The sequence below is a fragment of the Mycobacterium sp. NPDC006124 genome, assembly GCF_040614235.1.
In the GTDB taxonomy this organism is placed as follows: Bacteria; Actinomycetota; Actinomycetes; order Mycobacteriales; family Mycobacteriaceae; genus Mycobacterium.
On record NZ_JBEXUA010000003.1, the window covers coordinates 283,957 to 341,179 of the forward strand.

General features: G+C 68.4%; 54 protein-coding genes and 1 riboswitch (2 of these 55 running past the window's edge). Of the genes, 34 read left to right on the forward strand and 20 right to left on the reverse strand.

The genetic code is table 11. The features are described from left to right. Both ABZ195_RS08290 and ABZ195_RS08295 read left to right on the forward strand, forming a co-directional pair. Positions 1–290: the 3' portion of a MarR family transcriptional regulator gene (locus tag ABZ195_RS08290; protein ID WP_355216574.1), read on the forward strand. 238 nt of this gene lie to the left of the window's left edge; 290 of the gene's 528 nt are visible here — the last part of the coding sequence; its start codon lies off the left edge, out of view; the stop codon is at positions 288–290. Continuing rightward, positions 287–709, forward strand: coding sequence for an organic hydroperoxide resistance protein (locus ABZ195_RS08295; protein WP_355216576.1), 423 nt, complete (start codon positions 287–289; stop codon positions 707–709). Before ABZ195_RS08290 ends, ABZ195_RS08295 begins: the two co-directional genes overlap by 4 nt. 4 nt (positions 710–713) lie before the next feature. Here ABZ195_RS08295 and ABZ195_RS08300 read toward each other — a convergent pair whose 3' ends face one another. Then, on the reverse strand, positions 714–1,745 hold the full coding sequence (locus tag ABZ195_RS08300) for a nucleoside hydrolase (protein WP_355217034.1): 1,032 nt from the start codon (positions 1,743–1,745) through the stop codon (positions 714–716). Positions 1,746–1,811: 66 nt separating this feature from the next. Continuing rightward, complete coding sequence (locus ABZ195_RS08305; RefSeq protein ID WP_355216578.1) at positions 1,812–3,824, reverse strand: SDR family oxidoreductase; 2,013 nt, start codon at positions 3,822–3,824, stop codon at positions 1,812–1,814. A gap of 109 nt (positions 3,825–3,933) precedes the next feature. On the opposite strand from ABZ195_RS08305, the gene ABZ195_RS08310 reads away from it, so the two are divergent. After that, positions 3,934–4,803, forward strand: a complete 870-nt coding sequence (locus ABZ195_RS08310) for a MaoC/PaaZ C-terminal domain-containing protein (RefSeq protein ID WP_355216579.1) — start codon at positions 3,934–3,936, stop codon at positions 4,801–4,803. Positions 4,804–4,944: 141 nt separating this feature from the next. Here the strand turns inward: ABZ195_RS08310 and ABZ195_RS08315 are convergent, their stop codons facing one another. Both ABZ195_RS08315 and ABZ195_RS08320 read right to left on the reverse strand, forming a co-directional pair. Then, entirely contained in the window at positions 4,945–5,709 is a 765-nt protein-coding gene (locus ABZ195_RS08315) for an SDR family NAD(P)-dependent oxidoreductase (RefSeq protein WP_355216581.1), read from the reverse strand. 39 nt (positions 5,710–5,748) lie between these two features. Further along, positions 5,749–6,450, reverse strand: a complete 702-nt coding sequence (locus ABZ195_RS08320; protein WP_355216583.1) for a DUF899 family protein — start codon at positions 6,448–6,450, stop codon at positions 5,749–5,751. Between the two features lie 85 nt (positions 6,451–6,535). Here ABZ195_RS08320 and ABZ195_RS08325 point away from each other — a divergent pair, with 85 nt between their 5' ends. The 3 genes from ABZ195_RS08325 (at position 6,536) to ABZ195_RS08335 (ending at position 10,815) form a co-directional block, all read left to right on the forward strand. After that, positions 6,536–7,108, forward strand: coding sequence for a dihydrofolate reductase family protein (locus ABZ195_RS08325; protein ID WP_355216585.1), 573 nt, complete (start codon positions 6,536–6,538; stop codon positions 7,106–7,108). A gap of 54 nt (positions 7,109–7,162) precedes the next feature. Beyond that, positions 7,163–10,459 (forward strand): error-prone DNA polymerase, encoded by a 3,297-nt coding sequence (locus tag ABZ195_RS08330; protein ID WP_355216587.1) that lies wholly within the window; start codon positions 7,163–7,165, stop codon positions 10,457–10,459. A gap of 137 nt (positions 10,460–10,596) precedes the next feature. Further along, a complete protein-coding gene (locus ABZ195_RS08335; RefSeq protein ID WP_355216588.1) occupies positions 10,597–10,815 on the forward strand; it encodes a hypothetical protein in 219 nt (72 codons plus the stop codon). A gap of 99 nt (positions 10,816–10,914) precedes the next feature. On the opposite strand, the gene ABZ195_RS08340 is transcribed toward ABZ195_RS08335, so the two are convergent. Together ABZ195_RS08340 and ABZ195_RS08345 are read right to left on the reverse strand one after the other, a co-directional pair. Next, positions 10,915–11,358: an SgcJ/EcaC family oxidoreductase gene (locus ABZ195_RS08340; protein ID WP_355216590.1), complete on the reverse strand. Its 444-nt coding sequence runs from the start codon at positions 11,356–11,358 to the stop codon at positions 10,915–10,917. Positions 11,359–11,400: 42 nt separating this feature from the next. Next, positions 11,401–11,811, reverse strand: a complete 411-nt coding sequence (locus tag ABZ195_RS08345) for a TIGR03667 family PPOX class F420-dependent oxidoreductase (RefSeq protein ID WP_355216592.1) — start codon at positions 11,809–11,811, stop codon at positions 11,401–11,403. Positions 11,812–11,834: 23 nt separating this feature from the next. Between ABZ195_RS08345 and ABZ195_RS08350 the strand changes: the two genes are divergently transcribed. Further along, positions 11,835–12,485: a nitroreductase family protein gene (locus ABZ195_RS08350; protein WP_355216594.1), complete on the forward strand. Its 651-nt coding sequence runs from the start codon at positions 11,835–11,837 to the stop codon at positions 12,483–12,485. A gap of 90 nt (positions 12,486–12,575) precedes the next feature. Here the strand turns inward: ABZ195_RS08350 and ABZ195_RS08355 are convergent, their stop codons facing one another. Next, a complete protein-coding gene (locus tag ABZ195_RS08355; RefSeq protein WP_355216596.1) occupies positions 12,576–13,040 on the reverse strand; it encodes a tRNA (cytidine(34)-2'-O)-methyltransferase in 465 nt (154 codons plus the stop codon). Between the two features lie 55 nt (positions 13,041–13,095). After that, positions 13,096–13,227, reverse strand: a complete 132-nt coding sequence (locus tag ABZ195_RS08360; protein WP_355216597.1) for a hypothetical protein — start codon at positions 13,225–13,227, stop codon at positions 13,096–13,098. A 317-nt stretch (positions 13,228–13,544) separates the two neighbouring features. Between ABZ195_RS08360 and ABZ195_RS08365 the strand changes: the two genes are divergently transcribed. The 5 genes from ABZ195_RS08365 to ABZ195_RS08385 are packed head-to-tail and all read left to right on the forward strand — an operon-like array spanning position 13,545 to position 18,295. Then, a complete protein-coding gene (locus ABZ195_RS08365) occupies positions 13,545–16,316 on the forward strand; it encodes an ATP-binding protein (protein ID WP_355216599.1) in 2,772 nt (923 codons plus the stop codon). Between the two features lie 7 nt (positions 16,317–16,323). Then, positions 16,324–16,731, forward strand: a complete 408-nt coding sequence (locus ABZ195_RS08370) for a roadblock/LC7 domain-containing protein (RefSeq protein ID WP_355216601.1) — start codon at positions 16,324–16,326, stop codon at positions 16,729–16,731. Positions 16,732–16,737: 6 nt separating this feature from the next. After that, positions 16,738–17,127, forward strand: coding sequence for a DUF742 domain-containing protein (locus ABZ195_RS08375; protein WP_355216603.1), 390 nt, complete (start codon positions 16,738–16,740; stop codon positions 17,125–17,127). A gap of 31 nt (positions 17,128–17,158) precedes the next feature. Further along, complete coding sequence (locus ABZ195_RS08380; protein WP_355216605.1) at positions 17,159–17,728, forward strand: ATP/GTP-binding protein; 570 nt, start codon at positions 17,159–17,161, stop codon at positions 17,726–17,728. A gap of 3 nt (positions 17,729–17,731) precedes the next feature. Continuing rightward, positions 17,732–18,295 carry a pentapeptide repeat-containing protein gene (locus ABZ195_RS08385; RefSeq protein ID WP_355216607.1) on the forward strand — a complete coding sequence of 188 codons (564 nt, stop codon included), beginning with the start codon at positions 17,732–17,734 and terminating at the stop codon, positions 18,293–18,295. A 3-nt stretch (positions 18,296–18,298) separates the two neighbouring features. On the opposite strand, the gene ABZ195_RS08390 is transcribed toward ABZ195_RS08385, so the two are convergent. Continuing rightward, the gene (locus ABZ195_RS08390; RefSeq protein ID WP_355216609.1) at positions 18,299–20,911 is read right to left on the reverse strand and encodes an ATP-binding cassette domain-containing protein; all 2,613 of its coding nucleotides are present in this window, start codon (positions 20,909–20,911) and stop codon (positions 18,299–18,301) included. Between the two features lie 211 nt (positions 20,912–21,122). On the opposite strand from ABZ195_RS08390, the gene ABZ195_RS08395 reads away from it, so the two are divergent. Together ABZ195_RS08395 and ABZ195_RS08400 are read left to right on the forward strand one after the other, a co-directional pair. Continuing rightward, on the forward strand, positions 21,123–21,614 hold the full coding sequence (locus ABZ195_RS08395; RefSeq protein WP_355216611.1) for a hypothetical protein: 492 nt from the start codon (positions 21,123–21,125) through the stop codon (positions 21,612–21,614). Positions 21,615–21,684: 70 nt separating this feature from the next. Then, a complete protein-coding gene (locus tag ABZ195_RS08400) occupies positions 21,685–22,263 on the forward strand; it encodes a hypothetical protein (RefSeq protein ID WP_355217035.1) in 579 nt (192 codons plus the stop codon). Here ABZ195_RS08400 and ABZ195_RS08405 read toward each other — a convergent pair. Together ABZ195_RS08405 and ABZ195_RS08410 are read right to left on the reverse strand one after the other, a co-directional pair. Beyond that, positions 22,260–23,294, reverse strand: a complete 1,035-nt coding sequence (locus tag ABZ195_RS08405) for a carbon-nitrogen hydrolase family protein (protein ID WP_355216613.1) — start codon at positions 23,292–23,294, stop codon at positions 22,260–22,262. The two genes, ABZ195_RS08400 and ABZ195_RS08405, sit on opposite strands and share 4 nt — an antisense overlap. A 1-nt stretch (position 23,295) precedes the next feature. Next, entirely contained in the window at positions 23,296–24,732 is a 1,437-nt protein-coding gene (locus ABZ195_RS08410) for a glutamine synthetase family protein (protein ID WP_355216615.1), read from the reverse strand. 149 nt (positions 24,733–24,881) lie between these two features. Between ABZ195_RS08410 and ABZ195_RS08415 the strand changes: the two genes are divergently transcribed. Next, the gene (locus ABZ195_RS08415) at positions 24,882–25,610 is read left to right on the forward strand and encodes a FadR/GntR family transcriptional regulator (RefSeq protein ID WP_355216617.1); all 729 of its coding nucleotides are present in this window, start codon (positions 24,882–24,884) and stop codon (positions 25,608–25,610) included. On the opposite strand, the gene ABZ195_RS08420 is transcribed toward ABZ195_RS08415, so the two are convergent. Further along, a complete protein-coding gene (locus ABZ195_RS08420; RefSeq protein WP_355216619.1) occupies positions 25,591–26,790 on the reverse strand; it encodes an NADH:flavin oxidoreductase in 1,200 nt (399 codons plus the stop codon). The genes ABZ195_RS08415 and ABZ195_RS08420 overlap by 20 nt on opposite strands. A gap of 100 nt (positions 26,791–26,890) precedes the next feature. Between ABZ195_RS08420 and ABZ195_RS08425 the strand changes: the two genes are divergently transcribed. Both ABZ195_RS08425 and ABZ195_RS08430 read left to right on the forward strand, forming a co-directional pair. Continuing rightward, positions 26,891–27,745: a bifunctional methylenetetrahydrofolate dehydrogenase/methenyltetrahydrofolate cyclohydrolase gene (locus ABZ195_RS08425; RefSeq protein ID WP_355217037.1), complete on the forward strand. Its 855-nt coding sequence runs from the start codon at positions 26,891–26,893 to the stop codon at positions 27,743–27,745. Continuing rightward, the gene (locus tag ABZ195_RS08430; RefSeq protein ID WP_355216621.1) at positions 27,742–28,035 is read left to right on the forward strand and encodes a DUF3017 domain-containing protein; all 294 of its coding nucleotides are present in this window, start codon (positions 27,742–27,744) and stop codon (positions 28,033–28,035) included. The genes ABZ195_RS08425 and ABZ195_RS08430 overlap by 4 nt, the downstream gene beginning before the upstream one ends. Here the strand turns inward: ABZ195_RS08430 and ABZ195_RS08435 are convergent. Then, positions 28,032–29,468, reverse strand: coding sequence for an aromatic amino acid lyase (locus tag ABZ195_RS08435; RefSeq protein WP_355216623.1), 1,437 nt, complete (start codon positions 29,466–29,468; stop codon positions 28,032–28,034). The two genes, ABZ195_RS08430 and ABZ195_RS08435, sit on opposite strands and share 4 nt — an antisense overlap. Before the next feature lie 161 nt (positions 29,469–29,629). On the opposite strand from ABZ195_RS08435, the gene ABZ195_RS08440 reads away from it, so the two are divergent. The 9 genes from ABZ195_RS08440 to hutI are packed head-to-tail and all read left to right on the forward strand — an operon-like array spanning position 29,630 to position 39,253. Continuing rightward, entirely contained in the window at positions 29,630–30,310 is a 681-nt protein-coding gene (locus ABZ195_RS08440) for an IclR family transcriptional regulator C-terminal domain-containing protein (protein ID WP_355216625.1), read from the forward strand. Further along, complete coding sequence (locus ABZ195_RS08445) at positions 30,307–31,422, forward strand: ATP-binding cassette domain-containing protein (RefSeq protein ID WP_355216626.1); 1,116 nt, start codon at positions 30,307–30,309, stop codon at positions 31,420–31,422. Before ABZ195_RS08440 ends, ABZ195_RS08445 begins: the two co-directional genes overlap by 4 nt. After that, entirely contained in the window at positions 31,419–32,063 is a 645-nt protein-coding gene (locus ABZ195_RS08450) for an ABC transporter permease subunit (protein WP_355216628.1), read from the forward strand. Before ABZ195_RS08445 ends, ABZ195_RS08450 begins: the two co-directional genes overlap by 4 nt. Beyond that, positions 32,036–32,803: an ABC transporter permease subunit gene (locus ABZ195_RS08455; protein ID WP_355216629.1), complete on the forward strand. Its 768-nt coding sequence runs from the start codon at positions 32,036–32,038 to the stop codon at positions 32,801–32,803. Before ABZ195_RS08450 ends, ABZ195_RS08455 begins: the two co-directional genes overlap by 28 nt. Before the next feature lie 36 nt (positions 32,804–32,839). Next, the gene (locus ABZ195_RS08460; protein ID WP_355216630.1) at positions 32,840–33,763 is read left to right on the forward strand and encodes an ABC transporter substrate-binding protein; all 924 of its coding nucleotides are present in this window, start codon (positions 32,840–32,842) and stop codon (positions 33,761–33,763) included. Between the two features lie 27 nt (positions 33,764–33,790). Beyond that, a complete protein-coding gene (gene hutU / locus ABZ195_RS08465) occupies positions 33,791–35,476 on the forward strand; it encodes a urocanate hydratase (protein WP_355216632.1) in 1,686 nt (561 codons plus the stop codon). Further along, a complete protein-coding gene (locus tag ABZ195_RS08470; protein WP_355216633.1) occupies positions 35,473–36,696 on the forward strand; it encodes an allantoate amidohydrolase in 1,224 nt (407 codons plus the stop codon). The genes hutU and ABZ195_RS08470 overlap by 4 nt, the downstream gene beginning before the upstream one ends. Next, positions 36,693–38,045, forward strand: coding sequence for a formimidoylglutamate deiminase (locus ABZ195_RS08475; protein ID WP_355216635.1), 1,353 nt, complete (start codon positions 36,693–36,695; stop codon positions 38,043–38,045). The genes ABZ195_RS08470 and ABZ195_RS08475 overlap by 4 nt, the downstream gene beginning before the upstream one ends. After that, positions 38,042–39,253, forward strand: coding sequence for an imidazolonepropionase (gene hutI / locus ABZ195_RS08480; protein ID WP_355216637.1), 1,212 nt, complete (start codon positions 38,042–38,044; stop codon positions 39,251–39,253). The genes ABZ195_RS08475 and hutI overlap by 4 nt, the downstream gene beginning before the upstream one ends. A gap of 24 nt (positions 39,254–39,277) precedes the next feature. On the opposite strand, the gene ABZ195_RS08485 is transcribed toward hutI, so the two are convergent. The 3 genes from ABZ195_RS08485 to ABZ195_RS08495 are packed head-to-tail and all read right to left on the reverse strand — an operon-like array spanning position 39,278 to position 42,534. Beyond that, positions 39,278–40,012 carry a class I SAM-dependent methyltransferase gene (locus ABZ195_RS08485; protein WP_355216639.1) on the reverse strand — a complete coding sequence of 245 codons (735 nt, stop codon included), beginning with the start codon at positions 40,010–40,012 and terminating at the stop codon, positions 39,278–39,280. Then, positions 40,009–41,130, reverse strand: coding sequence for a homoserine O-acetyltransferase (locus tag ABZ195_RS08490; protein ID WP_355217039.1), 1,122 nt, complete (start codon positions 41,128–41,130; stop codon positions 40,009–40,011). The genes ABZ195_RS08485 and ABZ195_RS08490 overlap by 4 nt, the downstream gene beginning before the upstream one ends. A 36-nt stretch (positions 41,131–41,166) precedes the next feature. Beyond that, entirely contained in the window at positions 41,167–42,534 is a 1,368-nt protein-coding gene (locus ABZ195_RS08495; RefSeq protein WP_355216641.1) for a bifunctional o-acetylhomoserine/o-acetylserine sulfhydrylase, read from the reverse strand. Between the two features lie 147 nt (positions 42,535–42,681). Then, positions 42,682–42,813, reverse strand: a riboswitch (SAM riboswitch). A gap of 159 nt (positions 42,814–42,972) precedes the next feature. Here ABZ195_RS08495 and ABZ195_RS08500 point away from each other — a divergent pair. Both ABZ195_RS08500 and ABZ195_RS08505 read left to right on the forward strand, forming a co-directional pair. After that, positions 42,973–45,207, forward strand: coding sequence for an NADP-dependent isocitrate dehydrogenase (locus ABZ195_RS08500; protein ID WP_355216642.1), 2,235 nt, complete (start codon positions 42,973–42,975; stop codon positions 45,205–45,207). Between the two features lie 23 nt (positions 45,208–45,230). Then, a complete protein-coding gene (locus ABZ195_RS08505) occupies positions 45,231–46,457 on the forward strand; it encodes an NADP-dependent isocitrate dehydrogenase (RefSeq protein ID WP_355216644.1) in 1,227 nt (408 codons plus the stop codon). A gap of 10 nt (positions 46,458–46,467) precedes the next feature. On the opposite strand, the gene ABZ195_RS08510 is transcribed toward ABZ195_RS08505, so the two are convergent. Next, positions 46,468–47,313: an alpha/beta hydrolase gene (locus ABZ195_RS08510; protein WP_355216646.1), complete on the reverse strand. Its 846-nt coding sequence runs from the start codon at positions 47,311–47,313 to the stop codon at positions 46,468–46,470. Between the two features lie 73 nt (positions 47,314–47,386). On the opposite strand from ABZ195_RS08510, the gene ABZ195_RS08515 reads away from it, so the two are divergent. From ABZ195_RS08515 to yhjD, 3 genes are read left to right on the forward strand one after another with little or no spacing between them, the layout of a single operon-like run. After that, a complete protein-coding gene (locus tag ABZ195_RS08515; protein ID WP_355216648.1) occupies positions 47,387–48,187 on the forward strand; it encodes an exodeoxyribonuclease III in 801 nt (266 codons plus the stop codon). 45 nt (positions 48,188–48,232) lie between these two features. Next, on the forward strand, positions 48,233–49,249 hold the full coding sequence (trpS, locus tag ABZ195_RS08520; protein ID WP_355216650.1) for a tryptophan--tRNA ligase: 1,017 nt from the start codon (positions 48,233–48,235) through the stop codon (positions 49,247–49,249). A 17-nt stretch (positions 49,250–49,266) separates the two neighbouring features. Beyond that, a complete protein-coding gene (gene yhjD, locus ABZ195_RS08525) occupies positions 49,267–50,292 on the forward strand; it encodes an inner membrane protein YhjD (RefSeq protein ID WP_355216652.1) in 1,026 nt (341 codons plus the stop codon). Here the strand turns inward: yhjD and ABZ195_RS08530 are convergent. From ABZ195_RS08530 to ABZ195_RS08540, 3 genes are all read right to left on the reverse strand, one after another. After that, complete coding sequence (locus ABZ195_RS08530) at positions 50,289–51,536, reverse strand: D-alanyl-D-alanine carboxypeptidase family protein (RefSeq protein WP_355216654.1); 1,248 nt, start codon at positions 51,534–51,536, stop codon at positions 50,289–50,291. The two genes, yhjD and ABZ195_RS08530, sit on opposite strands and share 4 nt — an antisense overlap. 163 nt (positions 51,537–51,699) lie before the next feature. Further along, positions 51,700–53,085 (reverse strand): aspartate aminotransferase family protein, encoded by a 1,386-nt coding sequence (locus ABZ195_RS08535; RefSeq protein ID WP_355216656.1) that lies wholly within the window; start codon positions 53,083–53,085, stop codon positions 51,700–51,702. Continuing rightward, the gene (locus ABZ195_RS08540; RefSeq protein WP_355216658.1) at positions 53,082–53,603 is read right to left on the reverse strand and encodes an Lrp/AsnC family transcriptional regulator; all 522 of its coding nucleotides are present in this window, start codon (positions 53,601–53,603) and stop codon (positions 53,082–53,084) included. Before ABZ195_RS08540 ends, ABZ195_RS08535 begins: the two co-directional genes overlap by 4 nt. A gap of 123 nt (positions 53,604–53,726) precedes the next feature. On the opposite strand from ABZ195_RS08540, the gene ABZ195_RS08545 reads away from it, so the two are divergent. From ABZ195_RS08545 to ABZ195_RS08555, 3 genes are all read left to right on the forward strand, one after another. Further along, positions 53,727–55,217 (forward strand): gamma-aminobutyraldehyde dehydrogenase, encoded by a 1,491-nt coding sequence (locus tag ABZ195_RS08545; RefSeq protein WP_355216660.1) that lies wholly within the window; start codon positions 53,727–53,729, stop codon positions 55,215–55,217. Positions 55,218–55,313: 96 nt separating this feature from the next. Beyond that, entirely contained in the window at positions 55,314–56,504 is a 1,191-nt protein-coding gene (locus ABZ195_RS08550; protein WP_355216662.1) for an enhanced intracellular survival protein Eis, read from the forward strand. 15 nt (positions 56,505–56,519) lie between these two features. Next, positions 56,520–57,223: the 5' portion of an FAD-dependent oxidoreductase gene (locus ABZ195_RS08555; RefSeq protein ID WP_355216664.1), read on the forward strand. The gene runs 436 nt beyond the window's last position; 704 of the gene's 1,140 nt are visible here — the first part of the coding sequence; the start codon lies at positions 56,520–56,522; the stop codon falls past the right edge of the window.

A 57,223-nucleotide genomic window follows, 5' to 3' on the forward strand; every position in this document is an offset into this window, starting at 1 on the left:
TGAAGAGGTTGGAGGCCAACGGATTCGTTCGCCGCGAGCGGTCGCGAACCGACGAACGACTCGTCGAGGTCACCCTCACCGAGAGCGGCCTCGAATTAGAGGCGCGCGCACAGTGCATCCCCGAGCGCCTCTTCTCCTCGACCGGCATGTCCGAGGGCGACGCCGCCGACCTGCGTGACACGGTGCAACGCCTCGCCGACGTGCTCACCGCGTCCTCGCGGAATTCCCCGTCCACCCCAGAACGATCACCGGGCGCAACCCGGACCGCACCAGGAAAGGAATCACGATGAAGACCTTGTACACCGCAGAGGCGTTGGCCACCGGCGAGGGCCGCGACGGACAGGCCCGCAGTGCCGATGGCCGGTTGGACTTCCAGTTGGCCATTCCGAAGGAGATGGGAGGCAGTGGCGACGGCACCAACCCCGAGCAGCTGTTCGCCGTCGGCTACGCCGCGTGCTTCCACTCGGCCTTGCGACTGGTCGCCCGGCAGGAGAAGGCCGACGTCTCGGATTCGACGGTGGGCTCCCGAGTGTCGATCGGAACGCTCGACGGCGGCGGCTTCGGGCTCGCGGTCGAACTGGAGATCACCATGCCCAACGTCGACCACGCCACCGCCCAGGCGCTCGCCGAGAAGGCGCACACCGTCTGCCCCTATTCGAACGCGACCCGCGGCAACATCGACGTCACCCTGGTGGTGACCGACGACTGACCGCTCACCCCAAGGTGGCGGCGAAGGGCCCCACCCGCGCGATGAACCGGTCGAAGAACACCTCCGGGTCGACTCCGACTCCGATGTGCGCGTTGGGGTGTCGCCCCCAGTGCCCACGCCAGTCGGCGACCGTCATCCCGCGGGTCAGGGTGCCCGTCAGTTCCACGTCCACGGTCGCCCGACGGTAGGTGACGAGATCGGGATCCAGGGCCACCGCGGCGGCCAGTGGATCGTGCAGGTGAGCCAGGTAGCCCTCGCCCTGGTCGAAGTGGAACTCGAAGTAGAACCGCATCGCGTCCTCGAGCACGCGGATCAGCGGATTGGCGGCCGCCGATCTGGTCCCGCGGTCGTCGAGCACGCTCATCGGCGTGGTGGCCGACCCGGCGGCCGCCGCCAGCCGACTCAGGATCGCCGGCGTCATCGCGGCGTGCTCGGTCAGGTTGAGCCCCAACATGATTGGCAGATGCGTCGGCTCGTCGAGTCCCCAAGCCGCGCCCCACACGGTGAACACCTCCGAGCCCGACTCGGGGTCCACGCTGATGTTCCACTCCGCCACCGGCGTGGTGTTGCCGCGGTAGTCGAACGCCCCGCCCATGATGACCAGCCGCCGCAACAACCGGGGCAGGGCCGGTTCGATGCGCATCGCCAGGGCCAAGTTGGTCAGCGGCCCGGTGACCAGGCCGATCAGCTCGCCCGGATGTTCGCGGGCGGCTCGGACCCAGGCGGTGGCCGCGTCGTAGTCGGTGAGCCGAAGATCCCCGGCGGAGAGCTGCGCGTACCCGATTCCCTCCGGGCCGTGGGTGTCCTCGGCGGTGCGCAGGGCAATGGCCAACGGGCGCTCGGAACCCCTCGACACCGGGATGTCGTCCACTCCGCACAGGGCCAGAAGTCCGAGATTGTTGGCACAAACCTGGTCGACGGGAACGTTTCCCGCGGTCGAGGCGATGCCGACGATCTCGGCGTCCACGCTGGCCAGCAGGTAGGCCAGCGCCATTGCGTCGTCGACGCCCGTGTCGACGTCGGCGAAGACGGGCAATCGCGTCGTGCCGTCCGAACCCGTATCCACGCCGCGCGTCACACCGCCAACCCTAGGGCGGGCGATTCACCAATGCACACCAGGGACCAGTCGGACCGCCCGCTTGATCGGGCCTGGCGTCCGCAGGCGGACGAGGCTCGGTCCGAGGACGCGCGCCGGCCGCTTCGGCCGTCGCGTCGGGTGGTGATCGTCGGTCGTGCTGACCCCTCGGGCGGCCGGCGAATCGGGATAGCCCAGATACAGCTGATGCAGGATCCGGCGCGACAGACCCGGTGCGACGTAGTGCCCGACCTCGGCCAGCGTGCCGACCGGCGTGTCGATTCGGGCGGGTTTGTCCACCAGTCCGCGGATCACCATCGCCGCAGCGTGGTCGGCGGTGATGGCGGGCATCGGGTTGAGCTTGCGCGACGGAGCGATCATCGGCGTCTTGACCAACGGCATGTGGATGCTGGTGAAGGTGATGTGGTCGGAAAGAGTCTCGGAGCCAACCACTTCGGCGAACGAATCGAGCGCGGCCTTGCTCGGAACGTAGGCGCTGTACTTCGGGCTGCTCGCCTGTACGCCCGCACTCGAGACGTTGACGACGTGCCCGAACCGACGTTCACGCCAATGCGGCAGCAGCGCCAGCACCATCCGCACCGACCCGAAGTAGTTCACCGCCATCACGCGTTCGTAGTCGTGCAGTCGATCGGTGGAGGCCGACACCGACCGCCGGATCGAGCGGCCCGCGTTGTTCACCAGGTAGTCGACGTGTCCGAACTGTCCCAGGATGTCCTTGACGGTGTGCTCGACCGACGCCGAATCGGTGACGTCGCAGGTGAATGCGTGGGCCTCGCCGCCGGCGTCGCGAATCTCGGCCACCAGGTCGTCGAGGGCCTCGGCGTTGCGGGCCAGCGCGAACACCCGCCCGCCACGTTCGGCCACCGCGATGGCCGAGGCTCGGCCGATGCCACTGGAGGCACCGGTGATGACGACGTGCCGACCGACCAGCGCACCGGCAGGGTCGTCGCGGCGGGCGCGATCCGGATCCAGATGCTCGGCCCAGTACCGCCATAGCCGAGGCGCGTAGGACTCGAACTCCGGCACCCGAATTCCGGTGCCCCGCAACGCTTCGGCGGCGTTGTCGGAAGTGAAGGTCGGCACGAGGTCGACGACGTCGAGGATCTCGGCGGGGATTCCGAGCTGAGTGGCGGCCATGTTGCGCAGCACCTTGGCGCGCCCGGTCGCCGTCAACAGCGGCGTCGCCAACGACCCGGGCAGTGTGCCGCGGAACTCGGGCAGGCGTGCCTCCTTGGCCACGCCGCGGTAGATGTGCTTGAGCGCAATGGACTTCGGCGCCGTCAGATGGAACGTCTGCCCGTCGCGGTCGAGGGCGTGCATGATCTCGACGACGGCCCGCACGACGTAGTCCACGGGCACCACATTGGTGCGGCCGGTGTCGGGCAACATGATCGGCGTGTACCTCGGCAGCACGGCCAGCTTCGCGAGCAGTCCGAAGAAGTAGTACGGACCGTCGATCTTGTCCATCTCACCGGTGCGCGAATCGCCGACGACGACGGCGGGCCGATAGATCCGATAGCGCAAGCCGGATGCGGCGCGTACCAGCATCTCCGCTTCGAACTTGGTCTGGTGGTACGGCGTCGGCAAATCCTGCGCGACGTCGAAGTCGTCCTCGGTGTACTCGCCGGGGAAGGTGCCGGCCACCGCGATCGACGAGATGTGGTGCAGGGTGGCGCCCATCCGCAACGCCACGTCGACCACCGCCTTGGTGCCGTCGACGTTGGCGGCACGTTGGGCGGCGTCGTCGGCGGTGATGTCGTAGACGGCGCCGCAGTGCACCACGTGGTCGACGGGTCCGAGCTCGGTGACGGCAGCCTCCGTGAGCCCCAGGTTCGCCGACGTGAGGTCTCCTGCCAGCGGTTTCACGCGCTCGCCCCACTCGGCGGCGAGATGTTCGAACCGCGACAGCGACGCGCGGCGGACCAGGACCCAGACCTCGTTCTGCGGATCTCTGGCCAGAATCGCGGACACGATGCGGCGGCCAATGAACCCGGTACCGCCGGTAACGACATAGCGCATGCGAGTCATGGTCACCCTAGTTCCGGCAAAGGTCAACCCACCGTGCCGCGGCCCGGAGTCGTCGCGCTATCGTCCGACTGAGCCGTCACCGCCTTCAAGGGAGAAGAGCATGCCGATCAACCCCGACGCCATCGGTGCGACCACCGCGCCGCAACCGTTCGAGTGGACCGAACGCGACACGCTGCTCTACGCACTGGGGGTTGGCGCGGGCACCAGGGATCTGGCGTTCACCACCGAGAACAGCCATGACATCCAGCAGCAGGTGCTGCCGACCTATGCCGTCATCGCCTGCCCGGCATGGGGCGCGGCCGCGGAGGTGGGGTCGTTCAACTGGGCCATGCTTCTCCATGGTTCCCAGCAGATTCGCCTGTTCGCGCCGTTGCCGCCGTCGGGCAAGCTGAACGTCGCCTCCGAGGTCGTCGACGTTCAGGACAAGGGTGAGGGCAAGAACGCGATCCTCGTGCTGAAGGGCACCGGCACCGATCCCGAGACGGGAGAGGTCGTCGCGGAGACGACGTCGACGGCCGTGATTCGCGGCGAAGGCGGCTTTGGTGGCCAGCCGGGTGAGCGGCCCGCCGCGCCGGAGTTTCCGGATCGCGAGCCGGACGCGAAGGTCGCCTTGCCGACCACCGAGGACCAGCCGCTGATCTATCGACTCTCGGGTGACCGCAACCCGCTGCACAGCGACCCCTGGTTCGCCCAGAACCTCGCGGGCTTCCCGAAGCCAATCCTGCACGGACTGTGCACCTATGGGGTCGCCGGCCGGGTGCTGGTTGCCGAGCTCGGTGGCAACGACGCGACGAAGATCACCGCGGTCGGCGCCCGGTTCACCTCCCCGGTGTTCCCCGGCGAGACGCTGACGACCTCGGTGTGGCGCACCGAGCCCGGGCATGCGGTGTTTCGCACGGAGGCCGCTGGCACCGACGGTTCCAACGCGCGGATCGTGCTCGACGACGGCACCGCCGAGTACGTCGACTGACGGGGCTTCAGCGTCGCGGCGGGATGTCCGACGCGCGGTCGAGGTCGGCATCGGCGAGGTCGTGTCGCTCAGCGTCGGTGTGTCAAATGTCCTGCGCATCAACCATTTTGCCGTCGAGTGGGGGCGTTGCCGTCCAACCCGTCACCAGGTCTGTTCGGCCGCCCGCACCAGCATCTCGTTGACGGCGACCCGACGGTCGCGCGTCACCATGTAGGTGACCGCGTCGGCGATGTCGCCCGGCTCGAGTTTCACCATGCCCGGACTGCGCGCTTCGATGGTCTCCCGATCGGCGGCGGACAGGTTGTCGGTGATCTCGGTCTGCACCGTCCCGGGTTCGACGAGGCCGACCCGGACCCGCTGCCCCAGCACCTCCTGGCGGACGGCCTCGGAGAACGCGCCGACGCCGAACTTCGTCAGCGCGTAGACGGCGGTCCCCGGCCGCGCGACGCGACCCGCGGTCGAACTGACGTTGACCACGTCGGCGACACCGCGCGGCGAGTCCGCGGCGGCGGCGATCAGGTGTGGCAAGGCCGCCCGCGTCATGTAGAGCACGCCCGCGACGTTGACCGACAGCATCGTGTCCCAATCGGCGGGGTCGGCGCTCGCGGCCGGTCCGATCAACATCAGGCCCGCGTTGTTGACCAGGATGTCGAGTCTGCCGAAGCGGTCGACCACCCGCTGGACCGCGGCGGCGGCCTGGGATTGGTCGGACACGTCGGCCTCCACGGCCAGCGCCGTGCCACCGGCGGATTCGATGCGGGCGGTGAGGTCGTCGAGCCGGTCCTTGCGCCGGGCAAGCAGTGCGACGGTGGCGCCCTGCGCGGCCAGCGCGACGGCCGTAGCCTCGCCGATGCCGCTGCTCGCACCCGTCACCAACGCCACCGTGTGGTCTAGTCGTTCCGTCATGATCGCCATCATCCGCTTCGGCTGGTGCTGCCGGTCTGGTTAGCCGGTGCCGTACGCCTTGGCGATATCGGGGGAGTCCGCCCACTTGGAGTAGGTCGGCGCCTGCGGCCATCCCGGCGGGGAGTCCTGCCACACCTCCTGGCGGCCCCAGGGCAGCAGGTCGATCAGAGCGAAGCTGTGGCTGAGCTGTTCGGTGCCCCGGCCGTCGGTGTGCCAGGTGCGGTACACCCGTTCCTCACCCGACCGAGCCGTCGCGCGCAGGAAGACGTTGACTGCGAATCCCGTTCCCGGGGCTGCCCCCACGTCGGCGCCGAAGCTGCTCTCCGACGAGGAGTACCACTGCATCTGATTGCCGACCCTGGCCTTGTAGGCCAGGGCCTCGTCGATGGGTCCGTTGGTCACGATGACGAAGCGCGCGTCGTAGGAGTCGAGGAACTCCAGCCGGGTGAACTGCGACGTGAAGCCCGTGCAACCGCCGCACTGCCACTGCGCGCCGTCGTTCCACATGTGGTTGTAGACGATGAGTTGACGGCGTCCATCGAAGACGTCGACCAGCCGGACCGGCCCGTCGGGGCCGATCAGCGTGTACTCGGGCAGCTCGACCATCGGCAACCGTCGGCGTTGGGCGGCGATGGCGTCGAGCTCGCGGGTGGCGGCCTTCTCCCGAACGCGCAGCTCGTCGAGAGCAGTGCGCCAGGTGGCCTGGTCGACGACCGGGGGCAGGGCTGGTGTGCTGTTCATGTGGTCTCCTCGTGGGTGTCCTCGACGAGTAGACCGGTCGGGCGGCGATTATTCATCGCGACGGTGCAGTCGAAGGGAGGCGAAGGTGGGCAAGGTCATCGTGGCCAACTGGGTCACGCTGGACGGGGTGATGCAGGGGCCGGGAAGCGTCGACGAGGACACTCGCGACGACTTCGCCGCGGGAGGCTGGGCAACCCCGTACGCCGACCCCGTGATCGGCGCCAAGATGGGCGAGCGCATGGGCGCCGAGTTCGAGTGGTTGTTCGGCCGCCGGACCTATGAGGAGCTGTTGCGGGCGTGGGACATCCGCGGCGGACCGTTCAAGGACTCCCTCACCGGCACGCGCAAGCACGTCGCGTCCAGTACTGCCGGGACGACGCTGAGGTGGCCCAACTCCCACCTGCTTCAGGGGGACGTCCCCGCCGCGGTCGCCGCGCTGAGGGAACGGAGGGCCAACCTGGTGATCATGGGCAGCGGGGTCCTGATCGGTGCGCTGGCCGAGGCGAAACTGATCGACGAGTACCTGTTGATGATCGCGCCCGTCGTGCTGGGTCATGGGCGTCGGCTGTTCGACGGTGGGTCGTCGGCGTCGCTACGGCTGGTCGACTGCACGGCGACCGAGACCGGCGCCGTGGTGGTCCGCTACGAACCCCGATGAGGTCCTCGAACTCAACACGTCGACCATCGAACGCGTGTTCGATAGACTGCGATGGTGGGTTGGAACGACGGGCCGTCGACCTGGGGCGAGATGCAGCGTGTGCTCACCAGCAAGCCGCGCCGCGCCGGGTCCCGCCTGCCCGAACCCACTGGTGACGGTGGCGACAGCCCGGCCTGGTCGCGCAAGCGGGGGAGCTATGAACGGCCCGACGGCCACCATCGGGCGGGCGCGTCCACCCCGTATGCCGAACTCCACGCCCACTCGGCCTACAGCTTCCTCGACGGGGCGAGCACCCCGGAGGAACTCGTCGAGGAGGCCGCCCGGCTGAACTTGAGGGCCATCGCGCTGACCGATCACGACGGGTTGTACGGGGTGGTCCGATTCGCCGAGGCGGCCCGGGAACTCGACGTCAAGACGGTGTTCGGTGCCGAGCTCTCGCTGGGGAACGTGCCTCGCACCGAGAGGCCCGATCCGCCGGGGCCGCACCTGCTGGTGCTCGCGCGCGGGCCCGAGGGGTATCGGAGGCTGTCGCGGGAGCTGGCCACCGCACACCTCGCCGGCGGGGAGAAGGGCAAGCCGCGCTACGACTTCGACGCACTGACCGAGGCCGCCGGCGGGCACTGGCAGATCCTCACCGGCTGCCGCAAGGGCCATGTGCGCCAAGCATTCTCGACGGGTGGGCCGGAGGCGGCGGCCGCAGCGCTGGCCGACCTCGTCGACCGGTTCGGTGCCGACCGGGTGAGCGTCGAGCTCACCCACCACGGCCACCCCCTCGACGACGAACGCAATGCCCAGCTCGCCGCCCTGGCGCCGCGGTTCGGAGTGGGCGTCGTGGCCACCACTGCCGCGCACTTCGCCGAGCCGGCCCGCGGCCGGTTGGCCATGGCGATGGGTGCCATCCGGGCGCGCAACTCGATGGACGAGGCCAGCGGTTGGCTTGCGCCGCTGGGTGGTTCGCACCTGCGGTCGGGGGACGAGATGGCCCGGTTGTTCGCCCGTCATCCCGGCGCGGTGACGGCCGCGGCCGACCTGGGCGAGCAGTGTGCGTTCGGGCTGGCCCTCATCGCCCCGAAACTGCCACCGTTCGAGGTGCCGGCGGGACAGACCGAGGACAGCTGGCTGCGCCATCTGGTGATGACCGGGGCGCGCGACCGGTACGGCCCCCCGGAGCGGGCGGCCCGGGCCTACGCCCAGATCGAGCACGAGCTGAGGGTCATCGCCAAGCTCGACTTCCCCGGTTACTTCCTCGTCGTGCACGACATCACCCGGTTCTGCAAGGAGAACGACATCCTCTGTCAGGGCCGGGGATCGGCGGCCAACTCCGCGGTCTGTTATGCCCTCGGCGTCACCAACGTCGACCCGGTGGCCAACGAGTTGCTGTTCGAACGGTTCCTGTCCCCGGCCCGCGACGGACCACCGGACATCGACATCGACATCGAATCGGATCTGCGTGAGAAGGCGATCCAGTACGTCTACCAGAAGTACGGCCGCGATTACGCCGCCCAGGTCGCCAACGTCATCACCTATCGCGGCCGTAGCGCGGTGCGCGACATGGCCAGGGCGCTGGGCTTCTCCCAGGGGCAGCAAGACGCCTGGAGTAAGCAGCTCAGCAAGTGGAACGGGCTCGCCGACTCGCCCGACGTCGAGGAGATTCCCCCGCAGGTAGTCGACCTGGCATTGCAGATCAAGGACCTGCCTCGGCACATGGGCATCCACTCGGGAGGCATGGTGATCTGCGACCGGCCGATCGCCGACGTGTGCCCGGTGGAGTGGGCGCGCATGGAGAACCGCAGCGTGCTGCAGTGGGACAAGGACGACTGCGCGGCAATCGGTTTGGTCAAGTTCGACCTGCTCGGGCTCGGCATGCTCTCGGCGCTGCACTACGCCATCGACCTGACCACCGAGCACCAGGGCGTCGAGGTCGACCTGTCCAAGCTCGACCTGTCCGAGGCGGCGGTCTACGAGATGCTGCAGCGCGCCGACTCCGTGGGGGTGTTCCAGGTGGAGTCCCGCGCGCAGATGGCCACGTTGCCCCGGCTCAAGCCGCGGGTGTTCTACGACCTGGTGGTCGAGGTCGCGCTGATTCGACCGGGGCCCATCCAGGGTGGCTCGGTGCACCCGTACATCCGCCGCCGCAACGGCGAGGAGGACGTCACTTACGATCATCCGTCGATGGAGCAGGCGCTGCGGAAGACGTTGGGAATTCCGCTGTTTCAAGAACAACTGATGCAGCTGGCCGTCGACTGCGCGGGTTTCTCCGCCGCCGAGGCCGATCAGCTGCGTCGGGCCATGGGGTCCAAGAGGTCCACCGAGAAGATGAAGCGGCTCCGCAGCCGGTTCTACGACGGCATGCGGGCCCGGCACGGCATCACCGGTGACGTGGCCGACCGCATCTACGAGAAGTTGGAGGCGTTCGCGAACTTCGGTTTTCCGGAGAGTCATTCGCTGTCGTTCGCCTCCCTGGTGTTCTACTCGTCGTGGTTCAAGCTGCACCATCCCGCGGCCTTCTGTGCCGCGCTGCTCCGTGCGCAGCCAATGGGTTTCTACTCCCCGCAGTCGTTGGTCGCCGACGCCCGCCGTCACGGTGTGCTCGTACACGGCCCCGACGTCAACGCCAGCCTGGCGCACGCCACGCTGGAGAACCGTGGCCTCGAGGTGCGGCTCGGTCTCGGTGCGGTGCGGCACGTCGGCGACGAGCTGGCCGAGCGCATCGTCGACGACCGAATGGCGCACGGCCCGTTCACCTCTGTGGTCGACCTCGCGGGCCGGGTGCAGCTCTCGGTGCCGCAGACCGAGGCGCTGGCCACCGCGGGCGCGCTCGGCTGCTTCGGCGTGACCCGGCGCGAGGCGCTGTGGTCGGCAGGTGCCGCGGCCTCCGAGCGTCCGGACCGGCTGCCCGGTGTCGGGTCCTCCTCGCACGTCCCGACCCTGCCGGGGATGACCGAACTCGAACTGACCGCCGCCGACGTCTGGGCCACCGGCGTCTCGCCGGGCAGTCACCCCGTTCAGTTCCTCCGTGAGCACCTCGACGCGCTGGGGGTCGTGCCGGCCAATCGACTGTTGTCGGTACCGGACGGCACCCGGGTCCTCGTCGCCGGTGCGGTGACCCACCGGCAGCGGCCCGCGACGGCTCAGGGGGTGACGTTCCTGAACCTCGAGGACGAGACCGGAATGGTCAACGTGATGTGCTCGAAGGGCGTGTGGGCGCGGCATCGCAAGCTGGCGCAGACGGCGTCGGCGTTGGTGATCCGCGGCATCGTGCAGAACGCGACGGGGGCGGTCACCATCGCCGCCGACCGCCTGGGGCCCGTCGACCTGCGGGTGGCGTCAAAGTCGCGCGACTTTCAATAGGCGGCCCGTTCCCCCGATCGGTGGACATCGCGTTCATCCGGCCCATCCACCGCTCGCCGGACAGACTCGGCGCCGAAGCCGGGCGATAGTTGTCTCAACGCCAAAACGGCAGTCAGACAACGACACAGGGAGTCATCATGAACGCCATCACCCGCAGCCTCATCGCCGCCACCGTCCTGGGCGCCGCCGCCCTCGGACTCGCCGGCACCGCCGCCGCCGCACCCACCGCCACCACCCCGCAGAGCACCGGCAACTTCCACAGCCCCAGCACCTACGCCACCCCGGCCCCCACCGTCGGCGGCGGCTGGTACGGCAACCACGGCCCGGCCTACATCGCCCACCTCACCGGCAAGTAGCCCGGCCACACCACCCCACGAACCCATCAGGCCCTCCCCAACCAATCCCCGGGGGAGGGCCTGATGTACGTCTCGGGCCGTCGGCAGAACCCGACGGGGTCAGTGCTCGTAGGTGACGTCGGTGTTAGCGTCCTGGAACATCTCGGAGACGATCAGCCACGAGCCGTCCGGTTGGCGTTGGAGGACCCGCACCGAGAAGTTGTCGCGGTCGATCGTGCCGCCGCCGACGAGGCCCTGCCCCTTCACCACCAGGTGCGCCGACACGACGACCACCTCGGGGGTCAGGACCTTGAAGCTCGTCTCGGGCGGACCTGCGAGTTCCCCTCGGTTGAAGTTCTCATCGTCGAACAAGCCACGCAGGTACTCGACGATGTCGTCGCGACCGCGCTTGACCGTGCCGAAGGCGTTGACCCAGTCGGCGTCGTCTGAGTACACGGAGAGCAACGGCTCGGCATTGCGATCGTCGAACGCCTTGAGCAAGGTCAGAAGTGTCTTTCCGATCGCTTCTTGATCGGCCTGGGGCAGCGTTGAAAACTCGGTCACGCGGCCGAGCCTAAGCCGCCGCCCGTCGATGCGTCTCGGATCTCACGCGGTCGGCGTCGTCCACACCTTGTCGATGCTGATCCGCAACCGGGTGCTGTAGTCACCCATCGACTCGGTCAGGCCGAACTGGTCGGAGATCTCGCCGTACTTGGCCCAATACGGTTGATCCTGGCGGCAATCCACGTCCTCGGCGTCGACGGTCGCCTCGCCGCCGACGACGACGATCCCGCCTCCGTTGCCGTCGGAATCCAGGTTCAGGCTCACCTGCGGATGGCGCCCGACGTGGCCGACCTTGGCCGCGGTGGGACTGCTGTAGACGAAGAGGGCGTCACCGTCGAAGTAGAACCAGACCAGTTTGGGCACCGGCTGGCCGGACTTCGCCACGGTGGTGAGCCAGCCGTAGTGATCCTCGTTGAGGCGACGGGTGACCTCTGGCGTCAGCGTGGCAGTCATGGTGGCGAATGTAGTCTCCGAACATGGCCTCTGAAACCCTCGACTTGACCCTCGACGAACTGCTGACCACCACGCGTTCAGTGCGCAAACGCCTCGATTTGGAGAAGCCCGTTCCGCGCGAGGTCATCATGGAATGCCTCGACCTGGCGCTGCAGGCTCCGACCGGGTCCAACTCCCAGGGCTGGCAGTTCGTCTTCGTCGACGACGAGGAGAAGAAGAAGGCGATCGCCGAGGTCTACCGCATCGCGGCCACCCCGTATCTCGACGCCGAGAAGCCCACCTACGGCGACAGCCGCGACGAGCGCACCCCGTTGGTGATCGACTCGGCGAAGTACCTCAACGACCATCTGCACGAAGTTCCGGTCATGCTGATCCCCTGCCTGGAGGGCCGTCCGGATGGCGCGCCCGCGGGCGCGAGCGCTGGCTTCTGGGGGTCGATCCTGCCCGCCGCGTGGAGCATGATGCTCGCGCTGCGTTCGCGTGGGCTCGGATCGGCGTGGACGACGCTGCACCTCATCGGTGACGGCGAGAAGCAGGTCGCCGACATTCTCGGCATCCCCTTCGAGAAGTACGCCCAGGGCGGGCTGTTCCCGATCGCCTACACCAAGGGCACCGACTTCAAGAAGGCCAAGCGGCTGCCAGCCGAGCAGCTCAGCCACTGGAACAGCTGGTAGCGCGAGCGCCTTTCGCCCATCGCGTGTGCTGGGAGATCCTCGCCGACGGGGATTTCGCGATCCCACAGCACACGCGATGGGGCTGCAGGTTCACACCGCGCCGGTGAACCCCTGCTGGCGCCACGCCTCGTAGACCACCACCGCGGCCGCATTCGACAGATTCAGCGAGCGACGACCCGCCAGCATCGGGATGCGCACCCGGGCGGTGACGTGCGGGTCGGCCAATGTCTCGGGGTCCAGGCCGGTGGGTTCCGGCCCGAACAACAGCACGTCTCCGGGCACGAACTCGACGTCGCCGAAGAACGAGTCGGCATGCGCGGTGAACGCGAACACCCGCGCCGGCATCACCGCCGCCCACGCGGCATTCAGATCGGGGTGCACCGTCACCGAGGCCAGGTCGTGGTAGTCGAGGCCCGCGCGACGCAGCTTGGGTTCCGACAGGTCGAAACCGAGTGGCTCGACGAGGTGCAATTCGCATCCCGTCGCGGCGACCATTCGGATCGCATTGCCCGTGTTCGGTGCAATGCGCGGCGAGTTGAACATGACCCTGAACAATGCGGAGCTGAGCCTCCCGGTACGCGAATAGCAGGAAGCCTACGTCCGCCCGTCGTCACGTCTCCTGATCGGGGATGGTCGCTTCGTCGCCGAATTCGGGATCGGGGCTCTCCCCGCCCGGGGCGCTGACGGATTCCGTCTCGTCGGTGTCGTTTCCTTGGCGTTGCTCGCCATGCGGTTCGGTCATGAATGCCCTTTACCCACATTCACCCAATGGGAAGTCGAAATGAGTGCTCCGACCGCCGGACATTTCGGAGTCGTCTCGGTTGCACAACGACATTTGCTCGCATAGCACACGACTACGCAACGGCACGGTCACGAACTCTGTCTGTTCAGTAAGAACTCTGGAAACACCCCCGCATCGCTGTCATACTCGTCGAATTGCCGGTCGGACTGGTTCTTCCGGTGCCTGCCGATACGTGGGCGTACTGCTGCAGGAAGCCTTATGAACGACGCGCAAATACGAGACATTCGACGAGCGACCGGTTTTCTGGCCGGGGCGCGATGACCGCTTTCGGCGAGCCGCCGCACGACGATGCGTCGCAATTCGCGGGCATTTCGCCGCGGCAGACGACGGGTGCGCCCAAACGCCCGTCGCGATGGGCGTTGAGCAATTGGCCCGTCCGCTGGAAGGTCCTCGCGATCGTGGTGGTCCCGCTGATCTTGGTGGGTGTCCTGGGCGGCTTGCGGGTGCACTCGGGGTGGGCGAATGCCGGAGAGCTACGACTGGCCGCCGACCGCACCGAAATGGTGCCCGCGATCGCGGAATACACGGCGGCCCTCGAAGATGCCCTACTCGCCAATTCCGCCGGCGGTGACCCCCAAGCCGCGCTGAACGCATTCGACACCAGCAAGCAGAAACTACGAAACACGCTGTCGGAGACCGACGTCGCACCCGACGTTCGCACCGGTGTCACCGGCCTGCTCGACGACGGTCAGGCACTGCTCGACAAGGTGGCGGCCAACGGCATCGACCTCCGCGGCCGCATCACCGACTACGCCCCCATCCTGCTGTCCGCCGAGGACGCGATCAACGGGTCGGTCCGGGTCGACGACGAGCGCATCCGCGCCGAGGCGCAGGGCCTGAGCCGCGCCGTCGGGGCCCGCGGCCAGATGGCGATGGAGCAACTCCTGGTCAATCTCGGGGGCGAACTTCCCGAGCCCGAGCTACGCACGTCGATGATCACCCTGGCCGGCACGGAACCGTCGACGCTGTCCGGGATGTCCCAGGTGCTCGGCGTCGGCTCGCCCGACGCGCAGAAGCTGCAGGAGGAAATGGTCCGGCGGATGGCCCTGATGTCGGACCCGGCCGTCGTCCTGGTTGCCAACCCCGACCTGAGTCAGTCCCTGCAGACCACCAACGACATCGCCGAGAAGGTCGTCGACTCCACCACGGCCGCCGTCACCACAGCCGTCGATGACCAGGCCGCCGCCACGCGTCGGGATGCGATCCGAGATTCGGCGATCGTCGGAGCGGCCGTCCTGCTGACGATCGTGATCGTGCTGCTCGTGGCCCGCTCCCTGGTGCGGCCGCTGCGGACCCTGCGCGACGGCGCGCTGCGCGTGGCGCACGAAGACCTGGCCCGGGAGATCGAACGGGTACGAGCAGGCGACGAGCCCGGCCCCATCCGGCCGCTGCCGGTGAACACCACCGAGGAGGTCGGCCAGGTCGCCCACGCCGTGGACGAACTGCACGAGCAGGCGGTGCTCCTGGCCGGCGAGCAGTCCCGGCTGCAACTCCAGATCGGCGACATGTTCGAGACGCTGTCTCGCCGCAGCCGCTCGCTGGTGGATCAGCAACTCGGCATCATCGACCGCCTCGAGCGCGACGAGGAGGACCCCGAACGACTGGACGGCCTGTTCAAGCTCGACCACCTCGCGGCGCGGATGCGCCGAAACGGCGCCAACCTGCTGGTGCTGGCCGGCTCCCGGGTCCAACGCGAGGAGGCCGACCCCGTGCCGGTCGCCACCGTGGTGAACGCCGCGGCCTCCGAGGTCGAGGACTACGCGAGGGTCGTGGCCGAGGATCTGCCCGAGACCGAGATCGTCGGCGTCGTCGCGGGTGACCTCGTCCACCTGCTCGCCGAATTGCTCGACAACGCGCTGCGATACTCGCCCCCGGTGTCCGACGTCCGGGTCACCGCGGTGCGCACCGGCAACGGCGGTCTGGTCATCGAGGTTGGCGACTACGGCCTAGGCATGACCGACGCCGATCTACGCGTGGCCAACACCCGCCTGCAGTCCGGCGGCGAGGTCGACCCGTACACCGCCCGGCACATGGGTCTGTTCGTGGTCGGCAGGCTGGCCGCCCAGCACGGTTTGGTGGTCCGCCTGCGCAACACCGTTGCGGCCGAACCGCAGTCGGGGACGACGGCGGGGGTCTTCATCCCGGCCGAGTCGCTGCTGCACGGCCCCGGTGAACCGGTGGTGAACCGCTACGACGCACCCGCCGAACCGCATCTGGCGGTGGTGCCGCCGCACGCCGCCGATGAGCAGCACGAGGACTACCAGGCATACGCCGACTACTCGGACCAGTCGGACCACCAGGAGTACGTCGACACCCCAGCTCCCGAATACCGCAACGATCGTAATGACGTCCCCATTTCGCTTCTGCCCCAACGCAATCCAGGCGCTAGCGGCATCGCCGGAATTCCGTCCGTCCCGATCGAACCGCGGCCGGCCGCCGAGGCCGAGGGCCGCTGGGCCGAACGGGAGTGGCCGCAGGAGTCCTGGCCGGACGAGCCCGCGCCGTCCGCGCCTAGCATGACCTCGTCGAACTCCTCGAGCGACGATGCGCACCGACCCGAACCCGCCGCGCCCACGCCTCGACCGGTCGCCGACCCGCAACCCGCCACCGGTGGTTCGATCTTCGACACCATGCTCTCGGAATGGCTGATCGACGACCCGTTCACCCTGGCGCAGAGCACCGACCTGGACTGGCAGACCGTGTGGGACAAGGGGTGGTCGGCGGCCGCCGCCGCCGAGGAGGCCCCGGTCGAGGAGCGCACCGCCGACGGTCTGCCGGTGCGGCAGCCTGGCGCGCGGCTCGTCCCGGGTGCGGCGGTCAGCGGCGACGAGGGCCGCAACGGGCGCAACGGTGGGGTGCACCGCGGTGCGGACGGACCGGCGCAGCCCGACGACTCCAGCGCCGACACCGGCCCGATCGCCATCCCGCGGGACCCCGAGGCCGTTCGCAGTAGCATCGGCAGTCACTTCGGCGGCGTGCACGCGGGCCGGTCCCGCGCCCGCGAGGCGAGATCGACGGATGAGGACTGACCGGCACATGACCCGACCGACCCAGCGTGACTCCCTCGACTGGCTGGTCTCCAGGTTCGCCCACGACGTGGCCGGCGTCTCCCACGCCATCCTCGTCTCCGCCGACGGCCTGCTGATGGCCTCCAGCGAGCACATGCCCGTCGAACGTGCCGATCAGCTTGCGGCGGTCACGTCGGGGCTGGCCAGCTTGTCGACCGGGGCGGCCCAGCTGTTCGACGGCGGCCACGTGTTGCAGTCGGTCGTGGAGATGGAGAACGGCTACCTGTTACTGATGCGGGTGGGCGACGGCTCCAACCTCGCGACGCTGGCCGCCAGGTCCTGCGACATCGGTCAGGTGGGCTACGAGATGGCGATCCTGGTCGAACGCGTCGGCACCGTGATTCAGTCGGCGCGTCGCGCGGCCCCGCGGTCGTGAGCGACGATGACCCCTCCGCCGAGCGACGCCTGGGAGCCCAGTGAACCGCTGATCGAGGTCAGCATGGTGCGCCCCTACACGCTGACCGCCGGCCGCACGACGTCCCGGGTCGACCTGCCGCTGGAGGCGCCGATCCGTACGCTGCGGCCCGGCCCCGCGCCGACCTGGCCGAGCAGCGACGTGCGGGCCAAGATCCTCCACGTCGGCGAGGACGGCCCCTCGGTGGCGGAGGTCGCCGCGCGGCTTGCATTGCCCCTGGGCGTCGCGCGTGTGCTGATCGGCGATCTGGTCGTGCAGGACTATCTTCGAGTGGACGCCTTCCTGGGCGAGTCGGCGACCACCGACGAGAGACGTGAACTGATCGGAAGGACACTGCGTGGCCTACGGGCACTCTGAACGCTCAGGGTCTTCGCGCAGGCGCGCACCGGTGTCGAACTCCCCGCGCAAGGCCTCCACCAAGATCGTCGTCTCCGGCGGCTTCGGAGCCGGCAAGACCACCTTCGTCGGCGCGGTCTCGGAGATCATGCCCCTGCGCACCGAGGCCATCGTGACCAACGCCTCCCAGGGCGTCGACGTCCTCGGTGCCACCCCGAACAAGAACACCACCACGGTGGCGATGGACTTCGGGCGCATCACCCTGGCCGAGGACTTGGTGCTCTACCTGTTCGGCACCCCCGGGCAGCGGCGATTCTGGTTCATGTGGGACGACCTGGTACGCGGCGCGATCGGGGCGATCATCCTCGTCGACGTGCGCCGGCTGGAGGACAGCTTTGCCGCGGTCGACTTCTTCGAGGCTCGCCAGCTCCCGTTCCTGGTCGCCGTGAACGTGTTCGACGGCGGACCGCGGTACCCGGCCGAGGCCGTCCGTCGGGCCCTGGCGCTGCGCGAGTCCATTCCGGTGCTCGACGTCGATGCGCGGGACCGCAACTCGGCCAAGGCGGCGCTCATCGCCCTCACCGAGTACGCGCTGATGAACCTCGGTTCGTTCCCCGGCTGACGGGTGGACGACGTCGACCCGCGTTGGGAGGACCGGGAATTCACCGGTCATGACTTTCGTGACGAGGACCTGAGCCGGCTGCGAACCGAACGCGTCGTGTTCACCGAATGCGACTTCAGCGGCGTCGACCTGTCCGAGTCCGAGCATCAGGGGTCGGCCTTTCGCAACTGCACCTTCCGGCGTACGTCGCTGATGCACACGGTGTTCCGTCAGTGCACGCTGCTCGGGTCGGTCTTCACCGAGTGCCGGCTGCGGCCCGTGACGATGGTCGAGGTGGACCTGACGCTCGCGGTGCTCGGCGGGTGCGATCTGCGCAGCATCGACCTGACCGATTGCCGGTTGCGCGAGGCGAACCTGGTCGGCACCGACCTGCGCAAGGCAGTGCTGCGAGGGGCTGACCTACGTGGGGCGCGGACTCAGAACGTGCGCCTCGACGAGGCCGATCTGCGAGGTGCCCTGACCGATCCCACGTTCTGGACGACGGCGTCGGTGCGTGGCGCCAAGATCGACGTCACCCAGGCCCTCGGGTACGCCGCGGCCCACGGCCTGGACGTCCACGGCGGCTAGCGGTCAGCCCGCCTTGAGGCGAATCTTGAACCGCACGAAGCACAGATAGAAGATCGACAACGCGCCCAGCATCGCCATGTCGAAGACCCAGGTACCGGTGTCGTGCTTCCACAGCGAGTCGTCGGGCATGATCGGCGGTTTCACCATGTCGGTCACACCCACCGTGGACGCCGTGGCCGCGAAGCCCCACCGCGCCGGGGTGATCCACGACATCTGGTTCAGCGGGATCCGGCCCGTGACCGGAATCAACCCGCCGGAGAACACCAGCTGGGACATCACCGCCACCACCAGCAGCGGCATGATCTGGTCGCTGGTCTTGGCCAGCGCCGAGAGCGCGAGGCCGACCGTCGCCGCGCAGATGGTCGCGGCGGCCATGCCGAGGAACAGTTCGATCGCGGCCGACACCTCGCCGCCGCCGAGCACCAGGGGACCGTTCTTGGGTAGCCCGACGCCGATCAGCGTGATGGCCGTGACGATGCCGGACTGCACGATGGCGAACACCGAGTAGATGCAGACCTTCGCCAGCAGGTAGGCGGTGGTGGACAGCCCGACGGCCTGCTCCCGCAGGAAGATTGCGCGTTCGCCGATGAGGTCGCGCACCGTCAGCGCGGTTCCCATGAAGATGGCGCCGACGTTGAGGAGCACCAACACCTGGCCCGGCTGATTCGGTGCGTCACCCAGGGGGTTGGGTTGCCCGAACCCGGTCGAGCCGGGCACCGAGAGCGACAGCACACCCATGATGAACGGCAGGATGGCCAGGAACGCGAAGTACCCGCGGTCGGAGACGATGAGCCGCATCTGCCGCCGCGCGATCGTCGAGAACTGTTTGATCGTGCTGGTGTGCACGGGCTTTCCGAGCTCCGCGGCTTCCTGCTTGGGCGGTGCCGGCGGTGGAGGGCCGTGGCGTTCGAGGTACTTGCGCTTGGCGCCCTCGGGATCTCCGGCGACCGAGGAGAAGATGTCGGCCCAGTTGGTGGTGCCCAGCTCCGGGCCGATCTGGCTTGGCGGTCCGCGGAAGGCCGTCTTGCCGCCGGGGGCGAGCAGCAGCACTTGATCGCAGACGTCGAGGTAGGTCAGCGAGTGCGTCACGACCAGGACGACGCGGCCAGCGTCGGCGAGCTGGCGCAGCATCGTCATGACCTGGCGGTCCAGCGCCGGGTCGAGGCCGGAGGTGGGCTCGTCGAGGATCAGCAACGACGGTCCGGTCAGGAGCTCCAAGGCCACCGACGCGCGCTTGCGCTGCCCGCCGGAGAGCTTGTCGACGCGGGTGTCGAGGTGCTTGGTCATCTCGAGTTCCTCGAGCACCTCCATGACGACCCGCTCGCGGTCCTCCTTGTCGGTGTCGGGGGGCAAGCGCAGTTCGGCGGCGTACATCAACGCCTGCCGGACGGTGAGCTGCCCGTGGACGACGTCGTCCTGGGGGACCATCCCGATTCTGGAACGCAGCGAGGCGTACTCGGCGTGGACGTCGTGCCCCTCGAACGTCACCGTGCCGGTCGTCGGGTGGGTGTAGCCGGCGATCAGTCGGGCGAAGGTCGACTTGCCCGCACCCGACGGGCCGATCAGCGCGGTCAGAGTGCCCGGCCGGGCGGCCAGCGAGATGTTGTCCAGGAGCGTCTTGTTGCCCTCGATCGTCCAGGTGACACCGTGGACGTCCAGACCGCCGGTTCGGGTGGCGACGTCGGTCTCGTTGCGGCGGGCCAGGGTGCCGCCACCGAAGACGAGGTCGATGTTGCCGATGGTGACGACGTCGCCGTCGCGCAGTACCTCGGAGTCGACGCGCTGGCCGTTGACGAACGTTCCGTTGATGCTGCGGTTGTCCAGGATCTGGGTGCCGCCGGGGCCGCTGACCAGGGTGGCGTGGTGGCGCGAGGCCAGCACGTCGGGGATGACGATGTCGTTGTCGGTGGCGCGGCCGATCTTGACGCCGCCGGGGGGAACCTCGGGTGCCCTGCCCGGCCGCAGGATCTTGAGCATGCTCGTCGCGAGGTTGCCCTCGGGCGCGCGCGGTGCCGCAGCAGGCCCCATCTGCGTGGCCGAGGGGTCGACGGTCGGGGCCGACAACGGTCGCTGCACCGGATGCGGAGCACTGGTCGGACGGTAGGCCTGCGCGCCGCCGGTCGGTGGCGGTCCGGCCGGATACATCGGCTGTGAGCGCGACGGCGGTTGCGGGTAGGTCGGCTGGGTGCGGGACCGAGGAGGCTGCGTGCGGGGGTAACCGGTCGAGGGCTGACTGGGCCAGGACGCGCTCTGGCGCCCGGAGATCGGCACCTGGGCGGTCTGCGGCGGCGTGCCCGCCGAGCCCTGGTGGCGCCCGACTTCGAAGGTCAGGTGCGGGCCGTCGGGGTTGCCGACGTTGACACCCATTCCGTCGACGATGTCGACCATCGGCACGCGTTGGCCGTTGACGTAGAGCCCGTTGAGGCTGCCGTTGTCCACGGCCACCCATCTGCCCTGTTCGAAGCGCAGCAGCAGGTGGGCGCGCGAGATCAGGGGGTGGGCAATGCGGACGTCGGCGCGCAGGTCACGCCCGACGACGACGTCGTTGCCGGGGGAGAAGGTGCGGGGAGACCCGTCATACCGAACGGTCAGCGCGGGTGGGGCAGATCGCGTCATCGGGACCAACTGTATCGGTATCGAGGTCGCGATCGGGGGTGGTCCCGGCCGCTCCGCGTGCCGCCGTTGCGTGGCAAATCCACTTGCGTCGACCGGTGCGGTGGGGTGGTGGTTGCGCGGGCGGGTCTCGAACCGATGTCGATTTGGCGGAGGAACGTTCGACCCTCTGGGATATGACCACGTCCCGTGGTGTCGTGGAACCATGTCGGTGATGAGCAGGGCCTACGGCCGGACGGTGGCTCCGGTGCGTTTGCGCGTTGCCACCATGGTCTTACTGGGAGCCTTCGCGGCCGCGACAGCTACGGGCATGACGTTGCCGAGTGCCGCCGCCGCGCCGCCGACGGTGCCAGCCGACAGTCAGGGCCAACCCGATTCGTCGGGTCGATGTGGGCCCGACCGCACGACCGTCGTGGTCGGCCGCACCGCCCTGTCCACGGTGGCCGTCTGCACCGATGGCCGCGGACACTACGAGTACCGGGGCGAGCGGCTCAGTGACCGGGCGGTCCTCGTCCTGCCTGCCAGGCCGTTGTCCAACGGCTGCTTCGGCGCGCATTCCGACGCCGTCGACTACACGGTTTCCGCGCGCAAGCTCCTCCTGACCGCGGGAGTTCGGGTGCTTCGCGACGAGCCGATGACCGACTTCGTCGACTACCGCGAACCCGCGCCGGTGGTGCAGCAGGCGGCCGACCACGAGGCGGGTTGATTCCGCGACGCGCTCCCGTGGTGCGGCCACACCGGCTCCCATCGGTGCGACGATGGGACGGGTGAGGCGAATGCAACGGCAGGAGCAGGTCGTGGACCGGCGGCAGAGGCATCGGCGAGGGCTGGCGGGGGTGGGTCTGGGCGTCGCCCTCGGCGCGGCCGTGCTCGGGGTGGTCGGCACCACCGCGACGAGTGCCGCTGCGCCGCCGCCGACGGACCCCCGTGGCTTCGTGGACTCGACCGCGCGGTGTGTCGCGCCGAGCACCGCGGTCGCCTACGGATACACCTCGACCTCCCGCGTGGCGATCTGCAAGGACGAGTCCTCCGGTCAACTGCAGTACCGGGGCGTGCGGGTCACCGACGGCGCGCGCCTCATCCTCGCGGCCACCTCGACTGACCGCGGCTACGTCGCCGAGAACGACGGCATCACCTACACGGTGACGTCCAATGCGCTGATCATCAGTAGCGGGGGTCGGCAGATCCGCAGCGAGTCGATGGTCGACTTCCACGGGTCCGCGCCGAGTTCGTCGTCGGGTTCGACCTCGACCTCGACGTCGACCAGTCCGGCGCAGTCGAGCGCCATCCCCGAGACCACCACGCCGTCGACGCCGCTGCCACCTCCGCTTCCCGCGGAAGTGGGGGCCCGCTAGCCGGGTCTCGGCTCCTCGCTGAACGTCACGGTGTCACGGCGAGTCCGAGTGACATTCGTGTGGAACACATCCGGACGGCTGTAGTGGCCGGTCGGGTCGAAGTTCAACCGTTCCCGGGAGACATGATCGAGGTCGAGGTCGGCCACGATCAGACCCTCCACGTTCGCCACCGGTGGGATCACCCAGGATCCGTCGGGAGCGGCGATCGCCGAGCCGCCGTCGAACGGGACGTCCGTCGAATTCTCCCAGAGCTCGGCGGCGAGCGGGAAGTCGTCGGGGATGTCCTCCTTTCGAAGGACACCCGAGACGGCGAGGCTGAACACCCGCCCCTCCATGGCCGAGAAGCGGGTGATGTCCTTGGTCAGGCCAGTCGTGCCCGGCCACACGCTGACGTGGAGGTCCTCACCGTCGGAGTACAGGGCTTGGCGTGCCTGCGGCATCCAGTTCTCCCAGCAGTTCAGGCCGCCGACCCGCGCGCCCGCCACCGGATGGGTGCGCAGGCCGGCACCGTCGCCGTTCGCCCACACGAGCCGCTCGTCGTAGGTCGGGACGAGCTTGCGATGATGCCCGACGAGGCCGTCGGTCGGGTCGAGAGTGAGCAGCGAGCAGTAGGTCGATCCCCGGCCGCTGCGTCGTCCTCGCTCGGTCACTCCGACCATCATCACGAGGTTCAGATCGCCGGCGAGCTGCTTCAGCATACTCACCTCCGGTCCGTCGACCTCGATGGCTGCGGCCAAATAGCTTGCGTAACAGGATTTCTGCAGCGGATCGTCGAATCGGGTGCCCTGTGTCCTCGCCAACCAGAAGGGATAGCCGCAAAGGTAGGTCTCGGGAAAGGCGATCACGTGGCACCCATGATGGGCCGCCAGCTCGGCGGCCGCGACGACGCGACGCATTCGGGCGTCCACGTTCAACCACGGTCCGCCCAACTGCGCCGCTGCGACGGTGATCAGCGACGAGGGCCGGACATCGCCTAGCCGTTGTTCTGCGATGACGTCCAGTTGGTGAGCAAGGGGTGCGGCAGCAGCCATCTCAATAGACTTCGAAGTATTCGCGCTGTTCCCAATCGGTGACGGCAGCGTTGAAGCGCGCCACCTCGTGGCGTTTGATCATGCTGAGGTAGTCGACGAACGGATCTCCGAACTCGGCGCGAAGCATGGTGCTGGTCTCGAAGGCGGGCAGGGCCGCCTCGAGGGTGGCGGGCAGTGGCGGCGCTTCCGTGGCCAGGTACGGCTCGTCGGCCGAGGGGCCGGGATCCGTTCCGTGCAGGACGCCGTGGCGGCCACTGGCGATTTGAGACGCGAGGTAGAGGTAGGGGTTGGCCGCTGGTTCGCCGATCCGGTTCTCCAGGTGCGTGCTGGAGTCCCCACGGGCACCGGCCACCCGAATCAGGGCGCCACGGTTCTCCTCGGCCCACGCCACGCGGTCGGGTGCGAATGAGTCGGGGCGAAACCGTTTGTACCCGTTGATGGTTGGGGTCGTCAGAACGGAGCAGGCCTGGGCGTGCTCCAGCAGGCCGCCCATGTAGTGCAGGCCGACATCCGACAGCAGTTCGTCACCCGTGCCGGCAAACGCGTTCGGGCTCTGCGACGTACTCAGGGACTGATGCAGGTGCCACCCGCTGGAGAAGGCGTTGGCGAGGGCGGGCCTGGCCATGAACGTGGCGTGGTATCCGTGGCGTCGGGAGATCTGTTTGATGGCGCTGCGCACCAGAATCGCCGCGTCGGCTGCTGCCGCACCGACCATCGGTTCGAAGGTGAACTCCACCTGGCCGGGACCCCACTCGTCTTCGACGGTGGCCAACGGAAGTCCAAGGGCGGCAACGTTGTCGCGCAACACGCGCAGGATTCCATCGATCTCGTCGCCCCGGTTCTCGGTCAGATACTGAAAGCCATGGGACACGGCGCTGACCGTCGGGGGGGATGGCGGGTAGCCCGAATCCTCGAATGACAGCTTCGGGTCCTCGAGTCGAGTGAGGTAGAACTCCATCTCGATACCGGCGACGAATTCGTAGCCGTCGCCTGCCAATCGGTCGATTTGGGTCTGCAGGACGCCACGGGTGTCGAAGGGCACGCGTTCTCCGGAGCGGTAGTACAGATCCGACAGAATCCAGCCCGTCCCGTCCAGCCACGGGAGGACCTTGAACGTCGTGGGATCTGGCACCAGAACGGCGTCGGGCAGTCCCGTCATCCGCGGGTCTCCCAGTGCGGCGGCCCCGAACGGCGCGACGACCGGATTGTTGGTCGTGTCGAAGATCAAGGTTGCCGTTTGAAAGTCCTTTCCACTCTTCAGGACGGACAAGAAGTGCGGTATCTCGAGGGTCTTGCCTCGCAGAATGCCGTGCTGATCTCCCCAACTGATCCGCACCTGCCGCAGGCCACTCTCGACGACCTCGGCCGCCACCCGCTCGGCTGCGTCCTGCTGCTCGGCGGACCACAGCGCGTGACGGCCGATGAACGACGTTCCCATGACTCTCCTTGTCGATGACCTGATGGTCTGACCACTGATGGTGCCGCAGTGGGTGGGGGTCCGCAACTCGTCGGTCCGAGTTCGGCTCGTCAGCTGGCAGTACAGTGATCAGACCATCAGGTCATCCCGCTGAGACGAGGAGCTTCACTGTGGCCACCAGTCCGCGGCCGAGAGCGCAGATGCGGCCCGTGGACCGCAAGCCCATCTACGAGCAGGTGAGCGACCGTCTTCGCGAGTTCATCGACGTGAATCAACTCCAGCCCGGCGACCGGCTCATGGCCGAGCGGGAGCTCGCCCAGCAGCTGGCGGTCGGCCGGTCGTCGATCCGCGAGGCCATCACCGCGCTGCGCGCCCAGGGACTGGTCGACGTCCGCCACGGCGACGGCATCTATCTGCTGCGTCGACCCGAGGACCTGATCTCGTCTCTGGCCAGTGAGTTGATCGAGACCCACGTCGATCACCCCTACATCTGGGAAACGCGGCAGGCCTTGGAGACTCAGTGCGCGCGACTGGCCGCGACGCGCGCGACGCCTTCGGACCTCGAGGAGATTGCCGACGCGCTGACGTACATGGCCGCCGAGATCTCCGATGGCAAGCCCGGACTGGAAGGTGACCGGCGCTTCCACCTCGGGGTCACGAACGCCTCGCACAACCCGATTCTGATCCAGCTACTGGTGGGCATTCGCGAATCGCTCGACCGAACCTCGGAGACGTCACTGACCCGCAACGGTCAACCGGCGAAGTCCCTGCGCGATCACGAACTGATCCTGGCCGCGATCCGCGCGGGCAACCCGTCCGAGGCCGCCGAGAAGATGTTGGATCACCTCGTCGGCACGACCGATGGCCTTCTCAAGGGGACTAACCCGGCGAACCCGTGACCACGCAGTGGGTCTGGCTGTAGATCGTCGCCATGCACTTGTTGCAATGCGTGCACAGCGAGCGCACGGAGTGCCCGGGAGCCTCGTCGCGGATGCGGTTGACAAGGTCGGGTTCGGCCAGCACCGCGCGGCCCATCGCCACGAAGTCGAAGCCCTCGGCCATCGCCACGTCCATCGTCTCGCGATTGGTGATGCCGCCCAGCAGGATCAGCGGCATCGCGAGTTCGGCGCGGAACTGTTTGGCCTGGTCCATCAGATAGGCCTCGCGGTAGGGGTATTCGCGCAGGAACTTCTTCCCCGTCATGCGCAGGCCCCAGCTCAGCGGGGGCTTGAACGCAGCGGCGAACTCCTTGATCGGGGCATCGCCGCGAAACAGGTAGAGCGGGTTGAGCAGAGAGCTTCCCGCGGTGAGTTCGAGGGCGTCGAGTCCACCGTCGTCCTCCAACCACTTCGCGGTCTGCAGGGACTCCTCCACGTTGATGCCGCCCCGCACACCGTCGGACATGTTGAGCTTGGCCGTCACCGCGATGCGGTCACCCACCGCCTGCCGCACCGCCCGAATCAGGCCGCGGGCCACCTTGGCCCGGTTCTCCAGCGACCCGCCGAACTCGTCGGTGCGGCGGTTGATCAGCGGGCTGAGGAACGAGCTCGCCAGATAGTTGTGCCCGAGGTGGACCTCGACGGCGTCGAAGCCGGATTCGATGGCCAGTCGGGCGGCGTTGGCGTGCGCGGCGGTGATGTCGTCGATGTCGGCGGCGGTGGCCTTCTTCGCGAACCGCATCGACAGTGGGTTGAAGAAGCGCACCGGGGCGAACGCCTTGGCCTTGTTGGTCCGCGAGTTGGCGACGGGGCCGGCGTGGCCGATCTGGGCGCTGATCGCGGCGCCCTCGGCGTGAACCGCGTCGGTCAGGCGACGCAGCCCCGGCACGGCCTCCGGGCGCATCCAGAGCTGCCAGCCGTCGGTGCGTCCACCGGGGGTCACCGCGCAGTAGGCGACGGTCGTCATGCCGATTCCGCCCGCGGCGGGCAGCCGGTGGTAACGGATGAGGTCGTCGGTGACCAGCGCATCGGGGGTCGACGCCTCGAAGGTCGCGGCCTTGATGATGCGGTTGCGCAGGGTCACCGGTCCGAGCTTGGCCTCGCCAAACACGTCGGTGAACACTTTGGGCGGAGTGTCCATTTTGGCAGCTGACCACGGTGCCGGGCGCAGTGTCAATGACGGGTGCCGCGGCGATGGTGTAATTGGTGTCGTGGTGAGCGGAGCGACGGGAAGCGATCAATTGGCTGCGATGACGTTGGACGGCAAGGCCACGCGCGACGAGATCTTCGTCGACCTCAAGCAGCGGGTGGCGGCCCTGACCGCCGCGGGCCGCACGCCGGGGCTGGGTACGGTGCTCGTCGGTGACGATCCCGGCTCCCAGGCCTACGTGCGCGGCAAGCACGCCGACTGCGCGAAGGTCGGCATCAACTCGATCCGGCGGGATCTGCCCGCCGACGTCAGCCAGGCCACGCTCGACGCCACCATCGACGAGCTGAACGCCAACCCCGACTGCACCGGATACATCGTGCAGTTGCCCTTGCCCAGGCATCTCGACGAGAACGCGGCGCTGGAGCGCATCGACCCCGCGAAGGACGCCGACGGACTGCATCCGACCAACCTGGGGCGGCTGGTGCTCAACGAAGCGGCACCGTTGCCGTGCACGCCGCGCGGAATCGTGCATCTCCTGCGCCGCTTCGAGGTACCGATTGCGGGGGCGCACGTGGTGGTGATCGGACGCGGGGTGACGGTGGGCCGACCCATGGGCCTGTTGCTCACCCGTCGGTCGGAGAACGCCACGGTCACGTTGTGCCACACCGGGACTCAGGATCTGCCGGCCCTGACGCGCCAGGCCGACGTCATCATCGCCGCGGTGGGCGTGCCGCACATGGTGACCCCGGACATGGTCAAACCCGGCGCCGCGGTCGTCGACGTCGGGGTCAGCCGTGATGCGGCGGGCGCCCTCGTCGGGGACGTGCACCCGGGCGTGTGGGACGTGGCGGGCCACGTGTCACCCAATCCGGGCGGCGTCGGTCCGCTGACGCGAGCCTTCCTGCTGACCAACGTCGTCGAACTCGACGAGGCGAAAGTAGGGTGACCGCGCGCGGTCTCGCCCAGCGGGTCTTCGCGGCGCAGTGGCCGATCCTCGTGGTCGGGTCGTTCCTGCTCGTCGCATTCGGTTTGGTGGTGGGGGGCTATTGGCGGCGCGGAGCGCTGGTCCTGGCGATCGGCGTGGGCGTCGCGGCGGCCATGCGGTTGGCGCTGACCGACGACCGGGCCGGGCTACTCGTGGTCCGGTCGCGGACCATCGACATCGCCACCACGGCGACGGTCAGTGCGGCGCTGGCCTACATCGCCCTGACCATCGACCCGTTGGGCACCAGCTAGATCAACTGCCCCAGCTGGTCGAGAAGTGGCTCCGCCGCGGCGATGTCGCCGCGAAGGTCGCGGTCCTCGTCGTTGCGGGGCAAGGCTGAGGCCAGGTCCACCGCGGCGCCCAGCACTCCGGTCAGACCGCCGTCGATCCCGCGTTGCCGCAGCAGCCGGACGGCCCCGACCAGCTCGCAGCACAGCAGCACCCGGTAGGCCGCGGCCGACCGCTCGAGCTGGTGAATGCCTTGGGAGGCGAACGTGGCGTCCTCCTCGGCGCCGCGCGAGAGCACCAGGGTCCCGACCGACGCCGGCTGCGCGGCGTTGCGAATCTCCGCGATGGCGCCGGCCGCCACGTATTCGACCATCATGAGCCCGGAGGAGCCGTGGGCATCTGCGGCCAGGAATGCGTTGCCGCCGTTGGTGTCCGGGTCGTTGAGCATCCTGATTCGGGAGTGCGTGATGGGTGCCGTCAGGGCCAGCGCCAAGGTGGCGCCGTCGAGTTCGAGTGACAGCGACGCCTGGTAGAACGCGCCGTGGTGGACGACCGCGTCGCCGTCGGCATCGAAGAGCGGGTTCTCCTGAGCGGCGTTCAGCGTCCGTTCGAGCTGGCGGACGAGCGACCAGAGCGACGCGACGACGCTGCCGTGGGCCACCGGATACACCCGCAGACCGTAGGGGTCCTGGATGCGCGCCGGAGCACGGCCGGGATTGGCGCGATCGACGTAGAGATCGCGCAGTCTCGTCGCCACGGTCTCCACCTGCGTGGCGGCCGCCGCCCGAGCGGCCACGGTGGAGAAGGCCGACGGATTTCCATCCAGTGCAAGGAAACTCAACATGTAGATGACACTCGACGCGCGTTCCAGCCGGAGTAGTTCATCGACGGCCAGGCAGCTGCGGCCCACCGTGAGTGCACTGCTGCTCATGAACGGCAAGGCGCTGTCGGCACCCCACGGCGGCATCGGCGTCAGATCGCCGGTCGCGGGCCGTTCGCCGATCAGGGTCAGCGCCGTCCCGGCGAGGGCCGCGAGGTCACCGGTGCCGATCGAGGCGTACTGCAGCACCTCGGGCAGGGCGTCGTCGTTGAGCATCCGTTGTAGGCCGGTCAGGATGGCGGGGTCGAGACCAGCACCGGGAACGCACAATTGGATGAGGCGCACGGCGAGCATCGAGCGCACCGTCCGACCGCTGAGGGGATCACCCGCGTCGACCGAGTGGCTGCGCAGCAGTCGCATGCCGTACTCCTGGTCGTCGGGCGCAATCGCGTCGACCTTGTTGGCGCCGACGCCGGTGGTGCGGCCGTAGGTCGCGTACCGGGTGCTCAGGTCTGCGGCCTGGTGGTGCAGACGTTCGACGCCGGAGAGGATCGACGCAGGGATGGAGACGGTCTCGCGACCGTGAGCCAGCGCCACCACGTCGCCGACGGTCATGGTCCCGCTCAACTCGATCATCAAGGATCTCCTCGTTTCTGACCACGGACGCCCCGGCGCGCCCTATCATCGCCGAAAGACCAGAATTCCACCAGGTGGAATCGAGATTTTACCCAGTAGCAACAGGGGTGCGGTCGGGGGAAACGCGGCCGCCCTAGCGTTCCTGCCGAGAGGAGGTCGAATTGGCCGATCAAGCAACCCGGACAGTCGAGCGGGCGCTGGCCCTGCTGGCCAGCGTCTGCGACCGCGGTGGAGCCAATCTCGCGGACACGGCCAGGGACTGTGAGCTGGCCCCCAGCACGGCCCTTCGCCTGCTGCGCACCATGGAGACCGCCGGATTCCTGCGCAAGGACGAGACCGGGACCTACCGGCCCGGCAGCCGCATCATCCAGCTCGGCGCCCAGGCGCTCAGCGACGAGTCGCTGATCGACCTCGCCGGGCCCGCCATGGACGAGCTCGCCATCGAGACCGGCGAGTCGGTCTACCTCAGTGTCGTGGGGCACGCGTCCACGGCGGTGTACATCAACATCGTGGAGGGCACGCATTCGGTTCGCCACGCCAGCTGGGTCGGCCGTACGGTTCCGCTCGACGTCTCCGCGGCCGGACAGGCCCTGCGGGGCAACGTGTCCGAGGCCGGCTACGCACTCGTCGAACGAGGTGTCGAGACCGACGTCACCGCGATCGCCTGCCCGGTCTACTCGCAGGCGAGAATCGTCGCCGCGCTAAGCCTGGTCATTCCGAGCTATCGGGTCAGCGCGGAGCAGACGACCCAGTACGGTCGAATGCTGAACACCGTAGCCACGGACCTGTCCGCCCGTTTGAGCAGTCCCGCCGAAGCTCGCACCCCAGAAGGATCGTCATGATCACGTTCGACAACGTCTCCAAGGTGTACCCCGACGGGACCGTGGCGGTCGACGGCCTCGACCTCACTGCGCCCAATGGCAAGATCACCGTCCTGGTCGGACCGTCGGGCTGCGGAAAGACGACCTCCATGCGGATGATCAACCGCTTGATCGAGCCCAGCTCTGGCTCGATCGAACTCGACGGCGTCGACACTCAGACGATGGACCGGGTCGCCCTTCGGCGAAGGATCGGCTACGTCATCCAGAACGCGGGTCTGTTCCCGCACCGCACGGTCGTCGACAACGTCGCCGCCCTGCCGCGCCTGCTCGGCGGCGGTAAGAAGCAAACTCGCTTGGCGGCAATGGAATTGCTCGAACGTGTCGGGCTGGACGCCAAGTTCGCCCAACGGTATCCGTGGCAACTGTCCGGTGGTCAACAGCAACGCGTCGGGGTGGCACGCGCCTTGGCCACCGATCCGCCCTTCCTCTTGATGGACGAGCCGTTCAGCGCCGTCGACCCGATCGTCCGAAACCAGTTGCAGGAGGAGTTCCTTCGCCTTCAGGCCGACATCTCCAAGACCATCGTGATGGTCACCCACGACATCGACGAAGCGCTCAAGTTGGGCGACCAGGTGGTAGTGCTGCGCCAGGGCGGGACGCTGGCCCAGGCCGCCACCCCCGCCGATCTGCTCGCGGCCCCCGGGGACGCGTTCGTCGCCGACTTCGTCGGATCCGCCCGCGGCTACCGCGCCCTGGGCTTCCACACCTGTGACGACCTGCTCGTGCTCACCGACGAGCCGACGATCCAGGTGGGACAACCGGTCTCGAGTGTCGGCGCGACCCACGACAGGTGGGTGCTGGTGGTCGACGCGGCCAACGCTCCGGTCGGGTGGGTGGACACCGCCAGCCTGCCGGGCGACCTCGTCGGAGATGCCGACGTCAACCTCAGCGCCACCTCCGCCCGCAGGAGCGACCCGCTGCGCGACCTGCTCAACTCGGCGCTGTCTAGTCCCAGCGGCCGGTGTGTCGTCACCGACGAGTCGGGCGCGCTGCTCGGCACCGCCACCGACCACGACGTGATCGACGCGATCCGGCGGGCCAAGGACGCCCGCGGCGCGGAGGTGTCGGCATGAACTGGATATCGTCGAACCTCGGACGCATCGTCGACCTGACCATCAGCCACGTGTGGTTGACGCTGGTGCCCACCGCAATCGGCCTGCTGCTCGCACTGCCACTCGGGTGGTGGGCCCACCGGTCGGGGCGCGGGTACGCCGCGATCGTCGGCACCGCGGGTTTGCTGTACACAATTCCCTCGTTGGCGCTGTTCATCATCCTGCCGACGATTCTCGGCACCAAGATCCTCGATCCCGTCAACATCGTCGTGGCCCTGACGCTCTACACCCTCGCGCTGCTCGTGCGCGTGGTCGCCGACGGACTCGGTTCGGTACCGCACGACACCGTGGCCGCCGCCGAGGCCATGGGGTACCGCAGTTGGCAACGACTGCTGTTGGTGGAACTGCCCGTGGCGGTTCCCGTCATCGCGGCGGGCCTGCGGGTGGCAGTGGTGTCCAACGTCAGCATCGTGACGATGGCTGCCTTGCTTGGCATTCCGCAGCTGGGTTCGCTCTTCACCCAGGGGTTCCAGCTTCGGCTCTTCACGCCGCTGGTCACCGGTGTCGTCCTGTGCGTCGTGCTCGCGGTGGTGTTCGACGGCCTGATCATCTGGGCCAACAAACTCGCCACCCCGTGGCGGCAACGGACGGTGACGTCGTGATCGTCTTCGGCTGGCTCACCGACCCCGCGAACTGGACGGGGTCCGACGGCATCCCGACGCAGATCGGCTACCACCTGCTGTACTCCGGCATCGCGCTGCTGGTCGCCTTGGCGATCGCGGTGCCACTGGGCATCGTGATCGGCTACACCGGCCGTGGTGAGGCACTGGTCGCCGGATCGGCGAACGCGTTGCGTGCACTGCCGTCACTCGGTCTGCTGGTGCTGCTGTTCCTGGTCATCTCGCCGGTAGTCACCGGTCAGCTCGTCTACGTCCTGCCGACCACCGTGGTCCTCGTGCTGCTCGCGGCGCCACCCATCCTCACCGGCACCTACGCGGGCATTCAAAACGCCGATCCCGACGCCGTCGGCGCCGCCCGGGGCATGGGCTACACCAAACGCCAGATCCTCGTTCGGGTTCAGCTGCCCTGCGCCCTGCCGCTGCTGCTGTCGGGGGTCCGGGGCGCCACCCTGCAGATCGTCTCGACGGCGACCATCGCGGCCTACCTCGGCCTGCAGGGCCTGGGCCGGTTCATCCTCGACGGCCGCGCGCAGGCCAACTTCAGCCAGATGGCAGGCGGGGCAATCCTGGTCGCCGTGCTCGCGCTGTTGCTCGAGTTCGGCTTCGCGTGGCTCGGCAGCCTCGTCGTGTCGCCGGGACTGCGTCGCTCCACGAAGAACTCGTCCCCGTTGTCCGTCCTCACCAAATTCACCGCCAAGTCCACCACTCAGACCGCCGCCTAGGTGCCACCTCGGCATCGCCCACCAAGGAGAATGATGATGAAGAAGCGCACCATCCTGTCAGCGTTCGCGCTCACGTCCGTGCTGGCCCTGTCGGCCTGCGGCGGCGGGGGATCGGATCCCCTGTCCGGCGGTGGCAACGACGCCGGGTCCGCAGGCTCCGAGGTGATCATCGGCTCGGCGGACTTCACCGAGAGCCAGCTGATCGCGAGCATCTACTCCCAGGCGCTGCAAGCCAAGGGCGTCAAGGTCAAGGAACAGTTCAACATCGGTAGTCGCGAGGTCTACATCGCCGCGCTCAAGGACGGGTCGATCGACCTCGTGCCCGAGTACACCGGTGCGCTGCTGAGCTATCTGGACCCGAAGTCGACCGCCGCGACCCAGGATGCGGTGACCTCCGAGCTGACCGGCAAGTTGCCTCAGGGACTGTCGCTGCTCAAGGCCTCGCCCGCGGAGGACAAGGACGTCGTGGCCGTCACCAAGCCCACTGCGGACAAGTACCAGCTCAAGACCCTCTCGGATCTCGCGCCACACGCGGGCGAGATGGTCCTCGGCGCGGCGGCCGAATGGAAGACCCGCCAGCAGGGCGTCATCGGGCTGCGCGACGTCTACGGGATCAATTTCAAGGACTTCGTCACCCTCGATGCCGGGGGCACCTTGACCATGGCGGCGCTTACCAACGGCCAGATCCAGGCGGGCAACCTGTTCAGCACCGATCCTGGTCTGAAGAGCAACGACCTCGTCGCGCTGGAGGACGACAAGTCGCTGTTCGCCTCGGAGAACGTCATCCCGGTGATGAAGACGGCCAAGGAGAGCGACACCATCACCAAGACGCTCGACGCCGTCTCGGCCAAGCTCACCACCGACGACCTCATCACGATGAACGCCGAGGCCGCCACGGGCACCAACCTCGCCGACATCGCGAAGAAGTGGCTTGCCGGCGCAGGCATCAACGGATCCTAGGCAACTCGACGAAGGACGTCATTCGACATGAGCACCACCTCCGGAACCGCCCCCGTCGCCGGTCCCCGACCCGTCCGTGCCCCGCGCGGCACCGACATCACGTGCAAGGGTTGGCAACAGGAAGCCGTCCTGCGCATGCTGATGAACAACCTCGACCCCGAGGTCGCCGAGCATCCCGACGACCTCGTCGTCTACGGCGGCACCGGCCGGGCGGCGCGCAGCTGGCCGGCCTTCGACGCGCTGGTGCGCACCCTGCGCGGGCTCGGGGACGACGAGACCATGCTGGTGCAGTCGGGCAAGCCGGTCGGGGTGTTCCGCACCAACGTGTGGGCGCCCCGGGTGCTGATCGCGAACTCCAATCTGGTTGGTGACTGGGCCAATTGGGAGCAGTTCCGCAAGCTGGAGGCCGAGGGGCTGACGATGTACGGCCAGATGACGGCCGGATCGTGGATCTACATCGGCACCCAGGGCATTCTGCAGGGCACCTACGAGACCTTCGGAGCGATCGCCAAGAAGAAGTTCGGCGGCAGCCTGGCCGGCACCATCACCCTCACCGGTGGCGTCGGCGGGATGGGTGGGGCGCAGCCACTGGCGGTCACCATGAACGAGGGCGTGGCGATTTGCGTCGACGTCGACGAGACGCGCATCGACCGGCGTATCTCCAAGCGCTACCTCGACGTCAAGGCCACCGACCTCGACGACGCGCTGGCCAAGGCGATCGAGGCGCGAGATGCCAAGCGGCCGTTGTCGATCGGAGTGGTCGGCAACGCCGCGGAGATCTTTCCGGCCCTGCTCGAGCGCGACGCACCCATCGACATCGTCACCGACCAGACCTCGGCGCACGATCCGCTGTCCTATCTGCCGATCGGGATCGACCTCGAGGACATGAAGAAGATGGCCGAGAAGGATCCGGTCTACTTCACCGAGCAGGCGCAGGAATCCATGGCCAAGCAGGTCGCCGCCATGGTCGGCTTCCTCGACAAGGGCGCCGAGGTCTTCGACTACGGCAACTCGATCCGCGACGAAGCCCGAAAGGCCGGCTACGACCGCGCCTTCGACTTCCCCGGGTTCGTCCCCGCCTACATCCGGCCCCAGTTCGAGGAGGGCCTGGGCCCGTTCCGGTGGGCGGCCCTGTCGGGGGATCCGAAGGACATCGCCGCCACCGACAGGGCCATCCTGGAACTCTTCCCGGACAACGAGCATCTGCGACGGTGGATCACCATGGCCGGGGAACGCGTCGATTTCGAGGGTTTGCCCGCCCGCATCTGTTGGCTCGGCTACGGCGAACGGCACCGGGCCGGCCTGAAGTTCAACGAGATGGTCGCCTCCGGTGAGGTGTCCGCACCGATCGTCATCGGCCGCGACCACCTCGACTCGGGTTCGGTGGCCTCGCCGTATCGCGAGACCGAGGCCATGCTCGACGGATCCGATGCGATCGCGGACTGGCCCTTGCTCAACGCGCTCCTGAACACGGCCTCCGGGGCCACGTGGGTGTCGATTCACCACGGCGGCGGGGTCGGCATGGGTCGCTCCATTCACGCCGGGCAGGTGTCGGTGGCCGACGGCACCGAACTCGCCGCCCAGAAGCTGGAACGCGTGCTGACCAACGATCCCGGCATGGGCGTCATCCGCCACACCGACGCGGGTTACGAGCATGCCGCCGAGGTCGCCGCCGCCCGTGGTGTCCGAATCCCCATGCAGGAGCACGTGTGAACTCGTTCGACTCGCTCTGGAACTCGATCCTCGAGGTGGGTCAGGACGCCGGGACGCGCGGCTATCGGCGGTACGCCTGGTCGGATGCGGATCTGACGCTGCGGGAGTGGTTCCGCGGCTGCGCGGACGCGCGGGGCATGTCGTTCGAGGAGGACCGCAACGGCAACCTGTGGGCCTGGTGGCTGCCGCCGGGATGGACCGGTGAGCCACGCGACGCGTTCGTCACCGGTTCGCATCTCGATTCGGTGCCCGACGGCGGCGCCTTCGACGGCCCGCTCGGCGTCGTCTCGGCGTTCGCCGCAGTCGACGTCGTGCGCGACCGCGGCGTGGTGCCGACGATTCCCGTTGCGGTGGCGGCGTTCTCCGACGAGGAGGGGGCCCGCTTCGGGGTCGCGTGCGTCGGTTCGCAGCTGGTGACGGGTGCCCTGAGCGCCGATCGTGCGCGCGGCCTGCGCGACGTCGACGGCGTGACCCTGGCCGAGGCGCTGACCCGAGCCGGCCGCAATCCCGATCACCTCGGCGTCGACGACGCGCTGCTCGCCCGCATCGGGGTCTACGTCGAACTCCACGTCGAGCAGGGCCGTGCGCTGGACCTCGTCGACCGGCCGATCGCAGTGGCGTCGTCGATCTGGCCCCACGGACGCTGGGAGTTCACCTTCGACGGTGCGGCCAACCACGCGGGCACCACCCGGCTCGCCGACCGGCGGGACCCGATGCTGGCGTTTGCGTCGTCGGTGCACGCCGCGAGGTCGGCGGCGACCCACCACGAGGCGGTCGCCACCTTCGGCAAGGTCTTGGTGTCGCCCAACGGGGCCAACGCCATTCCGTCCCGGATCCGGGCCTGGCTGGACGCGCGCGCAGCCGACGAGGCGACGCTGACGGCCCTGGTCGAGCAGATCAGCGCCGAAGCAGGGGGATTCGCGTCCGCCGATGACGTCGCCCTCCACGTGGTCGCCGAATCCGTCACTCCCATCGTCGAATTCCCAGAAGGGCCGCGCGCCCGGCTGCGGCGCGCGCTGGCGCGCCTGGGCGACGTGCCGGTGCTGCCGACGCAGGCCGGCCATGATGCGGGGATCTTGTCGGCGAGGGTGCCGACGGCAATGTTGTTCGTGCGCAACCCGACCGGGGTCTCGCACTCTCCTGAGGAGCATGCCGAGACCGCGGACTGCCACGTCGGCGCCGAAGCCCTCGCCGACGTCATGGCGGAGTGGGTGGGGTGAGCACGTGGTGGTGTGAGCACGCGTGGTTGGGCGGCGAGGTGGTCGCCGAGAGGGTGGCCATCTCGGTGTCCGACGGCAGGATCGCCGGCATCGCCCCCGGCGTCGACCCGCCTGCCGGGTCTCTACGGCTGGCCGGCCTCGTCGTGCCCGGCTTGGCGAACGCGCACTCCCACGCCTTCCACCGCGCGCTGCGATCACGTACCCAGCGGGACCGCGGGTCCTTCTGGACGTGGCGAGATCTGATGTACCGCGCGGCGGGCCGGCTCGACCCCGACGGCTATCGGCAGCTTGCCAGAGCCGTGTACGCGGAGATGGCGCTGGCCGGCATCACGTCGGTTGGCGAATTCCACTATCTGCACCACGACGTCGGCGGCGTGCCGTACGCCAATCCCAACGAGATGGGTCTGGCCCTGATCGCCGGTGCCGCTGACGCCGGTGTGCGGCTGACCTTGCTGGACACCTGCTACCTGAGTTCCGGAGTCGACGGCGCACCATTGGCGGAGGGCCCCCAGCAGCGTTTCGGGGACGGCAGCGGTGACCACTGGGCCGAGCGGGTGGAGGAACTGCACCGTCAGGTCTCCGACGACCACGTAATCGTGGGCGCCGCACTGCATTCGGTCCGCGGCGTACCGCTGGAGCACATGCCCGCGGTCGTCGAGTGGGCCGATGCGCACGGCGCACCCTTGCACGTGCACTCCTCCGAGCAGACCGCGGAAGTCGACCAGTGCCTCGCCGTGCACGGCGCCACCCCGACGGCACTGTTGCGCGACGCGGGTGCGCTCGGTCCCAGGACCACCGCCGTGCACGCCACGCACCTCTCCGACGAAGATCTGGCCGACCTCGACCGCACGACCACCGGGGTGTGCTTCTGTCCCACCACCGAGCGCGACCTTGGCGACGGCATCGGACCGGCCGCGGCCCTGCTGGCCGGCCGCGGTCTCTTCAGCCTGGGCTCGGACTCCCACGCCGTGGTCGACCTGTTCGAGGAGGCCCGCGCGACCGAGCTCGACGAGCGCCTGGCCCACCGCGAGCGGGGCATCGTGGCCGCCGAGAGACTGCTCGGCGCAGCCACTCTCGACGGTCAGCACGCGCTCGGGTGGACCGATGCGGGTGTCCTGCAAGTCGGTGCGCGGGCTGACCTGGTGGCGGTGGACCTGAAGTCAGTACGCACGGCCGGCGGTGGTGCGACCGTCGAGAACGTGGTGTTCGCCGCCACCGCTGCGGACGTCACCGACGTGGTGGTCGACGGTCACGTCGTCGTAGCCGATCGACGACATGGGGGCGTCGACGACGTGGGCGACGCACTGGCCGAATCGATCTCGGCGCTGATGGCGGAGGTCGTCCGATGACCACCGTCTATACCGGGATCGGCGAACTGGTCACCAACGACCCACGTCAGGGTGACGAGAGCACGCTTGGCGTCGTCTCCGACGGCGCGATCGTCGTCGACGGTGACCGGGTGGCATGGATCGGTAGCCGAGCACATGCACCGGACGCGGACTCTCGCGTCGACCTCGACGGAGCGAGCGTCATCCCCGGATTCGTCGACAGCCATGCACATTTGGTCTTCGCGGGGGAGCGGTCGGCGGAGTTCGCGGCACGCATGAGCGGGCAGGCCTACGCGGCGGGCGGCATCGCCACCACGGTCGCGGCGACAAGGGCGGCCGACGACTCGGTTCTCGACCGCGGTCTCGGGCGGCTGGCCGGTGAGCTGCTGCGCGGCGGCGTGACGACGTTCGAGACCAAGAGCGGTTACGGCCTGACCGTCGACGACGAGGCCAGGGCGCTGCGGCTGGCGTGCGGATACACCGACGAGACGACGTTCCTGGGCGCCCACGTCGTGCCGCCCGAGTACCGCGACGACCGCGACGCCTACGTCGAACTGGTCGCAGGTCCCATGTTGCAGGCCTGTGCGCCGTTGGCCCGCTGGGTCGACGTGTTCTGCGACCGGGGCGCCTTCGACGTGGACGAAGCTCGGACGATCCTGCGGGCGGGAATGGCCGCGGGTCTGGTGCCCCGGCTGCACGCGGGTCAACTCGAGGAGGGTGCGGGCATCCAGCTGGCCGTCGAGTTGGGGGCGGCGTCGGTGGACCACTGCACCTACGCATCCGACGCCGACGTCGACGCGCTCGCCGCGGCGGCCGACACGACGGTGGCGACGTTGCTTCCCGGTGCGGAGTTCTCCACGCGCGCACGGTGGCCCGACGCTCGGCGGTTCCTCGCCGCCGGCGCCACGGTCGCACTGGCCACCGACTGCAACCCGGGGTCGTCGTTCACCTCCAGCATGTCGTTCTGCATCGCGGTCGCGGTGCGCGACATGTTCTTCACCCCGGCGCAGGCGCTGTGGTCGGCGACCGCGGGCGGGGCCGCGGCGTTGCGCCGCGACGACGTCGGAACGCTCGCCGTCGGCCGGCGCGCCGACTTCGTCGTGCTCGACGCTCCCTCCTACGTCCATCTGGCGTACCGGCCCGGCGTCCCGTTGGTGCGTGCCGTGATCGCCAACGGATCGCCCGCCGACTTCACGCATCGTGAACGCGTTCCTCGAGAGGCCCCGTGAACATGCGTGCAGTCGGCGGGTCGGTTAGGCCAGCGTGGCCCGCACCCCCACGGTGATGTAGGGCAGCGCCAGGCCGGTTGCGTTGACCAGCGCGGGGTGCGTGGCCAGCAGCGTCCGCACGTCCTCGAGGGTCTTGGATCGCACGGCGGCCGGGGAGGTGATGCAGTAGCTCCGTGACGCCACCAGGTCGATGAGTGCCTGCGGCGTCAGGTAACTCGTCCACTCGAACTGTTCGCGTTCCAGGTCGACGAACGGTGCGGGCAGCGTGACCTGCCGGCTGAACGGATCCTCCTCGTGGCCGACGATGCGGCCGAGATCCTTGACCCAGCCGAGGCGTTCGTCGCGGGTGTTCCACACCAGGCCGAGGCGGCCACCGGGACGGAGCACCCTGGCGACCTCGGAGATGGCGCGCTTCGGGTCGAACCAATGCCAGGCCTGCGCCACCAGGACGGAGTCGACGCTGTCGTCGGGCAGCGGGATCTCCTCGGCGCTGCCCAGCAGTGCGGGGGTGTCGGGCAGCGACCTGCTGAGCACCTCGAGCATCTCGGGAATGGGGTCGACGGCGACGACGTCCAGCCCACGTTCGACCAGTCGGATCGTCAGCTTGCCCGTGCCGGCGCCGAGGTCGAGGACATTGCGTGCGTCGCGTTGCAGGAGCCAGTCGATGGCCTCCGGCGGGTAGGACGGACGGCCTCGTTCGTAGGCCGCGGCCTCCTCGCCGAAGGACAGGGATCGCTGGCGCGTTTCGTCGGTGGTCACGTCGACGCGAGCTCCAGCGTCTGGCGGACCAGCGCGTAGACGGCGTCGGTCTCGACGAGGAAGCCGTCGTGGCCGAAGGCCGAGTCGACCACGTTCAGCCCGGTGCAGGTTGGCAGCAGGTCGGCCAGCTCCTGCTGTAACCGCAACGGATACAGCCGATCCGAGGTGATGCCGCCGACGATTACCGGTACGGTCACCCGTTCGAGGGCGGCCGCCACCCCGCCGCGGCCGCGGCCGACGTCGTGACTGCTCAACGCGTCGGTCAGCGCGACGTAGGTGCCGGCGTCGAAGCGCCGGGCGAGCTTGCCGCCCTGATGCTCCAGATAGCTCTGCACCGCGTAGCGTCCGCCGGTGACGGGGTCTTCGTTGCCCTGGGCGTCGTTGCCGAAGCGCTCGTCGAGCTCGGCCTCGCCGCGGTAGGTCAGGTGCGCGAACCGGCGGGCGATCTCCATGCCCGCCTGGGGTGAGCGACCCGTGCCGTGATAGTCGCCGTTCTGCCAGTTCGGGTCCGCCTTGATGGCCGACACCTGCGTGGACTGCGTGCCGATCTGGTCGGCTGTCGCGCGCGCCCCGACCGCCAAAACCAATGCGGCCCTGACGGTCTCGGGATGGCCGACGATCCACTCCAGTGCACGCGCACCACCCATCGACCCACCGACGACGGCGGCCACCCGGGTGACGCCCAGCGCAGCAAGGGCGGCGAGATCGGCGTTGACCTGATCGCGCACGGTGATCGCGGGGAACCGGGAACCCCACGGCTTGCCGTCTGGGGCAATCGAACTGGGCCCGGTCGATCCGCGGCAGCCGCCCAGCACGTTGGTGGCCACCGCACACCAGCGGTCGGTGTCGACGGGTGCGCCCGGTCCGGCCACACCGTCCCACCAACCGGGGGTGGGGTGATCGGGACCCGCGGGCCCGGTGACGTGGGAGTCGCCGGTCAACGCGTGCAGGATGACCACGGCGTTGTCGCGATCGGCTGACAACTCGCCCCAGCGCTGCACGGCGATCCGAACGTCGTCGAGCACCACGCCCGACTCCAGCGTCAGCGAACCGACGTCGACGATGCCGATCTCGCCCTCGGCGGGCAGCGTCACCAGCGGTGTGTCCGGGGCTTCGATGATCGTCACTCTTCTTCTCTCACGACGAGTTTCATCTCAGACCGACACCGTCGCCTGCGAGGCTCCCGCGAACGCATTCGCGGCGGCGAAGCCTTGCTCGAGGTCGGCGATGATGTCGTCGACGCCCTCGATGCCGACAGCTAGGCGCACCAGTCCCGGCGTGACACCCGTCGCGAGCTGCTCGGCAGGGGACAGCTGCGCGTGCGTGGTGGACGCGGGATGGATCACGAGGGACCGCACGTCGCCGATGTTGGCGACGTGGCTGTGCAGCGTCAACGCGTTGACGAACGCCTTGCCGGCCTCGAGGCCGCCGGCCAGTTCGAACGCGAGCACCGCGCCGGTTCCCTTGGGCGCCAGCTTCTTTCCGATCTCATACCAGGGTGAGGTGGGAAGCCCGGCGTAGTTGACCGACACCACTCCGTCATGACCGCTGAGGAATTCGGCGACCCGCTGGGCGTTGGCCACGTGGCGTTCGAGGCGCAGGCTCAGGGTTTCGATGCCCTGGGCGATGAGGAACGCGTTGAACGGCGCGCCCGCCGAGCCGAGGTCGCGAAGCAGCTGAACCCTGGCCTTCAACGCGAAGGCGGGCGGCCCGAGTTCGGCGAACACCACGCCGTGGTAGCTGGGGTCGGGGGTGGTGAACCCGGGGTGGCGGCCCTGGGTCCAGTCGAAGCGTCCGCCGTCCACGATCACGCCGGCGATCGACGTGCCGTGCCCGCCGAGGTACTTGGTCGCCGAGTGCACGACGATGTCGGCGCCGTGCGCGATCGGCTGGATGAGGTACGGCGTCGCGATGGTGTTGTCGACGATCAGCGGGACGCCGTTCTCGTGGGCGACCGAGGAGACGCCCGGGATGTCGAGCACGTCGATTTGCGGATTGGAGATGGTCTCGCCGTAGAACGCCTTGGTGTTGGGTCGGACTGCCGCGCGCCAGGAGTCCAGGTCGTCGGGATCGTCGACGAAGGTGGTCTCGATGCCCAGCTTGGGCAGGGTGTAGTGGAAGAGGTTGTACGTGCCGCCGTAGAGGCGTGGCGAGGACACGACGTGGTCACCCGCGCTGGCGAGGTTGAGGATCGCGAAGGTCTCCGCGGCCTGCCCCGAGGACAGGAACAGGGCCGCGACGCCGCCTTCGAGCGCGGCGATGCGCTGTTCGACGACGTCCTGGGTGGGATTCATGATGCGGGTGTAGATGTTGCCGGGTTCGGCCAGGCCGAACAGAGCCGCCGCGTGGTCGGTGTCGCGGAACGCATAGGAGGTGGTCTGGTAGATCGGCAGTGCCCGCGCGCCGGTGGTGGGGTCGGGGCTTTGGCCGGCGTGGACCTGTTTCGTCTCGAAGGCCCAGCTGGCAGAGCGAGGCTCGTCCGAGCGATCATTCGATGCGGTCGGGTCGAAGTCGTCGGTCATGAAGGATGTCTCCTGTAAGTGATAAGGGGGTGCCACGGGGATATCGAGCCCAAGGCACGACTCAGCTGTGGGAATGGTTCGGCGTCAACGACACAACGGGGGCCTCCGCATCAGGTTTCCCTGTCTACTAAGGGGCCCGTCATGGCGGGCCCGCGCTTGCCGGTTAGCCGTCCGAGCTTCGAGGACGACTACTCAACCTGGTCAATCACCCGGGGCACCCCACCGCGGTTGGAGGGTTGCCGGCCAGCGAGCCGGGGCTTGACGCTGGCACTCATGACCGAAACGAAGCGTATCTCGTGACCGGTTATCGATGCCACTGGGTTGTGGGTCGGAGCGGGTCACCCGCGCCATCGGTGACGAAAGAACTACGCGTAGGTTCGTACCCGACGCGATAATGACCGTGAACGCAGTTCGATAGTGACGCCGGGAGACAGACAAGTGACTGAGCAGCCGACCATCATCTACACGCTGACCGACGAGGCGCCGTTGCTGGCGACTCACGCCTTCCTTCCGGTGCTGCGCGCCTTCGCCGGTGCCGCCGGCATCGAGGTGGAGACCAGCGACATCTCCGTCGCGGCGCGCATCCTGGCCGAGTTCTCCGACTACCTGACCGAGGAGCAGCGGGTCCCCGACAACCTCGGCGCGCTCGGCAAGCTCACCCAGCTGCCGGAGACCAACATCATCAAGCTGCCGAACATCAGCGCCTCGGTGCCGCAGCTGCTGGCCGCCATCAAGGAGCTCAAGGCCAAGGGATACGACCTTCCCGACTACCCGGGCGAGCCGAAGACCGAGGACGAGAAGAAGATCAAGCAGCGGTACGGCACCTGCCTCGGCAGCGCGGTCAACCCCGTACTGCGCGAGGGCAACTCGGACCGCCGCGCGCCCAAGGCCGTCAAGGAGTACGCCCGCAAGCACCCGCACAGCATGGGCAAGTGGTCGCAGGCCTCGCGCACGCACGTCGCGACGATGCGTCATGGCGACTTCTACCACGGCGAGAAGTCGATGACGTTGGATCGCGCCCACACGGTCCGGATGGAGCTCAAGACCACCCGTGGCGAGACCCTGGTGCTCAAGCCGGAGGTCAAGCTGGACGAGGGCGACGTCATCGACAGCATGTTCATGAGCAAGAAGGCTCTGTGCGAGTTCTTCGAGACGGAGATGCAGGACGCCTACGAGACGGGCGTGATGTTCTCGCTGCACGTCAAGGCGACCATGATGAAGGTCAGCCACCCCATCGTGTTCGGGCACGCCGTCAAGGTGTTCTACAAGGACGCCTTCGCCAAGCACCAGACGCTCTTCGACGAGCTCGGCGTCAACGTCAACAACGGTCTGAGTGACCTCTACGCCAAGATCGAGTCGCTGCCGGCCTCGCAGCACGAGGAGATCATCCGCGACCTGCACGCCTGCCACGAGCACCGCCCCGAACTGGCGATGGTGGACTCGGCCAAGGGCATCACCAACTTCCACTCGCCCAGCGACGTGATCGTCGACGCCTCGATGCCGGCGATGATCCGCGCCGGCGGCAAGATGTACGGCGCCGACGGCAAGCTCAAGGACACCAAGGCCGTCAACCCGGAGTCGACGTTCTCGCGGATCTACCAGGAGATCGTCAACTTCTGCAAGACCCACGGCCAGTTCGACCCGACGACGATGGGCACCGTCCCGAACGTCGGTCTGATGGCCCAGAAGGCCGAGGAGTACGGCAGCCACGACAAGACCTTCGAGATCCCCGAGGCTGGTGTCGCCGACATCGTCGACGTCGACACCGGCGAGGTGCTGCTCACGCAGAACGTCGAGGAGGGCGACATCTGGCGCATGCCGGTGGTCAAGGACGCCCCGATCCGGGACTGGGTGAAGCTGGCCGTCACCAGGGCTCGTGACTCCGGCATGCCGGTGGTCTTCTGGCTGGATCAGGAGCGGCCGCACGAGAACGAACTGCGCACGCTGGTCAACGAGTACTTGAAGGATCACGACACCGACGGCCTCGACATCTCGATCATGAGCCAGGAACGGGCGATGCGGCACACCATCGAGCGGGCCATGCGCGGTCAGGACACCATCGCCGCGACCGGCAACATCCTGCGCGACTACCTGACCGACCTGTTCCCGATCCTGGAACTGGGCACCAGCGCCAAGATGCTGTCCATCGTGCCGTTGATGGCCGGGGGTGGGCTGTACGAGACCGGCGCCGGCGGATCGGCGCCCAAGCACGTCAGCCAGTTGGTGGAGGAGAACCACCTGCGTTGGGATTCGCTGGGCGAGTTCCTGGCGTTGGCGGCCAGCCTCGAGGGACTCGGTTCCAAGATGGACAACGAGAAGGCGAAGGTGCTCGCCAAGACCCTGGATGCGGCAACTGGAAAGCTGTTGGACGAGAACAAGAATCCGTCGCGCAAGACCGGCGAGCTCGACAACCGGGGCAGCCAGTTCTACCTCGCGATGTACTGGGCGCAGGAGCTCGCCGATCAAAACGAGGACTCCGAGCTGGCCGACTACTTCACGCCGCTGGCGAAGGCGCTGGCCGACAACGAGGAGACCATCGTCTCCGAACTCAATGGCGTGCAGGGTGATTCGGTCGACATCGGCGGTTACTACTACCCCGACGTCGAGAAGGTCACGGCCGTGATGCGACCGAGCAAGACGTTCAACGAGGCGTTGGAGTCCGCGCACGGCTGACGCGTGGCGGTGGCCCTTGTAATGTGGCTCACATGTCCAAGATCAAGGTCGACGGCACGGTCGTAGAACTCGACGGCGACGAGATGACCCGTGTCCTCTGGACGCTGATCAAGCAGACGTTGATCCTGCCGCACCTCGACGTGGACCTCGAGTACTACGACCTGGGTATCGAGCACCGCGATGCGACCGACGACCAGGTCACCCTGGATGCGGCTCACGCGATCGCGCGCCACCACGTCGGGGTCAAGTGCGCCACCATCACCCCCGACGAGGCCAGGATGGCCGAGTTCGGTCTCAAGCAGATGTGGTCCTCACCCAACGGCACTATTCGAAACATCCTGGACGGTACGATCTTTCGTGCCCCGATCGTGATCCACAACGTGCCACGGCTGGTGCCCGGCTGGACCAAGCCCATCGTCATCGGTCGGCACGCGTTCGGTGACCAATATCGAGCCTTCAACGCCAAGGTCGACGGGCCCGGCACGTTCACCGTCACGTTCACTCCGGCCGACGGCGGTGAGCCGATGGTGCACGACGTGGTTCGGATTCCCGAGGACGGCGGGGTCATCATGGGGATGTACAACTTCAAGAAGTCGATCCAGGACTTCGCCCGGTCGTCGTTCAGATATGGCCTGCAGCAACGGTATCCGGTGTACCTGTCGACCAAGAACACCATCCTCAAGTCCTACGACGGGATGTTCAAGGACGAGTTCCAGCGCATCTTCGACGAGGAGTTCGAGGCGGATTTCGCCGCGTTGGGCCTGACCTATGAGCACCGACTCATCGACGACATGGTGGCCTCCTGTCTCAAGTGGGACGGAGGCTACGTCTGGGCCTGCAAGAACTACGACGGCGACGTCCAATCCGACACCGTCGCACAGGGTTACGGATCGCTGGGGCTGATGACCTCGGTGCTGTTGACCCCCGACGGGCAGACCATGGAGGCAGAGGCCGCACACGGCACCGTCACCCGGCACTTCCGGCAGCACCAGGCCGGCCGGCCCACCTCCACCAACCCGATCGCCTCGATCTTCGCCTGGACCAGGGGCCTGGCGCATCGCGGCAAGCTCGACCACACCCCGGCCGTCGTCGAATTCGCCGAGACCCTCGAGGACGTGGTGATCGGCACGGTGGAAGGCGGGCACATGACCAAGGATCTCGCGCTGCTGATCGGCCCCGAACAGAGCTGGCAGACCAGCGAGGAGTTCCTCGGCACCGTCGCCGATCACCTCGTGGGGGCGCTCGCCTAGCGACCTTGGTCTAACCCGCGGGCGGGATCTGCCGCCTGGCCTCGACCTGGGAGCCCACGAAGTCGGCGATCAGCTCGGTGACGCGACCGGGTGCCTCGAGCATCGGAATGTGCCCTAGGCCCGCGAGCCGTATCACGGTGGTGTCGGGCGGCAGGTTGTCGATCAGGTACTTGTTGCCGCGCGGGGTGGGGAACACCCTGTCCTTCTCACACAACACCAGCTGGGTGGGCACCGCCACGTTGGCCAGCTCCAGCAGACCGGGCAGCCGCAGTGTCTTGACCAACAGCTGGAAGTAGGCCGTGCAGTGGGTGGCGTCGTCGACGAGGGTGACCAGGTCGGGGTGGCTCGGCCCGTCGGCCGGCCCGCTGACGGCGAGCGTCGCGATGCGTCGGGCGAACGGCAGGCCGAGGATCCGGGGGCCCAGCAGGCGCGCCAAGGCCAGCACGGGACCGCCGGCGAGGAACTTCAGCACCGTCTCGTACTTGGTCGGCGAGTGCTGCGACCAGCCGCCCGCCGGCGCGATCGCCGTCACCGAACGGGCGCGGCCGCGCCGCTCCAGCTCGAAGGCCACCCATCCGCCCAGGGAGTTGCCGACGACGTGGGCGGTGTCCCAGCCCAGCTCGTCCATCCGTCGTTCCACGTCGTCGACGAGGTCGGAGGTGCCCATCAACCACGACGTCGCCTTGGGGCCGCCGTGGTGGCCGACCATCGTCGGGGCGAGCACCTCGTACTCACCGGTGTCCGCCAGTTGCTCGGCGACGGTTTGCCACACCGCCTGCGAGCACAGGAACGGGTGCAGCATGAGGATCGGCTCGCCGCCGGGGTCGCCGAGGTGGATCGGGTCGCGGGTCGTCATTCCGCCGACCCTAAGTCGATACCGGCGGTACCGCAAGAATGGCGTCGGCCCGGTCGGCTAGGGTCTGTCCCTCGTGATCGTCAGCACCGTCAACGTCAACGGCATCCGCGCCGCGGTCAAGGAACGCTCCGCCGAGAACCGTGGACTCCTGCCGTGGCTTCAGAGGACTCCGGCCGACGTGGTCTGCCTGCAGGAGACCCGTGCCGACGACGACCAGCTGGCCGAGGCGCTCGCGCCGGCTCTCGACTCGGGCTGGCAGCTGGCCTCGGCCGATCCACACCTCAAGGGCCGCAACGGCGTTGCCGTGTTGAGCCGCCATCCCATCACCAGAACGCTGATCGGACCCGGCGCCGACGAGTTCGCCGCCCACGGCCGATACGTCGAGGTCGACGTCGCCGACATCACCGTCGCCAGTGTCTACGTTCCCACCGGGGAGGCCGACACGGAGCGCCAGCGGGAGAAGGAACGGTTCCTGGCCGCCGTGGCCGCCCGGATGGCACGGCTTCGAGCCGACGGGCGCGGCGCAGTGGTGTGCGGGGACTGGAACATCGGCCACACCGAGAACGACATCAAGGCCTGGAAGGCCAACCAGAAGAAGGCCGGATTCCTGCCCGCCGAACGTCAGTGGGTGACCGATCTGCTGGCCACCGGCTGGGTGGACGTCGTCCGCGCGGCCCATCCCGACGTCGCGGGGCCCTACAGCTGGTGGTCCTGGCGCGGCAAGGCCTTCGACAACGACGCGGGTTGGCGCATCGACTACCAGCTGGCCACCTCGGCCTTGGCTCGGCGCGTCGTCACCGCCCGGGTCGAGCGCGCCGAGGCCTACGCACTGCGCTGGTCGGATCACGCTCCGGTGACCGTCGAATACGCCTGACCCAAGATCACGGCCGATGACGGAGGTGAAAGGATCAACGACATCATGAGTGCCTCCAATCGGCGCGTCGTCTTCTCCGGCGTGCAGCCCACATCCGACTCCCTGCACCTCGGCAACGCATTGGGAGCCGTCAGTCAGTGGGTCGGGCTGCAGGACGGTTACGACGCGTTCTTCTGCGTCGTCGACCTGCACGCGATCACCATCCCGCAGGATCCCGCCCTGCTGCGCACGCGCACCCTGGTGACCGCCGCGCAGTACCTGGCGCTCGGCGTCGACCCCGCCCGCGCCACCGTCTTCCTCCAGAGCCACGTGCCTGCACATGCCGAATTGGCTTGGGTGCTTGGCTGTTTCACCGGTTTCGGGCAGGCGTCGCGGATGACGCAGTTCAAGGACAAGTCCCAGAAGGAGGGGGCGGACGCCACCACCGTCGGCCTGTTCACCTACCCGGTGCTGATGGCGGCCGACGTGTTGCTCTACGACACCGACCTGGTGCCGGTCGGCGAGGACCAGCGCCAGCACCTCGAGCTCGCCCGCGACGTGGCGCAGCGCGTCAACGCCCGGTTCCCGGGCACGTTCGTGGTGCCCGAGCCGATGATCCAGAAGGCGACCGCGAAGATCTACGACCTGCAGGACCCGACGGCGAAGATGAGCAAGTCCGCTGCCTCCGACGCGGGGTTGATCGCTCTGCTCGACGATCCGAAGAAGACTGCCAAGAAGATTCGCTCCGCGGTGACCGACAGCGAGCGTGAGATTCGCTTCGACCGGGACGCCAAGCCGGGGGTGTCGAATCTGTTGACGATCCAGTCGGCGGTCACCGGCGTCGGGGTGGACGCGCTCGTCGAGGGGTACGCCGGGCGTGGGTACGGCGACCTGAAGGCCGACACGGCCGATGCGGTCGTGGAATTCGTGACGCCCATCAAGTCCCGGGTCGACGAGATGTTGGCCGACCCCGCGGAACTCGAGTCCGTGCTGGCGGCGGGCGCCGAGCGGGCCGCGGAAGTGTCTGCAAGGACGCTCGCGCGGGTATACGACGAATTGGGATTCCTCAGCAAGCATTCCTAGTCCACCAGGAGACCGGCGTGACCGAACCGGCGCAGCCCGGCATATTGGACCGGCTCCGAGCCAGATACCACTGGTTCGACCGGGTCATGCGCGCACAGGGGCGCTACGACGACAGCAAGGGCGACTTCTACGCCGCCGGCATCACCTACTTCACGATCTTCGCGCTGTTTCCCCTGCTCATGGTGGCCTTCGCGGCAGGCGGCTTCGTGCTGGCCAGCAGGCCCGACCTCCTTGGGACGGTGGAGGCGAAGATCATGGGGTCGGTGTCGGGTGACCTCGGGACACAACTCGTCGACCTGATGAAGTCGGCCATCGATTCGCGGACCTCCGTCGGCGTCATCGGGCTGGCGACTGCGGCCTGGGCGGGTCTGGGCTGGATGGCCAACCTGCGTGAGGCGCTGAGCCAGATGTGGGGCTTGCAGCGCGGCGAGCCGGGCGGCTTCATCGGCACCAAGGTCTCCGACCTGCTGGCCCTGCTGTCGGCGTTCGCGGCGATCGTCGTCACCGTCGCGCTGTCGCTACTGGGCAACAAGACGGTGATGCGCGGCGTGGTGGAGTGGCTCGGGATCGCCGAGTTCCCCGGGCTGGGCGTGCTGTTGCGCGTGGCCTCGCTCGCGGTGTCCCTCGGCATCTCCTGGCTGCTGTTCACCTGGATCATCGCCCGCCTGCCGCGGGAATCGGTCAGCTTCCGCAGTGCGAGGCGGGCGGGACTCCTGGCTGCGGTGGCCTTCGAGGTGTTCAAACTGGTGGCCTCGGTCTACCTGTCCGCGGTGATCCGCGGACCAGCCGGGGCGACGTTCGGGCCCGTCCTGGGCTTGATGGTCTTCGCCTACATCACCGCACGGCTGATCCTGTTCGCGACGGCGTGGGCCGCGACGGCGACGGAGAACTTGGCGTCGGCGCCGGTCGGGCCGCCCGATCCCGCCGAGATCACCACCAGGGTGGACGTGCACGAGGGGTTGGGCGTGCGCGGAGCCATCGCGGCGGCGAGCGTCGGTGCGCTTGGCGCCCTTGGTGTCTCGCGTCTGACGCGGCGCCGTTAACGCCGGGACTCGCTGGGGCGGCGGTTGATCGACCGCGCGCCCATGATGAGTGCGAACACGACGAGTGACCCGACCACGCCCACGCCGACCCGGACGGGGACGGCGTCGGCGCCGGGCAGCGGAGAAGCCGCCACGTCTTGGGCGGGCACGTTGTCGCCGAGGGGGTTGGCCGCCCTGACCGTCAACGACGGATCGGGCTCGACCAGCGTGCCGACCTTGGTGCCGGGTGGCGTCGAGAAGCCGTAGTCGAGCAGGTGCGCGGCCTGCTCCCAGGGGGCGATGGGCAGCCGGGTCCCGTGCAACATGATGACGACGAGCCGCCGTCCGTCGTGGTCGGCGGCGCCGACGAACGTCTGTCCCGCGTCGTCGGTGTAGCCGGTCTTGCCGCCGAGGGCGCCGGGGTAGTTGTAGAGCAGCTGGTTGTCGTTCTCCAGCTGGTAGCCGGGGCTGTCCTCCTGGCCGTCACGCGGGTGTCCGGGAAAGTCGTAGGTCTTGGTGGCCACGACGTTGGCGAAGACGGCGTTCTGCCAGGCGTACCGGTAGAACAGCCCCAGGTCGTAGGCCGAGGTGCTCATGCCGGGGCCGTCGAGGCCGGACGGGGTGGCCGCGCGGGTGTCGCGGCCACCAAGCTTGCCCGCCAGATCGTTGATCTTCGCCAGCGCGGTGTCCATTCCGCCGAGTTGAGCGGCCAACGCGTGGGCCGCGTCGTTGCCGGAGTGCATCAGCAGGCCGTGCAGCAGGTCGTTGACGGTGTACTTGCCGCCCTTGTCGACGCCGACGCGGGTGCCCTCCGCGGCGGCGTCGTCGGAGGTGCCGATCACCTGCTTGTTGATGGGGAGTTCGCGCAGCGCCTGCATCGCGACCAGCACCTTGATGATGCTGGCGGGGCGGTGTCTGCCGTGCGGGTCGCGGGCCGCGATGATGTCGCCGTTGTCGAGGTCGGCGATCACCCATGCCTCGGCGGAGACGTCGTCGGGAACGGGCGCGGTACCCGGTGCGGCGATGATTCCGCACCCTGACAGTGCGTCACCGCCGAGCGGCTTGTCGGGGACCGGCAGAGGCGCGGGCGGGTCGCCGGACTCGGGAATCTCGGAGGAGTCGACGGCCGGGGGAGTCACCACCCGGTACGGGCAGGCGTCGTCGGCGTTGGCCAGTGCCGGGCTGCCGAGCAGGCAGAAGGCCGCGAGGAGGGGTGTCGCCACCAACGCGGCAGCGCGTCGGGACACGGTGTGGAACGTCGCCATGGTGTCTGCAGATTAGGCGACGGCCTCGGGTTTTCGAGGTTGCCACGCTGTTGCCAAAGTGGCCGGTGCTACCCCTGGGACACCGCTCCAACGCCGAATGCACGGTTGTACGCACACCCGCTCGGGCGATGCGTTCGACAACCGTGCACTCGGCGGGGGACTGCTACAGGAGCCGGCCCGCTTCGCTCAGCACGCCGTGCAGGATGTCGTAGATGGCGTCGAATTCCCTCTGACCGGAGATCAGCGGGGGAGCCAGCTGGACGACTGGGTCGCCGCGGTCGTCGGCGCGGCAGTACAGCCCCGCCTCGAACAACGCCGGGGTGAGGAAGCCGCGCAGCAGACGCTCGCATTCCTCGTCGTTGAAGGTCTCCTTCGTGGACTTGTCCTTGACCAGCTCGATGCCGTAGAAGAAGCCCTCGCCGCGGACGTCGCCCACGATCGGCAGGTCGTACAGCTTCTCCAGCGTCGACCTGAACGCCGGTGCCATCTGCTTGACGTGGTCGTTGATGCCCTCACGCTCGAAGATGTCGAGGTTGGCCAGCGCGACCGCCGAGGAGACGGGATGCCCGCCGAAGGTGTACCCGTGGCCGAACACCGTCTTGCCGTCGTCGAACGGCTCGAACAGCCGGTCGCTCGCGATCATCGCGCCGATCGGCGAGTAGCCCGACGTCAGTCCCTTGGCGCAGGTGATGATGTCCGGCACGTAGCCGAAGTCGTCGCACGCGAACATCGAGCCGATCCGGCCGTAGGCGCAGATCACCTCGTCGGAGACCAGCAGGACGTCGTATTCGTCGCAGATCTCGCGGACCCGCTCGAAGTATCCGGGCGGCGGCGGGAAGCAGCCGCCGGCGTTCTGCACCGGCTCCAGGAAGACTGCGGCGACGGTGTCGGGACCCTCGAATTCGATGGCCTCGGCGATGCGGTCGGCGCAGTAGCGTCCCCACGCCTTGGGGTCGTCGCTGAACTGCTCGGGCGCCCGGTAGATGTTGGTGTTGGGCACCCGGAAGCCGCCCGGGGTCGGCGGATCGAAGGGCGCCTTGAAGTCGGGGATGCCGGTGATGGCCAGCGCGCCCTGAGGTGTGCCGTGGTACGCGATGGACCGCGAGATCACCTTGTACTTGCCCGGCTTGCCGGTCAGCTTGAAGAACTGCTTGGCGAGCTTCCACGCGCTTTCGACGGCCTCGCCGCCACCGGTGGTGAAGAACACCCGGTTCAGGTCACCGGGGGCGTAATTGGCCAGGCGCTCGGCCAATTCGATGGCGGGCGGAGTGGCGAAGGACCACAGCGGGAAGAACGACAGCGTCTCGGCCTGCTTGGCAGCGGCCTCGGCCAGTTCGGCGCGGCCGTGACCGACCTGCACGACGAACAACCCGGACAGGCCGTCGATGTACTTGTTGCCGTTGCTGTCCCAAATGTGCACCCCCTCGCCACGGGTGATGATGGTCGGCGTGATGCCTTCGCCATGGCGGGCGAAGTGGCCCCACAGGTGGCGGTTGGCCGAGGCCCCCATGTCGGTGGTTACGGTTGGATCTGATTCTACGAGAGTCATCGTGTGCCCCAATTGTATTGCTGCTTAACGAGTTTGAGGTAAACTAAAGTTTCGGTGGATATCACCCCTGGTACGGCGCGGATCTTGGTGTTGAGCAGGTCGAGCAGGTCGCCGTCGTCCTCGCAGACGACTTCGACGATGGCGTCGAAGGATCCGGCGGTCAGCACGACGTAGTCGACGGATTCGATCGCGGCGAGCTTGTCGGCGATCTTGGTGGTGTCTCCGGTGCACCGGATGCCGATCATCGCCTGGCGCGCGAAGCCCAACTGCATGGGATCGGTGACGGCGACGATCTGCATCACGCCCGCGTCGGCCATCCGCTGGACCCGCTGGCGGACCGCCGCCTCCGAGAGCCCGACCGCCTTGCCGATGCCGGCATAGGACCGTCGGCCGTCTTGCTGCAGCTTCTCGATGATCGCCTTGGACAGTTCGTCGAGCTGAAACGCCGCACCGGGTCGAGAATGGTTGATTCGCAACGAGACAGCTTGGGCGCTCGGCTGAGCATCCCTATCGACCATGACGACGATTGTGCACGGAATCCGTCGTCTAGGGCAACCAATGCCATGAAATCGTTCGTTTTCCCCGGTCTCGGCGGGGGATATGCGTAGCTGGGCGGGGGAGGGTCGACTAGCTTGACAGTCATGACGATCGCGAGCAGTTGGATTGACGGTACCGAGGTGACGACGGGCGGCCAGGAACATCGAATCGTCGACCCGGCGACCGGAAACGTGGTTGCCGACCTCAACCTGGCGACCCCCGCCGACGTCGACGTCGCGGTGGCATCGGCCCGGGCGGCGCTGCCGGGCTGGGCCACCGCCACCCCCGCCGAGCGGTCCGCGGTGCTGGCCAAATTGGCCCATCTGGCCGGCGAACACTCCGAGGCGCTGGTGGCCGAGGAGGTCAGCCAGACCGGCAAGCCGGTGCGACTGGCGACGGAGTTCGACGTGCCGGGCAGCGTGGACAACATCGACTTCTTCGCCGGCGCGGCCCGCCATCTCGAGGGCAAGGCCACCGCGGAGTACTCCGCCGACCACACCTCCAGCATCCGGCGCGAGGCCATCGGCGTGGTCGCGACGATCACGCCGTGGAACTACCCGCTGCAGATGGCGGTCTGGAAGGTCATACCCGCGCTGGCCGCCGGATGCTCGGTGGTCATCAAGCCCGCCGAGGTCACCCCGCTGACGACGCTCGCGCTGGCACGTCTGGCCAGTGAGGCCGGCCTGCCCGACGGCGTGCTCAACGTGGTGACCGGCGCCGGTGGCGACGTCGGTACGGCGCTGGCCGGGCATCGCGACGTCGACCTGGTGACGTTCACCGGTTCGACGGCCGTCGGGCGCAAGGTGATGGCGGCCGCGGCCCAGCACGGGCACCGCACCCAACTCGAGCTCGGCGGCAAGGCACCATTCCTCGTCTTCGACGACGCCGACCTCGACGCCGCCGTCCACGGCGCGGTGGCGGCGTCGCTGATCAACACCGGACAGGACTGCACCGCCGCGACGCGGGCGATCGTGGCGCGCGACCTCTACGACGACTTCGTTGCCGGGGTCGGCGAACTGATGGCCAAGATCGTCGTCGGCGACCCGCACGACCCGGACACCGATCTCGGTCCGCTCATCACCGAGGCGCACCGGGCCAAGGTCGCCGGCATCGTCGAGCGTGCGACCGGCGAGGGCGGCCGCATCGTGACCGGCGGCATGGCCCCAGACCGGCCCGGTTCGTTCTACCGGCCCACCCTGATCGCCGACGTCGACGAACGCTCGGAGGTCTACCGCAGCGAGATCTTCGGCCCCGTCCTGGTGGCCCGGCCGTTCACCGACGACGACGACGGCATCCGGCAGGCCAACGACACGGAGTACGGGTTGGCGGCATCGGCGTGGACGCGTGACGTCTACCGCGCGCAACGGGCCTCGCGGGAGATTCACGCCGGCTGCGTGTGGATCAACGACCACATCCCGATCATCAGCGAGATGCCGCACGGGGGCGTCGGCGCGTCCGGCTTCGGCAAGGACATGAGCGACTACTCCTTCGAGGAGTACCTCACCATCAAGCACGTCATGAGCGACATCACCGCCAAGGCCGAAAAGGATTGGCACCGAATCATATTCACGAAGCGAAGCGGAGCTGAATCATGATGTCGGCCACGAAGCGAAGCGGAGCTGAATCATGATGTCGGCCACGAAGCGAAGCGGAGCTGAATCATGATGTCGGCCACGAAGCGAAGCTGAACCGTGACCGAGTTGGCGGTGCGCGACGCCACCGACGACGACTGGCCGGGGATAGCCCGGCTGACCGCAACCAGCTTCGGTTCCTACTGGCACCCCGAGACGTTCACCGCGTGGCGCACCTTGATGGTGGCCGGCAGCACGGTGGTCGTCGGCGACGGTGACGACGTGGTCGCGATGGCGCACTACCTGGACTTCACGCTGACCGTGCCGGGCGGGGCCACTCTGCCCGCCGCGGGTCTCACCTGGGTCGGGGTGGCCCCGACGCACCGGCGACGCGGTCTGCTCCGCGCGATGTACACCGAACTCCACGACCGGATCCGCTCCGCCGGCTACCCACTCGCGGTGCTGACGGCGTCCGAGGGTGGCATCTACGGCCGCTTCGGGTACGGGGCCGCCACCACCGAGACCACGCTGACGGTGGACCGGCGCTTCGCCCGCTTCCACACCGATCTGCCCGACCCGGGTGGGGTGCGCCTCGTCGCGCCGCGCGAGAACCGCGACCGTCTCGCCGAGGTCTACGACCGCTACCGACGGCGGACCCCCGGAGGCCTCGAACGGCCGACGCCGCTGTGGGACGACCTCCTCGCGGATTGGGAGGATTCGCGCGGCGGCGGCACGGCGTGGTTCTGTCTGCTGCATCCCGACGGGTACGTGCTCTACCGCAGCCATGGTCGGCCGAGAACCGTTCGCGTGGAGGAGTTCACGGCCGTTACGCCGGAGGCTCACGTCGCGCTCTGGCGCGCGCTGGTCGGCCTCGACCTGGTCGAGACGGTGACGGTGCGAAGCCACCCGGCCGACCCGTTGCCCTACTACTTCGACGACGCCAGAGTGGTGCGCACCACCGGTGCCGAAGACGAGCTGTGGGTGCGCATCATGGACGTGCCCGCGGCGCTGCAGGCCCGCACCTACGCTGCAGACCTCGACGTCGTCGTCGAGATCGATGACGGATTCCGGGGTGACGGCGGCACGTTCGCGTTGACGGTGCGCAACGGGCAGGCGACCTGCACGCCGACCGAGGCGCCCGCCGACATGACGATGGCGCTCGACGTGCTCGGCGGCCTCTACCTCGGCGTGCACTCCGCCCGCATGCTCGCGGCAGCCCACCGCATCCGCGGCGGCAGCGCCGAGCAGGTGGCCAGGGTGGACGCCGCATTGCGTAGCGACGTCGCCGCCCAGCTTGGCTTCCACTTCTGAAGGGCAGCAACGACGGTGAAGTGCATCGTGGTCGGTGCGGGCGCATGGGGTCTGCCCGCGGCGGCGGAGTTGGCCCGGCGCGGGCACGACGTCTGCCTCGTCGACCGGCACGGTCCGTTCAACGCCCTGTCGTCGTCGGTGGGCCCGACGCGGCTGTGGCGCCTGGCAGACCCCAATCCGGCACGGGTGCGGTTGGCGCGCCGCGGACTGGAGGCGATGCGGCGCCTCGCCGAGCGGGCGAACACCGAGGTGTTCCTCACCCGCGGGTTGCTGTGGCGCGACGACGTGTCGCTGACCGCGCTGCTTCGGACACTTGCCGGGCAGGACGTCGAGCACACCGAGGTGTCTGCGAGTGACGTCGGGCGGTTCTTTCCCGGACTGCGGCCCGACGGCCGCGATGCGGTATGGCAACCGGTGGCCGGCGTCGTCCTGGCCGAGACGTCGCTGCGAGCCCAGCTGGAATCATACTGCGGCACAACGCTGTTCGGCTACGACGTCGTCGACCTGGAAATGAGGCCGTCCGGTGTCCGGGTGTCCTTCGCCGGCGGACAGTTCGTCGACGCCGACGTCGCGGTGCTGGCGGCGGGCCCTGGCGCGGCCGGTCTGCTCGGCAACGTCGGCGTGCGCGTCGACCTGCACCCGTATCTCGAGCAGGTGGTGCACTTCGGCGATGCGGCCCATCCGCACTCGAGCGACGCGCTCCCCGGTCTGTTCGACGG

Excerpts from the sequence above, each read along its gene's own strand:
- ABZ195_RS08545 (WP_355216660.1), top strand. The coding sequence starts at position 53,727 with ATGACGATCGCGAGCAGTTGGATTGACGGTACCGAGGTGACGACGGGC.
- ABZ195_RS08435 (WP_355216623.1), bottom strand. The coding sequence starts at position 29,468 with ATGATCGAGTTGAGCGGGACCATGACCGTCGGCGACGTGGTGGCGCTG.
- ABZ195_RS08410 (WP_355216615.1), bottom strand. The coding sequence starts at position 24,732 with ATGGGAACGTCGTTCATCGGCCGTCACGCGCTGTGGTCCGCCGAGCAG.
- ABZ195_RS08405 (WP_355216613.1), bottom strand. The coding sequence starts at position 23,294 with ATGGCTGCTGCCGCACCCCTTGCTCACCAACTGGACGTCATCGCAGAA.
- ABZ195_RS08540 (WP_355216658.1), bottom strand. The coding sequence starts at position 53,603 with ATGGTCGATAGGGATGCTCAGCCGAGCGCCCAAGCTGTCTCGTTGCGA.
- ABZ195_RS08350 (WP_355216594.1), top strand. The coding sequence starts at position 11,835 with ATGGCCTCTGAAACCCTCGACTTGACCCTCGACGAACTGCTGACCACC.
- ABZ195_RS08530 (WP_355216654.1), bottom strand. The coding sequence starts at position 51,536 with ATGGCGACGTTCCACACCGTGTCCCGACGCGCTGCCGCGTTGGTGGCG.
- ABZ195_RS08390 (WP_355216609.1), bottom strand. The coding sequence starts at position 20,911 with ATGACGCGATCTGCCCCACCCGCGCTGACCGTTCGGTATGACGGGTCT.
- ABZ195_RS08420 (WP_355216619.1), bottom strand. The coding sequence starts at position 26,790 with ATGGACACTCCGCCCAAAGTGTTCACCGACGTGTTTGGCGAGGCCAAG.
- ABZ195_RS08345 (WP_355216592.1), bottom strand. The coding sequence starts at position 11,811 with ATGACTGCCACGCTGACGCCAGAGGTCACCCGTCGCCTCAACGAGGAT.
- ABZ195_RS08395 (WP_355216611.1), top strand. The coding sequence starts at position 21,123 with ATGAGCAGGGCCTACGGCCGGACGGTGGCTCCGGTGCGTTTGCGCGTT.
- ABZ195_RS08295 (WP_355216576.1), top strand. The coding sequence starts at position 287 with ATGAAGACCTTGTACACCGCAGAGGCGTTGGCCACCGGCGAGGGCCGC.
- ABZ195_RS08495 (WP_355216641.1), bottom strand. The coding sequence starts at position 42,534 with ATGACCGACGACTTCGACCCGACCGCATCGAATGATCGCTCGGACGAG.
- ABZ195_RS08305 (WP_355216578.1), bottom strand. The coding sequence starts at position 3,824 with ATGCGCTATGTCGTTACCGGCGGTACCGGGTTCATTGGCCGCCGCATC.
- ABZ195_RS08460 (WP_355216630.1), top strand. The coding sequence starts at position 32,840 with ATGAAGAAGCGCACCATCCTGTCAGCGTTCGCGCTCACGTCCGTGCTG.
- ABZ195_RS08315 (WP_355216581.1), bottom strand. The coding sequence starts at position 5,709 with ATGACGGAACGACTAGACCACACGGTGGCGTTGGTGACGGGTGCGAGC.
- ABZ195_RS08535 (WP_355216656.1), bottom strand. The coding sequence starts at position 53,085 with ATGACTCTCGTAGAATCAGATCCAACCGTAACCACCGACATGGGGGCC.
- hutU (WP_355216632.1), top strand. The coding sequence starts at position 33,791 with ATGAGCACCACCTCCGGAACCGCCCCCGTCGCCGGTCCCCGACCCGTC.
- ABZ195_RS08445 (WP_355216626.1), top strand. The coding sequence starts at position 30,307 with ATGATCACGTTCGACAACGTCTCCAAGGTGTACCCCGACGGGACCGTG.
- ABZ195_RS08365 (WP_355216599.1), top strand. The coding sequence starts at position 13,545 with ATGACCGCTTTCGGCGAGCCGCCGCACGACGATGCGTCGCAATTCGCG.
- ABZ195_RS08360 (WP_355216597.1), bottom strand. The coding sequence starts at position 13,227 with ATGACCGAACCGCATGGCGAGCAACGCCAAGGAAACGACACCGACGAG.
- ABZ195_RS08310 (WP_355216579.1), top strand. The coding sequence starts at position 3,934 with ATGCCGATCAACCCCGACGCCATCGGTGCGACCACCGCGCCGCAACCG.
- ABZ195_RS08510 (WP_355216646.1), bottom strand. The coding sequence starts at position 47,313 with ATGACGACCCGCGACCCGATCCACCTCGGCGACCCCGGCGGCGAGCCG.
- ABZ195_RS08335 (WP_355216588.1), top strand. The coding sequence starts at position 10,597 with ATGAACGCCATCACCCGCAGCCTCATCGCCGCCACCGTCCTGGGCGCC.
- ABZ195_RS08370 (WP_355216601.1), top strand. The coding sequence starts at position 16,324 with ATGACCCGACCGACCCAGCGTGACTCCCTCGACTGGCTGGTCTCCAGG.
- ABZ195_RS08450 (WP_355216628.1), top strand. The coding sequence starts at position 31,419 with ATGAACTGGATATCGTCGAACCTCGGACGCATCGTCGACCTGACCATC.
- hutI (WP_355216637.1), top strand. The coding sequence starts at position 38,042 with ATGACCACCGTCTATACCGGGATCGGCGAACTGGTCACCAACGACCCA.
- trpS (WP_355216650.1), top strand. The coding sequence starts at position 48,233 with ATGAGTGCCTCCAATCGGCGCGTCGTCTTCTCCGGCGTGCAGCCCACA.
- ABZ195_RS08375 (WP_355216603.1), top strand. The coding sequence starts at position 16,738 with ATGACCCCTCCGCCGAGCGACGCCTGGGAGCCCAGTGAACCGCTGATC.
- ABZ195_RS08320 (WP_355216583.1), bottom strand. The coding sequence starts at position 6,450 with ATGAACAGCACACCAGCCCTGCCCCCGGTCGTCGACCAGGCCACCTGG.
- ABZ195_RS08400 (WP_355217035.1), top strand. The coding sequence starts at position 21,685 with ATGCAACGGCAGGAGCAGGTCGTGGACCGGCGGCAGAGGCATCGGCGA.